This is a genomic window from Streptomyces sp. NPDC028331 (assembly GCF_055565775.1).
In genome coordinates this window covers 228114-284999 of the sequence record NZ_JBVHTR010000009.1, presented here as the reverse complement: position 1 = coordinate 284999, position 56886 = coordinate 228114, and the positions used below count along the sequence as shown (strand labels likewise).

49 protein-coding genes and 1 pseudogene (2 of these 50 running past the window's edge) are annotated in these 56886 nt (G+C 72.0%); 28 read left to right on the top strand and 22 right to left on the bottom strand.

Going from position 1 to position 56886, the window contains the following annotated elements:
- Positions 1 to 1361: the beginning of a SpoIIE family protein phosphatase gene (locus ACZ4SW_RS16520; protein ID WP_468243188.1), read on the bottom strand. 1387 nt of this gene lie to the left of the window's left edge; the window shows 1361 of its 2748 coding nt (coding positions 1–1361); the start codon lies at positions 1359 to 1361; its stop codon lies beyond the left edge, outside the window.
- A gap of 374 nt (positions 1362 to 1735) precedes the next feature.
- On the opposite strand from ACZ4SW_RS16520, the gene ACZ4SW_RS16515 reads away from it, so the two are divergent.
- From ACZ4SW_RS16515 to ACZ4SW_RS16475, 9 genes are all read left to right on the top strand, one after another.
- Positions 1736 to 7195: a HAMP domain-containing protein gene (locus tag ACZ4SW_RS16515; RefSeq protein ID WP_468243186.1), complete on the top strand. Its 5460-nt coding sequence runs from the start codon at positions 1736 to 1738 to the stop codon at positions 7193 to 7195.
- A 286-nt stretch (positions 7196 to 7481) separates the two neighbouring features.
- Positions 7482 to 8162, top strand: coding sequence for a response regulator (locus ACZ4SW_RS16510; RefSeq protein ID WP_200418585.1), 681 nt, complete (start codon positions 7482 to 7484; stop codon positions 8160 to 8162).
- A 137-nt stretch (positions 8163 to 8299) separates the two neighbouring features.
- Positions 8300 to 11008 carry a DNA translocase FtsK gene (locus ACZ4SW_RS16505; protein ID WP_468243183.1) on the top strand — a complete coding sequence of 903 codons (2709 nt, stop codon included), beginning with the start codon at positions 8300 to 8302 and terminating at the stop codon, positions 11006 to 11008.
- A 289-nt stretch (positions 11009 to 11297) separates the two neighbouring features.
- Positions 11298 to 12167, top strand: a complete 870-nt coding sequence (locus ACZ4SW_RS16500) for a helix-turn-helix domain-containing protein (protein WP_468243181.1) — start codon at positions 11298 to 11300, stop codon at positions 12165 to 12167.
- 106 nt (positions 12168 to 12273) lie between these two features.
- Positions 12274 to 13755: a 30S ribosomal protein S12 methylthiotransferase RimO gene (rimO, locus tag ACZ4SW_RS16495; protein WP_468243179.1), complete on the top strand. Its 1482-nt coding sequence runs from the start codon at positions 12274 to 12276 to the stop codon at positions 13753 to 13755.
- Positions 13752 to 14588, top strand: a complete 837-nt coding sequence (gene pgsA, locus ACZ4SW_RS16490) for a CDP-diacylglycerol--glycerol-3-phosphate 3-phosphatidyltransferase (protein WP_468243176.1) — start codon at positions 13752 to 13754, stop codon at positions 14586 to 14588. Before rimO ends, pgsA begins: the two co-directional genes overlap by 4 nt.
- Positions 14585 to 15130: a CinA family protein gene (locus tag ACZ4SW_RS16485; protein ID WP_468243174.1), complete on the top strand. Its 546-nt coding sequence runs from the start codon at positions 14585 to 14587 to the stop codon at positions 15128 to 15130. Before pgsA ends, ACZ4SW_RS16485 begins: the two co-directional genes overlap by 4 nt.
- Positions 15131 to 15239: 109 nt before the next feature.
- The gene (locus tag ACZ4SW_RS16480; protein ID WP_468243172.1) at positions 15240 to 15617 is read left to right on the top strand and encodes a helix-turn-helix domain-containing protein; all 378 of its coding nucleotides are present in this window, start codon (positions 15240 to 15242) and stop codon (positions 15615 to 15617) included.
- Positions 15618 to 15820: 203 nt separating this feature from the next.
- Entirely contained in the window at positions 15821 to 16291 is a 471-nt protein-coding gene (locus tag ACZ4SW_RS16475; protein ID WP_468243169.1) for a Dps family protein, read from the top strand.
- A gap of 559 nt (positions 16292 to 16850) precedes the next feature.
- Here ACZ4SW_RS16475 and ACZ4SW_RS16470 read toward each other — a convergent pair.
- The 4 genes from ACZ4SW_RS16470 to ACZ4SW_RS16455 all read right to left on the bottom strand — a co-directional run bounded on the left by ACZ4SW_RS16470 (position 16851) and on the right by ACZ4SW_RS16455 (position 24857).
- Positions 16851 to 17612, bottom strand: coding sequence for an SDR family NAD(P)-dependent oxidoreductase (locus ACZ4SW_RS16470; protein WP_468243167.1), 762 nt, complete (start codon positions 17610 to 17612; stop codon positions 16851 to 16853).
- Between the two features lie 33 nt (positions 17613 to 17645).
- Positions 17646 to 18488, bottom strand: a complete 843-nt coding sequence (locus ACZ4SW_RS16465) for an Fpg/Nei family DNA glycosylase (RefSeq protein WP_468243164.1) — start codon at positions 18486 to 18488, stop codon at positions 17646 to 17648.
- A gap of 54 nt (positions 18489 to 18542) precedes the next feature.
- Positions 18543 to 23477, bottom strand: a complete 4935-nt coding sequence (locus tag ACZ4SW_RS16460) for an ATP-dependent helicase (RefSeq protein ID WP_468243161.1) — start codon at positions 23475 to 23477, stop codon at positions 18543 to 18545.
- Between the two features lie 435 nt (positions 23478 to 23912).
- Positions 23913 to 24857: a hypothetical protein gene (locus ACZ4SW_RS16455; RefSeq protein WP_468243159.1), complete on the bottom strand. Its 945-nt coding sequence runs from the start codon at positions 24855 to 24857 to the stop codon at positions 23913 to 23915.
- A gap of 80 nt (positions 24858 to 24937) precedes the next feature.
- Here ACZ4SW_RS16455 and ACZ4SW_RS16450 point away from each other — a divergent pair, with 80 nt between their 5' ends.
- On the top strand, positions 24938 to 25132 hold the full coding sequence (locus ACZ4SW_RS16450; protein WP_468243156.1) for a DUF3046 domain-containing protein: 195 nt from the start codon (positions 24938 to 24940) through the stop codon (positions 25130 to 25132).
- A gap of 59 nt (positions 25133 to 25191) precedes the next feature.
- Positions 25192 to 26406, top strand: coding sequence for an AI-2E family transporter (locus ACZ4SW_RS16445; RefSeq protein ID WP_468243153.1), 1215 nt, complete (start codon positions 25192 to 25194; stop codon positions 26404 to 26406).
- A 7-nt stretch (positions 26407 to 26413) separates the two neighbouring features.
- Here the strand turns inward: ACZ4SW_RS16445 and ACZ4SW_RS16440 are convergent, their stop codons facing one another.
- The gene (locus ACZ4SW_RS16440) at positions 26414 to 27187 is read right to left on the bottom strand and encodes a hypothetical protein (RefSeq protein ID WP_468243151.1); all 774 of its coding nucleotides are present in this window, start codon (positions 27185 to 27187) and stop codon (positions 26414 to 26416) included.
- A 346-nt stretch (positions 27188 to 27533) separates the two neighbouring features.
- Between ACZ4SW_RS16440 and recA the strand changes: the two genes are divergently transcribed.
- Positions 27534 to 28670 (top strand): recombinase RecA, encoded by a 1137-nt coding sequence (gene recA / locus ACZ4SW_RS16435; protein ID WP_468243149.1) that lies wholly within the window; start codon positions 27534 to 27536, stop codon positions 28668 to 28670.
- Positions 28671 to 28673: 3 nt separating this feature from the next.
- Positions 28674 to 29450, top strand: a complete 777-nt coding sequence (gene recX, locus ACZ4SW_RS16430; protein ID WP_468243146.1) for a recombination regulator RecX — start codon at positions 28674 to 28676, stop codon at positions 29448 to 29450.
- 192 nt (positions 29451 to 29642) lie between these two features.
- Here the strand turns inward: recX and ACZ4SW_RS16425 are convergent, their stop codons facing one another.
- The 8 genes from ACZ4SW_RS16425 to ACZ4SW_RS16390 form a co-directional block, all read right to left on the bottom strand.
- A complete protein-coding gene (locus tag ACZ4SW_RS16425; protein ID WP_468243144.1) occupies positions 29643 to 30044 on the bottom strand; it encodes a rhodanese-like domain-containing protein in 402 nt (133 codons plus the stop codon).
- Entirely contained in the window at positions 30041 to 30583 is a 543-nt protein-coding gene (locus ACZ4SW_RS16420) for a cupin domain-containing protein (RefSeq protein ID WP_468243141.1), read from the bottom strand. Before ACZ4SW_RS16420 ends, ACZ4SW_RS16425 begins: the two co-directional genes overlap by 4 nt.
- A gap of 67 nt (positions 30584 to 30650) precedes the next feature.
- Positions 30651 to 30737, bottom strand: coding sequence for a putative leader peptide (locus tag ACZ4SW_RS16415; RefSeq protein WP_468243214.1), 87 nt, complete (start codon positions 30735 to 30737; stop codon positions 30651 to 30653).
- 117 nt (positions 30738 to 30854) lie between these two features.
- Complete coding sequence (locus ACZ4SW_RS16410) at positions 30855 to 32540, bottom strand: FAD-dependent monooxygenase (RefSeq protein WP_468243139.1); 1686 nt, start codon at positions 32538 to 32540, stop codon at positions 30855 to 30857.
- Positions 32541 to 32712: 172 nt separating this feature from the next.
- Complete coding sequence (locus tag ACZ4SW_RS16405; RefSeq protein WP_468243137.1) at positions 32713 to 33597, bottom strand: amino acid ABC transporter permease; 885 nt, start codon at positions 33595 to 33597, stop codon at positions 32713 to 32715.
- Positions 33594 to 34259 (bottom strand): amino acid ABC transporter permease, encoded by a 666-nt coding sequence (locus ACZ4SW_RS16400; protein ID WP_468243134.1) that lies wholly within the window; start codon positions 34257 to 34259, stop codon positions 33594 to 33596. Before ACZ4SW_RS16400 ends, ACZ4SW_RS16405 begins: the two co-directional genes overlap by 4 nt.
- A gap of 76 nt (positions 34260 to 34335) precedes the next feature.
- Complete coding sequence (locus ACZ4SW_RS16395; RefSeq protein ID WP_468243132.1) at positions 34336 to 35175, bottom strand: glutamate ABC transporter substrate-binding protein; 840 nt, start codon at positions 35173 to 35175, stop codon at positions 34336 to 34338.
- Between the two features lie 166 nt (positions 35176 to 35341).
- Complete coding sequence (locus ACZ4SW_RS16390) at positions 35342 to 36118, bottom strand: amino acid ABC transporter ATP-binding protein (protein ID WP_468243130.1); 777 nt, start codon at positions 36116 to 36118, stop codon at positions 35342 to 35344.
- Positions 36119 to 36459: 341 nt separating this feature from the next.
- Here ACZ4SW_RS16390 and ACZ4SW_RS16385 point away from each other — a divergent pair, with 341 nt between their 5' ends.
- Both ACZ4SW_RS16385 and ACZ4SW_RS16380 read left to right on the top strand, forming a co-directional pair.
- On the top strand, positions 36460 to 37146 hold the full coding sequence (locus tag ACZ4SW_RS16385; RefSeq protein ID WP_103843240.1) for a response regulator transcription factor: 687 nt from the start codon (positions 36460 to 36462) through the stop codon (positions 37144 to 37146).
- Positions 37147 to 37155: 9 nt separating this feature from the next.
- Positions 37156 to 38577, top strand: a complete 1422-nt coding sequence (locus ACZ4SW_RS16380) for a sensor histidine kinase (protein WP_468243127.1) — start codon at positions 37156 to 37158, stop codon at positions 38575 to 38577.
- A 174-nt stretch (positions 38578 to 38751) separates the two neighbouring features.
- Here ACZ4SW_RS16380 and ACZ4SW_RS16375 read toward each other — a convergent pair whose 3' ends face one another.
- Positions 38752 to 39750, bottom strand: coding sequence for a TAXI family TRAP transporter solute-binding subunit (locus ACZ4SW_RS16375; protein WP_468243125.1), 999 nt, complete (start codon positions 39748 to 39750; stop codon positions 38752 to 38754).
- An 87-nt stretch (positions 39751 to 39837) separates the two neighbouring features.
- Here ACZ4SW_RS16375 and ACZ4SW_RS16370 point away from each other — a divergent pair, with 87 nt between their 5' ends.
- The 4 genes and pseudogenes from ACZ4SW_RS16370 to tatA all read left to right on the top strand — a co-directional run bounded on the left by ACZ4SW_RS16370 (position 39838) and on the right by tatA (position 41680).
- Positions 39838 to 40242 (top strand): pyrophosphohydrolase domain-containing protein, encoded by a 405-nt coding sequence (locus tag ACZ4SW_RS16370; protein WP_468243123.1) that lies wholly within the window; start codon positions 39838 to 39840, stop codon positions 40240 to 40242.
- 105 nt (positions 40243 to 40347) lie between these two features.
- A complete protein-coding gene (locus ACZ4SW_RS16365) occupies positions 40348 to 40704 on the top strand; it encodes an ArsR/SmtB family transcription factor (RefSeq protein ID WP_468243120.1) in 357 nt (118 codons plus the stop codon).
- Between the two features lie 94 nt (positions 40705 to 40798).
- Positions 40799 to 41266 (top strand): annotated as a pseudogene (locus ACZ4SW_RS16360) (cation transporting ATPase C-terminal domain-containing protein); the annotation flags it as partial.
- Between the two features lie 156 nt (positions 41267 to 41422).
- A complete protein-coding gene (gene tatA / locus ACZ4SW_RS16355) occupies positions 41423 to 41680 on the top strand; it encodes a Sec-independent protein translocase subunit TatA (RefSeq protein ID WP_468243118.1) in 258 nt (85 codons plus the stop codon).
- Positions 41681 to 41691: 11 nt separating this feature from the next.
- On the opposite strand, the gene ACZ4SW_RS16350 is transcribed toward tatA, so the two are convergent.
- On the bottom strand, positions 41692 to 41922 hold the full coding sequence (locus ACZ4SW_RS16350) for a hypothetical protein (protein ID WP_468243116.1): 231 nt from the start codon (positions 41920 to 41922) through the stop codon (positions 41692 to 41694).
- 286 nt (positions 41923 to 42208) lie between these two features.
- Between ACZ4SW_RS16350 and ACZ4SW_RS16345 the strand changes: the two genes are divergently transcribed.
- The gene (locus ACZ4SW_RS16345) at positions 42209 to 43045 is read left to right on the top strand and encodes an alpha/beta fold hydrolase (protein WP_468243113.1); all 837 of its coding nucleotides are present in this window, start codon (positions 42209 to 42211) and stop codon (positions 43043 to 43045) included.
- A 200-nt stretch (positions 43046 to 43245) separates the two neighbouring features.
- Positions 43246 to 43689 (top strand): SsgA family sporulation/cell division regulator, encoded by a 444-nt coding sequence (locus ACZ4SW_RS16340; protein ID WP_468243111.1) that lies wholly within the window; start codon positions 43246 to 43248, stop codon positions 43687 to 43689.
- 82 nt (positions 43690 to 43771) lie between these two features.
- Here the strand turns inward: ACZ4SW_RS16340 and ACZ4SW_RS16335 are convergent, their stop codons facing one another.
- The 4 genes from ACZ4SW_RS16335 to ACZ4SW_RS16320 all read right to left on the bottom strand — a co-directional run bounded on the left by ACZ4SW_RS16335 (position 43772) and on the right by ACZ4SW_RS16320 (position 49866).
- Positions 43772 to 44713, bottom strand: coding sequence for an AraC family transcriptional regulator (locus ACZ4SW_RS16335; RefSeq protein WP_468243212.1), 942 nt, complete (start codon positions 44711 to 44713; stop codon positions 43772 to 43774).
- A 69-nt stretch (positions 44714 to 44782) separates the two neighbouring features.
- Positions 44783 to 45739 carry an alpha/beta hydrolase gene (locus tag ACZ4SW_RS16330; RefSeq protein WP_468243109.1) on the bottom strand — a complete coding sequence of 319 codons (957 nt, stop codon included), beginning with the start codon at positions 45737 to 45739 and terminating at the stop codon, positions 44783 to 44785.
- Between the two features lie 174 nt (positions 45740 to 45913).
- A complete protein-coding gene (locus tag ACZ4SW_RS16325) occupies positions 45914 to 46918 on the bottom strand; it encodes an alpha/beta hydrolase (RefSeq protein WP_468243107.1) in 1005 nt (334 codons plus the stop codon).
- Positions 46919 to 47067: 149 nt separating this feature from the next.
- Positions 47068 to 49866, bottom strand: coding sequence for a helix-turn-helix transcriptional regulator (locus ACZ4SW_RS16320; protein ID WP_468243104.1), 2799 nt, complete (start codon positions 49864 to 49866; stop codon positions 47068 to 47070).
- 218 nt (positions 49867 to 50084) lie between these two features.
- Between ACZ4SW_RS16320 and ACZ4SW_RS16315 the strand changes: the two genes are divergently transcribed.
- From ACZ4SW_RS16315 to ACZ4SW_RS16300, 4 genes are all read left to right on the top strand, one after another.
- Positions 50085 to 51065, top strand: coding sequence for an AraC-like ligand-binding domain-containing protein (locus tag ACZ4SW_RS16315; protein WP_468243101.1), 981 nt, complete (start codon positions 50085 to 50087; stop codon positions 51063 to 51065).
- Positions 51066 to 51069: 4 nt separating this feature from the next.
- Positions 51070 to 52599, top strand: coding sequence for a tRNA (N6-isopentenyl adenosine(37)-C2)-methylthiotransferase MiaB (miaB, locus tag ACZ4SW_RS16310; protein WP_468243099.1), 1530 nt, complete (start codon positions 51070 to 51072; stop codon positions 52597 to 52599).
- A 61-nt stretch (positions 52600 to 52660) separates the two neighbouring features.
- A complete protein-coding gene (locus ACZ4SW_RS16305) occupies positions 52661 to 52927 on the top strand; it encodes a hypothetical protein (protein ID WP_468243097.1) in 267 nt (88 codons plus the stop codon).
- Positions 52928 to 52966: 39 nt separating this feature from the next.
- A complete protein-coding gene (locus ACZ4SW_RS16300; protein WP_468243095.1) occupies positions 52967 to 53677 on the top strand; it encodes a class III extradiol dioxygenase subunit B-like domain-containing protein in 711 nt (236 codons plus the stop codon).
- A 467-nt stretch (positions 53678 to 54144) separates the two neighbouring features.
- Here the strand turns inward: ACZ4SW_RS16300 and ACZ4SW_RS16295 are convergent, their stop codons facing one another.
- Together ACZ4SW_RS16295 and ACZ4SW_RS16290 are read right to left on the bottom strand one after the other, a co-directional pair.
- The gene (locus ACZ4SW_RS16295) at positions 54145 to 54396 is read right to left on the bottom strand and encodes an antitoxin (RefSeq protein WP_468243093.1); all 252 of its coding nucleotides are present in this window, start codon (positions 54394 to 54396) and stop codon (positions 54145 to 54147) included.
- Positions 54397 to 54423: 27 nt separating this feature from the next.
- Positions 54424 to 54693, bottom strand: a complete 270-nt coding sequence (locus ACZ4SW_RS16290; protein WP_468243091.1) for a hypothetical protein — start codon at positions 54691 to 54693, stop codon at positions 54424 to 54426.
- Between the two features lie 182 nt (positions 54694 to 54875).
- Between ACZ4SW_RS16290 and miaA the strand changes: the two genes are divergently transcribed.
- From miaA to dapF, 3 genes are all read left to right on the top strand, one after another.
- A complete protein-coding gene (gene miaA, locus ACZ4SW_RS16285; RefSeq protein WP_468243089.1) occupies positions 54876 to 55814 on the top strand; it encodes a tRNA (adenosine(37)-N6)-dimethylallyltransferase MiaA in 939 nt (312 codons plus the stop codon).
- Positions 55815 to 55915: 101 nt separating this feature from the next.
- Positions 55916 to 56410, top strand: coding sequence for a hypothetical protein (locus tag ACZ4SW_RS16280; protein ID WP_468243087.1), 495 nt, complete (start codon positions 55916 to 55918; stop codon positions 56408 to 56410).
- A gap of 154 nt (positions 56411 to 56564) precedes the next feature.
- On the top strand, positions 56565 to 56886 hold the 5' end (the start) of the coding sequence (gene dapF / locus ACZ4SW_RS16275; protein ID WP_468243085.1) for a diaminopimelate epimerase. The gene runs 548 nt beyond the window's last position; only the first 322 of its 870 coding nucleotides appear in the window; the start codon lies at positions 56565 to 56567; the stop codon falls past the right edge of the window.

The following is a 56886-nucleotide window of genomic DNA, read 5'->3' as shown; positions in this document are numbered from 1 at the left end:
GAGTACCGGGACGGTGCCTCCGCCGCCACGCCGAGGGAGCCGGTCAGGCGGCCCTCGACCTTCAGCGGGACCGTCACCACGGAGCGCATGCCGGTGCCGTTCAGCAGGGGTACCGCGCCCGGTACGGCCGCCAGGTCGTCGTGGACGGCCGGCATGCGGGCCGAGCCGTAGCGGCCGGGGCCGGCCTCGACGGGGACGCGGGCGAAGCGCTGGCGGGCGGAGGGCAGGCCGGTGGAGGCGCGCACCTCCAGCTCTGTCTCGTCGTCGGTGGCCAGCAGCAGGAAGGCCGCGTCGCCGTCGAGCATGTCGCGGGCGCGTTCCACCGTGCGCTGGAGCAGGCCGTCGAGGTCGTCGGGGGCGGGGGAGCCGATGAAGACCTCGAAGGGGTCCGCGTTCTGGCCCTCCGCGGCCGTGGTCGTGTCGGGTGCCGCGCCGCGCAGCGGGGTCTGCAGGACGGCCCGCTCGTGGTCGCGCACCAGCAGGCAGACCGTGGACGGCTCGCCGGCCGTGTCGCGTACCCGCAGGTGGGAGGCGTAGACGGGGATGACGCGGCCGTCGGCGCAGCGGATGCCGTAGCTGCCCTCCCAGCGGGAGAGCTGGAGGGCTTCGGCGATGCCCGTGCCGGTGCCGGGGGTGTGCGGCCAGGCCGCGAGGTCGGTGAGCGGTTTGCCGGTGACCTGCTCGGCGGCGTACCCGAAGAGTTCCTCGGCGTCCTCGTTCCAGGCGCTGATGCAGCCGGAGCGGTCGATCTGGACGACCGCGACGCGGACCCGGCCGTCGGCAAGCGGCAGCAGGTCGGCGGGGAGGGCGGGGCCCGCCGCGCGGGTGCCGACCGGGCGATCGGGCAGGTCGAGCTGGAACCAGACCTGTTTGTGCGTGGGCGTGTACTCCACGCCCCAGCGGCGGGCCAGGGCGGCGCAGAGCTGCAGTCCGCGGCCGCCCTCCCGGTCGGGGCTGCCCATGTCGACGGCGGTCGACTGCAGGGGGAGCTCGCGTTCCGGATAGCGGTCGGCGACCTCGATGCGTACGCCGTCGTCGCTGCGCAGGCACAGGACGTCCGCGGAGGTGCCCGCGTGGACGACCGCGTTGGTGACGAGTTCGCTGGTGAGGACCACGGCGTCGTCGACGATGTCGGCGAAGCCCCAGCCCTGGAGGGTGTCGCGGACGAAGGACCGGGCACCGGCGACCGATCGTCCGACGGGCTCGAAGCTGGCGGCCGCGCGCGCGGTGATCACAGAACTCCTCGTCCGGTTCTCGACGTGCAGGGCTCCAGGGCCGACCCCCTCCTGCCGAGGCAGTGGCTGGTCCTCCCTCTGCCGGGGATCCTGGGGTGGTCCCCCGGGATGCAGTCCGGTGGTCATGGTGCGGTGCCCCTCCGATGCCTGCCCGCTCATGCTCGTGCCACCGCCCAGGCCGGTCGACCGCTGCGGCTGGACAGCCGCATGCAAGGTTACTTACCTTCGCCGTCCATGCCGATGCCGGTCGCCGGTGTTTACGTCCGGAGGGTGTGCGGAGCATGTGCGAAGCTGCCGAACTGTTATGGCCTGGTTCCGGCATGGTGAAACACTGGGCAAGCTTCTAGGAGAAGGTCCGGGCAGGCCGAGTGTCTTTCGCCACGCCGGGCAGGAGCACGCGCGTGTGCCTGGCTGGATCGGGCAGGACTACGCATCGGTAACCGGTACGGCGAGCAGTACCCCTGAGCACAGTGATGGTCGACCCCTGCGGGAGGGACACAGTGGAGTCTGGCGCAGCGACGCGTGGCACGAAAACGCGCGCGAAAGGCGGACAGTCCCTGGGCAACCAGCGCGCGGGGCGTGGTGGAACCACCGCCGTGGACACGGCGGCCCTGAACCGGCTGCTGGCGGCCCTGGTGTCGATGAGGGACGGCAATTTCCGCAAGCGGCTGACCGTCTCCGGTGACGGGGTCATGTCGGAGATCGCCGCCGTCTTCAACGAGGTGGCCGACCGGAACATGCATCTGACCGGTGAGCTGGCGCGGGTGCGGCGGGTGGTCGGGCGGGAGGGCAAGCTCACCGAGCGGCTGGAGACGGGGGCCTGTGAGGGCTCCTGGGCGTCGGCGATCGAGGCGTCCAACGCGCTCGTCGACGATCTCGTACACCCCGTCGCCGAGGTCGGCCGGGTGCTGTCCGCGGTGGCGGACGGCGACCTGTCGCCGCGCATGGAGCTGCGGACGCCGGGTCCGGAGGGGGCGGGGCATCCGCTGCGCGGTGAGTTCCTGAAGGTCGCCCGCACGGTCAACAACCTGGTCGACCAGTTGTCGACGTTCACCGACGAGGTGACGCGGGTGGCCATCGAGGTGGGCACCGAGGGCAAGCTGGGCGGTCAGGCCCGGCTGCGCGGTATGTCGGGTTCGTGGAAGGACCTGACGGAGTCCGTCAACACGATGGCGTACCGGCTCACCGCGCAGGTGCGCGACATCGCCCTGGTGACGACCGCGGTCGCCAAGGGTGATCTGTCCCGGAAGGTCACGGTTCACGTGGCCGGCGAGATGCTGGAGCTGAAGAACACCGTCAACACGATGGTCGAGCAGCTCTCCGCGTTCTCCTCCGAGGTGACGCGAGTGGCCCGCGAGGTGGGCACCGAGGGCATCCTGGGCGGCCAGGCGCAGGTGCCGGGCGTCGCCGGGGTGTGGAAGGACCTCACCGACTCGGTGAACGTGATGGCCGGCAACCTGACGGCGCAGGTGCGCGGGATCGCTCAGGTCACCACGGCCGTCGCCAACGGCGACCTGTCGCAGAAGGTCACCGTGCCGGCGCGCGGCGAGGTCGCGCGCCTCGCCGAGACGATCAACCAGATGACCGAGACGCTGCGGATCTTCGCGGACGAGGTCACGCGCGTGGCCAACGAGGTGGGCGCCGAGGGGCAGCTCGGCGGTCAGGCGAACGTGCCGGGTGCGGCGGGAACGTGGAAGGACCTCACCGATTCGGTGAACACGGTCTTCCGGAATCTGACCACCCAGGTGCGGGACATCGCCGCGGTGACGACGGCGGTGGCCAACGGCGACATGTCGCAGAAGGTCACGGTCGACGTGGCCGGCGAGATGCTGGAGCTGAAGAACACCGTCAACGGCATGGTCGACCAGCTCTCGGCGTTCGGTGCCGAGGTCACGCGCGTGGCGCGGGAGATCGGCGTCGAGGGCGAGCTGGGCGGTCAGGCGCAGGTGCCGGGCGCGGCCGGTACGTGGAAGGACCTGACGGACTCCGTCAACACCGCCTTCCGCAACCTCACCGGCCAGGTCCGCAACATCGCCCAGGTGACGACGGCGGTGGCCAACGGCGACCTGTCGCAGAAGGTCACCGTGGACGTCTCCGGTGAGATGCTCCAGCTCAAGAACACCGTGAACACGATGGTGGACCAGCTCTCGTCGTTCGCCGACCAGGTCACGCGGATGGCGCGGGACGTGGGCACCGAGGGCCGGCTCGGCGGTCAGGCCGTCGTCCCCGGCGTGAGCGGCACGTGGAAGGAACTGACCGACTCCGTCAACTTCATGGCGGGCAACCTCACCTCCCAGGTGCGGCAGATCGCCCAGGTGACGACGGCGGTCGCGCGCGGTGACCTGTCGCAGAAGATCGACGTGGACGCGCGCGGGGAGATCCTGGAGCTGAAGAACACCATCAACACGATGGTCGACCAGCTCTCCGCCTTCGCCGAGCAGGTGACGCGGGTGGCCCGCGAGGTGGGCACGGAGGGCCGGCTGGGCGGTCAGGCGCAGGTCCCGGGCGTTGCCGGTGTGTGGCGCGACCTGACGGACTCCGTGAACGGCATGGCGGGCAACCTCACCGCGCAGGTGCGCAACATCGCGCAGGTGGCGACCGCCGTGGCGCGCGGTGACCTGTCGCAGAAGATCACGGTGGACGCGCGGGGCGAGATCCTGGAGCTGAAGAACACCCTGAACACGATGGTGGACCAGCTGTCGTCGTTCGCCCAGGAGGTCACGCGCGTGGCCCGGGAGGTCGGTACGGAGGGCATCCTCGGCGGTCAGGCCGAGGTGCAGGGCGTCTCCGGCACCTGGAAGGACCTCACGCAGTCCGTGAACGGCATGGCGAACAACCTGACCATGCAGGTGCGCAACATCGCGGAGGTGACGACCGCGGTCGCCAAGGGCGACCTGTCCAAGAAGATCACCGTCGACGCCAAGGGCGAGATCCTCGAGCTGGTCACCACCGTCAACACGATGGTGGACCAGCTGTCGTCGTTCGCCGAGCAGGTGACCCGGGTGGCCCGCGAGGTGGGCACCGAGGGCATCCTGGGCGGCCAGGCGCACGTCCCGGGCGTCACGGGCATCTGGAAGGACCTCAGCGACAACGTCAACCTCATGGCCAACAACCTGACCATGCAGGTGCGGAACATCTCCCAGGTCGCGGCGGCGGTCGCCAACGGCGACCTGACGCGGACGGTGACGATCGAGGCGCGCGGTGAGGTCGCGCAGCTCGCCGACACCTTCAACACGATGGTGAAGACGCTGAGTTCGTTCGCCGACCAGGTCACCAAGGTGGCCCGCGAGGTGGGCACGGACGGCATCCTGGGCGGTCAGGCCTACGTTCCGGGTGTGGCGGGCACCTGGAAGGACCTCACCGAGTCCGTGAACCAGATGGCGTCCAACCTGACCGGCCAGGTGCGCAACATCGCCATGGTGACCACGGCGATCGCCAAGGGCGACCTGACCAAGAAGATCGACATCGACGCCCGCGGTGAGATCCTCGAGCTGAAGACCACCATCAACACGATGGTCGACCAGCTTTCCTCCTTCGCCGAGGAGGTCACGCGCGTGGCCCGCGAGGTGGGCACCGAGGGGCAGCTCGGCGGCCAGGCACGCGTGCGTGACGTCGACGGCACCTGGCGGGACCTCACGGAGTCCGTGAACGAGATGGCCGGGAACCTGACCCGGCAGGTGCGCGCCATCGCGCGCGTGGCGACCGCGGTGACGCGCGGCGACCTCAACCTGAAGATCGACGTGGACGCCTCCGGGGAGATCCAGGAGCTTCAGGACTACATCAACAAGATGATCGCCAACCTGCGCGACACCACGATCGCCAACAAGGAGCAGGACTGGCTCAAGGGCAACCTGGCCCGCATCTCCGCGCTGATGCAGGGCCGCCGCGACCTGGAGGACGTGGCCTCGCTGATCATGAGCGAGCTGACGCCGGTGGTGTCCGCGCAGCACGGGGCGTTCTTCGTCGCCATGCCGCTGGTCGACGGCCAGGACGTGAGCGCCGAGAGCGACGACCAGTACGAGCTGCGCATGCTCGGGTCGTACGGCTATTCGATGGGCTCGATGCCGACGTCGTTCCGGCCGGGTGAGGCGCTGATCGGAACGGCGGCCATGGAGAAGCGCACCATCCTGGTGGAGAACGCGCCCAGCGGCTACCTGAAGATCTCCTCCGGGCTCGGGGAGGCGCCGCCCGCCCAGGTGATCGTCATTCCGGTGCTCTTCGAGGGGAAGGTGCTCGGCGTCATCGAGCTGGCGTCCTTCACGCCGTTCACACAGATCCAGAAGGACTTCCTCAACCAGATCGCCGAGATGATCGCGACCAGCGTCAACACCATCTCCGTCAACACCAAGACGGAGGTGCTGCTGAAGCAGTCGCAGGAGCTGACCGAGCAGCTCAGGCTGCGGTCGGAGGAGTTGGAGCAGCGGCAGAAGGCCCTCCAGGCGTCCAACGCGGAACTGGAGGAGAAGGCCGAGCTGCTCGCCCAGCAGAACCGCGACATCGAGGTCAAGAACACCGAGATCGAGGAGGCGCGGCAGGTCCTGGAGGAGCGCGCCGAGCAGCTCGCGGTGTCCATGCGCTACAAGAGCGAGTTCCTGGCCAACATGTCGCACGAGCTGCGCACGCCGCTCAACTCGCTGCTGATCCTGGCCAAGCTGCTGGCCGACAACGCGGAGGGCAACCTCTCGCCGAAGCAGGTGGAGTTCGCCGAGACCATCCACGGCGCCGGCTCCGACCTGCTCCAGCTCATCAACGACATCCTGGACCTGTCCAAGGTCGAGGCGGGCAAGATGGACGTCTCCCCGACGCGCATCGCGCTCGTCCAGCTCGTCGACTACGTGGAGGCCACCTTCCGGCCGCTGACGGCGGAGAAGGGCCTGGACTTCTCCGTGCGGGTGTCCCCGGAGCTGCCCGCCACGCTGCACACCGACGAGCAGCGCCTGCTGCAGGTGCTGCGCAACCTGCTGTCCAACGCGGTGAAGTTCACCGACACGGGGGCCGTGGAGCTGGTGATCCGGCCCGCGGGCGGCGATGTTCCGACGGCCATCCGGGAGCAGCTCCTCGAGGCCGGTTCACTGCGGGACGCGGACGCGGAGCTGATCGCGTTCTCCGTGGCCGACACCGGCATCGGCATCCCGGCCAGCAAGATGCGGGTGATCTTCGAGGCGTTCAAGCAGGCCGACGGCACCACCAGCCGCAAGTACGGCGGTACGGGCCTCGGGCTGTCCATCTCGCGGGAGATCGCCCGGCTGCTCGGTGGTGAGATCCACGCGCAGAGCGAGCCCGGCCGCGGTTCGACGTTCACCCTGTACCTGCCGCTGCACCCGAGCGAGCTGCCGCCGAACGGCTACGCGCAGATGGCGCCCGCCCTGGAGGCCGGCGAACTTCTGGCCTCCGAGGCCGAGCTGTCCGCGCCGGACATCGAGACCCCGGCCGAGGTGAAGTCGTACCAGGAGACCCAGAACGGGCCGGCGGCGCTCTTCCGGCGGCGCCGCAGGGCCGTGACCGCGGGCCGGGGCGGCGCGGGTCAGGACCACGTCGGCGGCGAGCCGCACGAGGGCGCGCTGTCCAGGCAGGGCGTGCGGTTCGAAGGCGAGAAGGTGCTGATCGTCGACGACGACATCCGCAACGTCTTCGCGCTGACCAGCGTCCTGGAGCAGCACGGCCTGTCGGTGCTGTACGCGGAGAACGGCCGTGAGGGCATCGAGGTCCTGGAACAGCACGACGACGTGGCGGTCGTCCTGATGGACATCATGATGCCGGAGATGGACGGGTACGCCACGACCACCGCGATCCGGCGGATGCCGCAGTTCGCCGGGCTGCCGATCATCGCGCTGACGGCGAAGGCGATGAAGGGCGACCGGGAGAAGGCCATCGAGTCGGGCGCCTCCGACTATGTGACCAAGCCGGTCGATCCCGATCACCTTCTGTCGGTGATGGAACAGTGGATGCGCGTGGAGTGAAGGGATGGAGGAGAACGCCTGCCGTTCACGCGGAGTTGCCGACTGAGGAGGGCGAGAGCCGTGTAGAAGTGCGGTGTGCGGGGAACCTTCTGGTCTCCTGCCGCGTTTCTGCTATGTGCACAGTGACATCGCGGTGACAGGGTGTGGCGACGGGCGGGGTGCGGCTACGATGACCGGCACAAGGACGGGCGGCGTAAGGGAGTCGTCCCCTGGGGCGGCGCCGGGCGGCGTCATCCAGAGTCCTGCGGACAGGGGAGGCCCCAAGCCGGGGCGAGGAGGGCGGGCCATGGTGCAGAAGGCCAAGATCCTCCTGGTCGATGACCGGCCGGAGAATCTGCTGGCGCTGGAGGCCATCCTCTCTGCGCTCGATCAGACGCTGGTCAGGGCATCGTCCGGGGAGGAAGCGCTCAAGGCGCTGCTGACGGACGACTTCGCGGTGATCCTGCTGGACGTCCAGATGCCGGGTATGGACGGTTTCGAGACCGCCGCGCACATCAAGCGGCGCGAGCGGACCCGGGACATCCCGATCATCTTCCTGACCGCCATCAACCACGGCCCGCACCACACCTTCCGGGGATACGCGGCGGGCGCGGTGGACTACATCTCCAAGCCGTTCGACCCGTGGGTGCTGCGGGCGAAGGTCTCCGTCTTCGTCGAGTTGTACATGAAGAACTGCCAACTGCGGGAGCAGGCGGCCCTGCTGCGGCTCCAGCTCGAGGGCGGCAAGTCCGGAAGCGGCGACAGCAAGGAGCCGGCGGGCATCCTCGCCGAGCTCTCGGCGCGGCTCGCGGCGGTGGAGGAGCAGGCGGAGGCGCTGTCCAAGCAGTTGGACGACGAGTCGGCGGACGCGGCGGCGGTCGCGACGGCGGCCCACCTCGAGCGCAAACTCACGGGGCTGCGCAGGGCGCTGGACGCGTTGGAGCCGGGGACCGGCAGCGGGGCACCGTCGGTGCCTTCGCAGAACTGACGCGGGGCAGGTCCGGGGCGGTGCCGTGAACGCCCGATTGAGACGGCGTCAACTGCGCGAGTCCTCTGAGGCGACACGAACGGGTGAAGCTGCAGGAGCGCGTGTTCCCTGCCCTTTCCAACGGTAATCTCACACCCATGGCCCCACGTCCCGCAGCCAAGAAAGCCGCCGCGAAGAAGGCGGCCGCTCCCAGGAAGGCTCCGGCGAAGAAGGCCCCCGCCAGGAAAGCCGCCGCGAAGAAGGCGCCCGCCAAGAAGGCGGCGGCGAAGAAGCCCGCCCCCGCACCGGCGCCCAACCCGACCGCGGGCGTGTACAGACTCGTACGCGCCCTGTGGCTCGGCGCCGCGCACGCCGTCGGAGCCCTGTTCCGCGGACTGGGGCGGGGCGCGAAGGGGCTCGACCCGGCGCACCGCAAGGACGGTCTCGCGCTGCTGCTGCTCGCGCTGTCGCTGATCGTCGCCGCCGGTACGTGGGCCAATCTCCGCGGTCCCGTCGGGGACCTCGTGCAGATGCTGGTGACCGGCGCCTTCGGCCGCCTCGACCTGCTGGTACCGCTCCTGCTCGGCACCATCGCCGTGCGCCTGATCCTCCACCCGGAGCGGCCGGAGGCCAACGGCCGCATCGTCATCGGCCTGTCCGCGCTCGTCATCGGCGTGCTCGGCCAGGTGCACATCGCCTGCGGCGCCCCCGCGCGCGGCGACGGCATGCAGGCCATAAGGGACGCCGGCGGGCTCATCGGCTGGGCCGCGGCCACCCCGCTGACGTACACCATGGGCGACGCCCTGGCGGTGGCGCTGCTCGTGCTGCTCACGTTCTTCGGCCTGCTCGTCGTCACCGCCACCCCCGTCACCGCCATCCCGCGCAGGCTGCGCCACCTCGGCATCAGACTGGGGCTCCTGCACGACCCGCAGGACGAGGTTCCGACCGAGGACGACGAACGCTACGACGAGCAGTGGCGCGAGGCGCTGCCCCGCACCCGGCGCCGTGGCCCCGCCCCCGACGCGTACGACCCGGACGGTGCCGAGCAGGAGGCGCTTTCCCGGCGCCGCGGCCGTCCCCGGCGCCCCGCCGTGCAGCAGCCCGCCCTGGGCAGGGAGATGGACGCCGTGGACGTCGCGGCGGCCGCCGCCGCGGCCCTGGACGGCGCCGTCCTGCACGGCATGCCGCCGTCCCCGGTCGTCGCCGACCTCACCCAGGGCGTGAGCGTCGGGGACCGGGAGCCGACGACCCCGACGCCCGTGCCGGCCGCGCGCCCCCAGCCGGAGGAGCCCGCGTCCGCGTCCACGTCCGCGGTGCCCGACCTGACGAAGACCGCCCCCGAGGCGCCCCGCGAGCTGCCGCCGCGCGCCGAGCAACTGCAGTTGTCCGGCGACATCACCTACGCCCTGCCCGCCCTGGACCTGCTCCACCGGGGCGGCCCCGGCAAGGCGCGCAGCGCCGCCAACGACGCCGTCGTGGACGCACTCACCAACGTCTTCACCGAGTTCAAGGTCGACGCCCGCGTCACCGGCTTCACCCGCGGCCCGACGGTCACCCGCTACGAGATCGAGCTCGGCCCCGCGGTGAAGGTGGAGCGGATCACCGCGCTCACCAAGAACATCGCGTACGCCGTCGCCAGCCCCGACGTACGGATCATCAGCCCGATCCCCGGCAAGTCCGCGGTCGGCATCGAGATCCCGAACACCGACCGGGAGATGGTCAACCTCGGTGACGTCCTGCGCCTCGCCGAGTCCGCCGAGGACGACGACCCGATGCTGGTCGCCTTCGGCAAGGACGTCGAGGGCGGCTACGTCATGCACAGCCTGGCCAAGATGCCGCACCTGCTGGTCGCCGGCGCCACCGGCTCCGGCAAGTCGTCCTGCATCAACTGCCTGATCACCTCGATCATGATGCGCGCGACCCCGGAGGACGTGCGCATGGTCCTCGTCGACCCCAAGCGGGTCGAGCTGACCGCCTACGAGGGCATCCCGCACCTGATCACGCCGATCATCACCAACCCGAAGCGGGCCGCCGAGGCGCTCCAGTGGGTGGTGCGCGAGATGGACCTGCGCTACGACGACCTGGCGGCGTACGGCTTCCGGCACATCGACGACTTCAACGAGGCCGTCCGGCAGGGCAGGGTGAAGCCGCAGGAGGGCAGCGAACGCGAGCTGCAGCCCTACCCGTACCTGCTGGTGATCGTCGACGAGCTGGCCGACCTGATGATGGTGGCGCCCCGGGACGTCGAGGACGCGATCGTGCGCATCACACAGCTCGCGCGCGCCGCCGGCATCCACCTGGTGCTCGCCACCCAGCGGCCGTCCGTGGACGTCGTCACCGGCCTGATCAAGGCGAACGTGCCCTCCCGGCTCGCCTTCGCCACCTCCTCCCTGGCCGACTCCCGCGTCATCCTCGACCAGCCCGGCGCCGAGAAGCTGATCGGCAAGGGCGACGGTCTCTTCCTGCCGATGGGCGCGAACAAGCCGGTGCGCATGCAGGGCGCGTTCGTGACCGAGGAGGAGGTCGCGGCGGTCGTCCGGCACTGCAAGGAGCAGATGACGCCCGTCTTCCGGGACGACGTCGTGGTCGGCGGCAAGCAGAAGAAGGAGATCGACGAGGACATCGGCGACGACCTCGACCTGCTGTGCCAGGCGGCCGAGCTGGTCGTCTCCACCCAGTTCGGATCCACCTCGATGCTCCAGCGGAAGCTGCGCGTCGGCTTCGCCAAGGCCGGACGGCTGATGGACCTCATGGAGTCGCGGAACATCGTGGGTCCCAGCGAGGGGTCCAAGGCTCGGGACGTTCTGGTGAAACCCGACGAGTTGGACGGCGTGCTCGCGGTCATTCGTGGGGAGTCTCAACCGTAGGGATCCGGACGGTCCCGGGCCGCTGTGCGAGCGGGCCGGCCGAGCGGGTCTGAGCGTGCCCCGCGGGGCGCTCGGACGCCCGGTCGTGACCCACTCGTAAGTGTTCCGTGAGCAACCGTTTCCCGCCGTCGGACGTCAAGTTGAGAGAGGACAGACCACTCTCCCGGCATCAGGATGACCGGCCATTCTGATGGCGTACAAAGTCCTACCGCCCGGTTGCCCCACCCTTTCGTACCCCTCCTAGACTGAACTTCCAGCACAGGTGGCTACACGCTCGAAAGGCGCCCCCGTGTCCATCGGCAACTCCCCTGACGGCAACTCCCCTGAGGACGCGCGTCCGTTCGAAGACGGCGGTGACGACGCCTCCGCGGCGGACCGCCCCTCGATCGGCCGAGCCCTGCGACAGGCGCGGATCGCGGCCGGGCTGACCGTCGACGAGGTCAGCAACGCCACCCGGGTCCGCATCGCCATCGTGCACGCGATCGAACAGGACAACTTCGCCCCCTGCGGCGGTGATGTCTACGCCCGCGGTCACATCCGCACGCTCGCGCGCGCGGTGCACCTCGACCCGGCGCCGCTGCTGGAGCAGTACGCCGCCGAACACGGCGCCCGGCCCGCCCCGACCCCGGCGGCCCCGCTCTTCGAGGCGGAGCGCATCCGGCCCGACCGCCGGGGGCCGAACTGGACCGCGGCCATGGTGGCCGCCATCGTCGTGGTGATCGGTTTCGTCGGGTTCACCCTGATCAAGGGGACCAGCAGTTCGGACACCGCCGACACGCCGATCGCCAAGGGACCGCCGGCGAGCACCGGCAAGCCGGCCACGCCGACGACCAAGAGCAGCAAGCCCGCCGACCAGAAGCCCGAGCCGTCCGAGAGCGCCATCGCGGCCGCGCCCCGGGACAAGGTGACGGTCCAGGTGAGCGCCACGGACGGCCGCAGCTGGATCTCGGCCAAGGACCACAACGGCCGGACCCTCTTCGACGGGCTGCTCAAGAAGGGCGACTCCCAGACCTTCCAGGACAAGGAGAAGATCGACCTCGTCCTCGGGGACGCGGGCGCCATCCAGCTCTACGTCAACGGAAAGAAGATCCAGGACGACTTCCGGCCCGGCCAGGTCGAGCGCCTGACCTACACCAAGGGCGACCCCGTCACCGGCTGACCGAGCGGCGCCCGGCGGTACCGAAGAGCACGGACACACGGGGTTGGCCAAGATCGGCCAACCCCGTCGACGTGGGCTGTCAGTGCGACGAAGTAGTCTTGAGCCCATGCCTGAACGCCGTACCGTCGCACTCGTCACCCTTGGCTGCGCCCGTAACGAGGTGGACTCGGAGGAGCTCGCAGGCCGTTTGGAGGCGGACGGCTGGCAGCTCGTGGAGGACGCCGAGGACGCGGACGTCGCCGTGGTGAACACGTGCGGCTTCGTCGAGGCCGCCAAGAAGGACTCCGTGGACGCCCTCCTGGAGGCGAACGACCTCAAGGGACACGGCAGAACGCAGGCCGTGGTGGCGGTCGGCTGCATGGCCGAGCGGTACGGCAAGGAGCTGGCCGAGGCCCTACCGGAGGCCGACGGCGTGCTCGGCTTCGACGACTACGCGCACATCTCCGACCGGCTCCAGACCATCCTGTCCGGCGGCATCCACGCCTCCCACACCCCGCGCGACCGGCGCAAGCTGCTGCCGATCAGCCCCGCGGAGCGGCAGTCGGCACCCGACGTGGCCCTGCCCGGGCACGGCGCCCCCGCCGACCTCCCCGAGGGCGTCGCCCCGGCCTCGGGCCCCCGCGCGCCCCTGCGCCGCCGGCTCGACGGCTCCCCGGTCGCCTCCGTGAAGCTGGCCTCCGGCTGCGACCGGCGCTGCTCCTTCTGCGCCATCCCCTCCTTCCGCGGCTCGTTCATCTCCCGCCGCCCGAGCGACGTGCTGAACGAGACGCGCTGGCTGGCCGAGCAGGGTGTGAAGGAGATCATGCTGGTCTCCGAGAACAACACCTCCTACGGCAAGGACCTGGGCGACATCCGCCTCCTGGAGTCCCTGCTTCCGGAACTCGCCGAGGTGGACGGCATCGAGCGGGTCCGCGTCAGCTACCTCCAGCCGGCCGAGATGCGCCCCGGCCTGATCGACGTCCTGACCTCGACGCCGAAGGTCGCGCCCTACTTCGACCTGTCCTTCCAGCACTCCGCGCCCGGCGTGCTGCGCGCCATGCGGCGCTTCGGCGACACCGACCGCTTCCTGGAGCTGCTCGACACCATCCGCAGCAAGGCGCCCGAAGCCGGCGTGCGCTCCAACTTCATCGTGGGCTTCCCCGGCGAGTCCGAGGCCGACCTGGCCGAACTCGAGCGCTTCCTGAACGGCGCCCGGCTGGACGCGATCGGTGTCTTCGGCTACTCCGACGAGGAGGGCACGGAGGCCGCCACGTACGAGAACAAGCTCGACGAGGACGTCGTCGCCGAGCGACTGGCCCACATCTCCCGGCTCGCCGAGGAGCTGGTGTCCCAGCGCGCCGAGGAGCGCGTCGGTCAGACCGTCCATGTGCTCGTGGAGTCGGTGGACGGGGACGACGAGGACGTCGCCGCGTACGGCCGTGCCGCGCACCAGGCGCCCGAGACGGACGGCCAGGTGCTGTTCACGAGGGGCGCGGGTTTGAGCGTGGGCCGTATCGTCGAGGCCAAGGTGGTCGGTACGGAAGGTGTCGACCTGGTGGCCGAGCCCCTTGCGGGGTCGCTCGGATGTCCTGAGGAGGCGGGCAGATGACCGGAATCCCGGCCTCCGCTGCGGGCGGCTCCTCCGGTGCCCGCGGAGCGGCCTCCACGCCGGGCACCCCGGGCGCGGCCGGCAGGCCCGGCACAGCGGGGGGCAAAGGGCCCGTCGGCGCTTCGGTCGCCAAGGCGGTCAGGGGTCCGGAAGGCGAGCCCGTCGCCGGCGGTCCCGGCCCGGCCGACGGGCCGGAGAGCGCACGGCCGGCGCGGGGCGGCAAGCTGACGGCCGCCGCGGTCAACCAGGCCAGCGTCTGGAACGTCGCCAACCTCCTGACGATGCTCCGCCTCCTCCTCGTCCCGGGCTTCGTCGCGCTGATGCTGGCCGACGGGGGATACGACCCGGCATGGCGCTCGCTCGCCTGGGCCGCCTTCGCCGTCGCCATGATCACCGACCTGTTCGACGGCCACCTGGCCCGCACCTACAACCTGGTCACCGACTTCGGGAAGATCGCCGACCCCATCGCCGACAAGGCGATCATGGGTGCGGCGCTGATCTGTCTGTCCGCCCTCGGCGACCTGCCCTGGTGGGTGACCGCCGTCATACTCGGCCGGGAGCTCGGCATCACCCTGCTGCGCTTCCTCGTCATCCGCTACGGGGTGATCCCGGCCAGCCGGGGCGGCAAGCTGAAGACGCTGACGCAGGGCGTGGCGGTCGGCATGTATGTGCTGGCCCTCACGGGGTGGCTGGCGACCCTGAGGTTCTGGGTGATGGCCGCGGCCATCGTGCTCACCGTCGTCACCGGGCTGGACTATGTGAGACAGGCCATTGTGCTGCGCAGGCGCGGCATCGCCGAGCGCCGTGCGGCGGCCGAGGAGGCGGAACGGTGAATTCCATGGCCACCGAGCTGGTGCGACTACTCACGGTGAGAGGCGAGACCCTCGCCGTCGCCGAGTCGCTGACCGGTGGCCTGGTGGCCGCGGAGCTCACGGCGGTGCCCGGGGCCTCCAAGGTCTTCCGCGGCTCCGTCACCGCGTACGCCACCGATCTCAAACGGGACCTGCTCGGTGTGGACGGTACCCTGTTGGATACCCGGGGCGCGGTGGATCCGCAGGTCGCGGGTCAGATGGCGGTCGGCGTCCGCAAGGCGCTCGGCGCGGACTGGGGTCTTGCCACCACCGGAGTGGCCGGCCCCGACCCACAGGACGGGCAGCCCGTCGGCACGGTCTTCGTGGCCGTCTCCGGGCCTTTCGAAGAGGTTTCCGACGAACTTGGTGGCGAGAAAGTGGCCTCCCTGCGGTTGAACGGCGACCGTGCGGAAATCCGTATGGAGAGTGTACGGAGCGTACTCGCACTGCTTCTGGAGCAGATCGCAGGCGAACAGACCGGGAATGAGCGGGCACAGGATACGGAACAGAACGGGGGGACTTGATGTTTACAGCTTTCAGTGAACACAACAGCGCTCCCCGCACGGCCGCGGCGCAAGGCGGTACGGTGGGGCGAGAAGGATGCGGCTACGCGGTCCGAGGAGGGAGCCACCGATGATTCTGCTCCGTCGCCTGCTGGGTGACGTGCTGCGTCGGCAGCGCCAGCGCCAGGGCCGTACTCTGCGCGAAGTCTCCTCGACCGCCCGAGTCTCACTCGGCTATCTCTCCGAGGTGGAGCGGGGGCAGAAGGAGGCGTCCTCCGAGCTGCTCTCCGCGATCTGCGACGCGCTGGACGTACGGATGTCCGAGCTCATGCGGGAAGTGAGCGACGAGCTCGCGCTCGCCGAGCTGGCTCAGTCGGCGGCGGCCACCGAGCCGGTGCCCGCACCGGTGCGTCGCCCGATGCTCAACTCCGTGTCCGTCACCGGTGTCCCACCGGAACGGGTCACGATCAAGGCGCCCACCGAGGCAGTGGACGTGGTGGCCGCCTGATCCTCACGCGCGGGAGCGGGTGAGGCGGCAAGCCGTACGAGAGCCCCGGCCGGGGCTTCTCCGGGTGACCGGAGGGGCACGGCCGGGGCTCGCGCGCGTTCTGGACGCCGGCGTGACTCCCGCCCGTTTGCCGGGGCCGGGCAGGGCCGTCATGGTGGAGGGGCGGGGGCCCGGGGCCGTACGAACGCTTGCGGAGGATACCGATGTACGTCGTGAAGAGCCCGCTGCCCGACGCGGATCTCAAGACCGTCTCCGAGGCGCTCCAGGGTGCCCTGGTCGACCTGCTGGACCTCTCCCTCGTGGCGAAGCAGGTCCACTGGAACGTCATCGGGCCGCGTTTCCGCTCCATCCACCTCCAGCTCGACGAGGTCGTCGACACGGCGCGGCGGCACTCCGACACCGTGGCCGAACGGGCCTCCGCGCTCGGCGTCCCGCCGGACGGGCGCGCCGCGACGGTCGCCCAGAGCAGCGGCATCGGCTCGGTGCCCCAGGGCTGGGTCAAGGACACGGACGCCGTGGGCACCCTCGTGTCGGCGCTCGGCGCGGTGATCACGCGGATGCGGGAGCGGGTGCAGGCGACCGCCGAAGCCGATCCGGTGAGCCAGGACATCTTCATCACCATCACTGCAGAGCTGGAGAAACACCACTGGATGTTCCAGGCGGAGAACGGCTGAGCGCAGGGAGCCCCCGGGGCGGCCCCACGAGGTGTGCGCGGGGTGCGCCGCTTGCGCCAGATGCCGGGGGCATGCGCTGGGTCCGGTGCGCCTGTGTGCCGCTGGTGCGCCCTCCCTGGCGGTGACGGCCCGGTCTAGGGTCTGGTTCCTCGGGTTGGAGGTGACGGCCATGGCGGGGCGCACGGCGCGCTGGGGGGTTGCGCTGGCGCTGGGTGCGCTGTGGTGGTGGGGGGTGCTCCGACTCGTGCTGGCACCCGACGCGGGGGTGCTGGAAGGTGCGGTCGCCATCGGGGGATGGGGACTGAGTCTGCTGCCGGTGCACTGTGTGCCGAAGGCCAGGGCCGTGGGGGCGGCCGGGTCGGATCAGTGGGCTCGGGCCTGGCGGCGGTGGCAGGCCGTGAGGGGGCGCGGGAGGGGCGCGCAACCAGGGTGAGGGGGCGGGCGCAGGGGGGAGCGCGCGGGGCCGGTACGACGGCGTCCGGGGGTTCAGGGCATTCCTGGAGGACGGACCGTGACCGGCCCGGCCGCGCCCGCCCCCCGAACCCTCCCGCGGTCGCAGTCACCAGGGCATCGCCACGCCGCCGTTCGCGCGGAGGATCTGCCCCGTGACGAAGGACGAGGCGTCGCAGGCCAGGTACAGCACGGCCTGCGCGACGTCCAGCGGTTCGCCGACCCGCCCCAGGGGTGACAGCCGCGCCATGAACGCCTCCGTGCGCTCCTGCGACGTCCCGTGCCGGGCGGTCATCGGCGTACGGGTCCAGCCCGGCGCCACCGCGTTGACCCGTATCCCGTGCGGGCCGACCTCCGTCGCCAGCGTCCTGGTGAGCTGCACCACGGCCGCCTTCGCCGCGCCGTAGCAGAGCAGCCCGGGGCCGCCGGTGTCGACGGCGCTCGACGCCATCGTGACGATGCTGCCGCGGGTCCCGTCCGCGATCATGCGGAGCGCCGCCTCCTGACAGGCGTAGAGGACGCCCTTGAAGTTGACGGCCAGCACCCGGTCCAGGTCCTCGTCCCGGGTCTGCAGCACCGGGCTGCTGTGCATGATCCCGGCCACGGCCGCCAGCGCGTCGAGGCGCTCGCAGGACGCGACCGCCCGCTTGAGCCGGGCCCGGTCGGTCACATCGAGGTGGTGGGTGTGCGCCGTACCGCCCCGGCCCTCGATCAGGGCAGCCGTCTCGCGCAGCCCCGGCGCGTCGCGGTCGGCGCAGTGCACGGTCGCGCCGGCCTCGGCGAGCAGCACGGCCGAGGCCCGGCCGATACCGCTCGCGGCGCCGGTGACGAAAACGGTGCGTGCGCTGAGGTCGTACGCCGTGACGGGCATGACAGTGACGCTACGAGCATTTCTGACGGCCCGTCAATTGGCTGGGCGGGGGCGGCTGTCGCGGTGGCCCGCCGTGCCCGCGGCGGGAGCCGGGCCCCACTGGCAGGCCGGGCACCAGTAGGTGGGCCGCTCCCGTGAACCGTCGCCCTGGTCCGCGACCCGCACCGGCGTGCCGCAGCGCAGACAGGGGCGGGATGCGCGGCCGTAGACGAAGAGGTTCTGCTCGCGCCGTCCGGTGGTGTTGCGGGCCGGGCGGTCGCGGTTCGCCTCCAGGAGCTTCTGCGCGAGGACGGGCATGCGGGCGGCGTGCTCGCCCGGGAGCTCGCCGACGGGCAGCCACGGGGTCACCCGGAGCAGAAAGCACAGCTCGCTCTTGTAGACATTGCCGATGCCGGCGAGGTTGCGCTGGTCGAGCAGGGCCTCGCCGAGGAGACGGGCGGGGTCGCGCAGCAGGTTCTCCAGCGCCGTGCCGGGGTCCCAGTCGGGGCCGAGGAGGTCGGGGCCCAGATGCCCCACGGCGCGCTGCTCGTCCGCGGTGCGGAGCAGCTCCAGAACGGGCAGGCGGTAGCCGACCGCTGTGCGGTCCACGGTGCCGAGGATCGCCCGGATCTGGTGGGCGGGACCGCCGCTCCAGCGCTGCCCCGCCGCGAAGACCTTCCAGGCGCCGTCCATCATCAGATGCGAGTGCAGCGTGAGCCCGCCCTCGATACGGGTCAGCAGGTGCTTGCCGCGCGGGGTGACGTCCAGCACCGTACGGCCGGTGAGATCGGCCGTCGCGTACCTGGGCACCCGGAGGTCGGAGCGCGTCAGCACCTTCCCCGCGAGCGCGCCGTGCAGACGCTTCGCGGCCTGGTGGACGGTGTCACCTTCGGGCATGGGTCAAGGGTGGCACGTCCGCGGTGCCGGATGCCCGGTGCCGGGTGCCGGGGCTCACGCGCGGATGCGCAGTCCCCGCGGGGTCGCTATGAAGCCCGCTCCTTCCAGGAGGACGCCGAACGGCGACGACAGGGCCGAGGCTCCGTTGACCCGTTCCACCGTGACGGTGCCGAGGGAACCCGCCCGGGCCGCCTCCCCGAGGACCTCGGCGGCCATGCGCAGGCGCTCGTCCTGCGCCGGCCCGGCGTCCGGGTCCGAGGGCCAGGCCAGCACGGTCTTGCCGCCCCGCTCCACATAGAGCGTCAGCTCACCGTCGACCAGGACCACCAGCGAACCCGCCTTGCGCCCCGGCTTGTGCCCCGCGCCCGTGGGCGGCTCCGGCCAGGGCAGCGCCGCGCCGTATGCGTTCGCGGGATCGGCGGCGGCCAGGACCACGGCCCGTGCCGGTCCGGAGCTGCGGACGCGGTTCGGCGGAAGGTCCCCTCGTCCACGCTGCCCGTAGGGGGAGCCGGAGGCGGGGGCACCGGAGGAGAACCCGGGCCCGGAGCGGGGGCCTCCGAAGCCCGGGGCGGACAGCGGGTCCAGTGCGGCCGGGCCCGGGTCGAAGGCGCCGGCGAAGCCGGTGTCGAACGGATCTTCGGGGCCGTCGGTGCGGCGACCTCCGTCGGAGGCGAACGGGTCTGTGTGAGCTGCGGAAAAACCGTTCCCCGCGCCGGGCCCGGCTCCCGCGCCCGGCAGCGGTTCGCCCCGCTCGCGGGCGCCCGCCACCGCGCGCAGCCGGTCCACCGCGCCGTCCATCGCGAACTGCGCCGCCCCCAGCCCTTCCACGACATAGCCGCGCCGTGCCTGACCGCTGTCCTCGAAGGCGGACAGGACCCGGTACACGGCCGAGAAGCCGCCCTCCACCCCTTCCGCGGCCACCGCGCCCCGGGTCACCACGCCGTGCCGGTCGAGCAGCGTCCGGGCCAGGGCGTGGGCGCGGACGGTGGGGTCGGTCTCGTGTGCGGGAAGCAGGGACCAGCGGCCCGCGACGGTCGGCGGACCCGTACGGGACTGGGGCCGGGCGGCCGCCGTCAGTGAGCCGTAGCGCCCGCGCGGCACGGCGCGCTTGGCGCGGTGGGCCGTGGCGCCGGCGGTGCGGCCCGAGCCGAGCAGGGACCGCATCGGTGCCAGCGTGTCGTTCGTCAGCCGCCCCGACCACGCCAGGTCCCAGATCGCATCGGCCAGTTGGGGCTCGGTGACGTCCGGGTGGGTGGTGGCCCGGACCTGGTCGGCGATCTGGCGGAAGAACAGTCCGTAGCCCCCTGAGAGGGCGTCCAGGACCGACTGGTGCAGAGCGGTCAGCTCCAGGGGGTGCGGGGCGGGCAGCAACAGGGGCGCCGCGTCCGCCAGGTACAGGGAGATCCAGCCGTCCTTGCCGGGCAGCGCGCCCGCGCCCGCCCACACCACCTCGCCGGCGGCCGTGAGTTCGTCCAGCATCGCGGGGGTGTAGTTCGCGACGCGGGACGGCAGGACGAGCTTCTCCAGCGCGGACGCGGGCACGGAAGCGCCCTGCAACTGCTCGATGGCGCGCACCAGTCCGTCCACGCCCCGCAGGCCGTGCCCGCTGCCGACGTGCTGCCACTGCGGCAGGAACTGCGCCAGGGCGGGTGCCGGAACCGGCTCCAGCTCGTGTCGCAGCGCCGCCAGCGAACGGCGCCGCAACCTGCGCAGCACCGCCGCGTCGCACCACTCCTGGCCGATGCCCGCCGGATGGAACTCGCCCTGGACGATCCGCCCGGACGCCGCCAGCCGTTGCAGGGCCCCCTCGGTGACGGCGACCCCCAGCCCGAACCGCGCGGCCGCCGTCGCCGAGGTGAAGGGACCATGGGTGCGCGCGTACCGGGCGAGGAGGTCCCCGAGCGGGTCCTTGACCGGCTCGGTGAACGCCTCCGGGACGCCCACGGGCAGCGCCGTGCCGAGCGCGTCGCGGAGCCGGCCCGCGTCCTCGACCGCCGCCCAGTGGTCGGCGCCCGCGATCCGGACCTTGATCGCGCGGCGGGCCGCGGCCAGCTCACGGGCCCACTGCGGATCGGCACCCCGCGCCACCAGGTCGGCGTCCGTGAGCGGACCCAGCACCCGCAGCACGTCCGCGACCCCCTCGACATCCTTGACGCGCCGGTCCTCGGTGAGCCACTGCAGCTCCCGCTCCAGCTCCGTCAGGACCTCCGCGTCGAGCAGCTCCCGCAGCTCCGCCTGACCCAGCAGCTCCGCCAGCAGCCGGGAGTCCAGCGACAGCGCCGCGGCGCGCCGCTCGGCGAGCGGTGAGTCGCCCTCGTAGAGGAACTGGGCGACGTACCCGAACAGCAGCGAGCGGGCGAACGGCGACGGCTCCGGGGTGGTCACCTCGACGAGCCGCACTCTGCGGGACTCCAGATCGCCCATCAGCTCGACGAGTCCCGGGACGTCGAAGACGTCCTGCAGGCATTCGCGGACCGCCTCCAGGACGATCGGGAACGAACCGAACTCGCTCGCCACCTGCAGCAGTTGGGCGGCGCGCTGGCGCTGCTGCCACAGCGGCGTACGCCGGCCCGGATTGCGGCGCGGCAGCAGCAACGCGCGGGCCGCGCACTCGCGGAACCTGGACGCGAACAGCGCCGAGCCGCCGACCTGGTCGGTGACGATCTGGTCGACCTCGCCCTTGTCGAAGACGACGTCCGCCGCGCCGACGGGCGCCTGCTCCGCGTCGTACTCCGAACCGGCCTTCACCGGCTCCTGGTCCAGCAGGTCCAGGCCCATCAGGTCGGCGTCCGGCAGGCGCAGCACGATGCCGTCGTCGGCGTGCATGACCTGGGCGTCCATGCCGTACCGCTCGGACAGGCGGGCGCCCAGCGCGAGTGCCCACGGGGCGTGCACCTGGGCGCCGAAGGGGGAGTGCACCACGACCCGCCAGTCGCCCAGCTCGTCGCGGAAGCGCTCCACCACGATCGTGCGGTCGTCCGGGACGTGCCCGCAGGCCTCGCGCTGTTCGGCCAGGTACGACAGCACGTTGTCCGCGGCCCAGGCGTCCAGCCCCGCCGCCAGCAGCCTCAGACGGGCGTCGTCCTCGGGCATCGAGCCGACCTCGCGCAGGAACGCGCCCACCGCACGGCCCAGTTCCAGGGGACGGCCCAGTTGGTCGCCCTTCCAGAACGGCAGCCTGCCGGGGACGCCGGGCGCGGGGGAGACCAGGACGCGGTCACGGGTGATGTCCTCGATCCGCCAGGAGCTCGTGCCCAGGGTGAACACGTCCCCGACCCGGGACTCGTACACCATCTCCTCGTCCAGCTCGCCGACCCGGCCGCCGCCCTTCTTCGGGTCGGCACCGGCGAGGAACACCCCGAACAGTCCGCGGTCCGGGATCGTCCCCCCGGAGGTGACGGCGAGCCGCTGGGCGCCCGGGCGGCCGGTGATCGTGCCCGCGACCCGGTCCCACACCAGGCGCGGCCGCAGCTCAGCGAAGGCGTCGGAAGGGTAGCGGCCCGCCAGCATGTCCAGCACCGCCGTGAACGCCGACTCGGGCAGCGAGGCGAACGGGGCGGCCCTGCGGACCACGGCGAGGAGGTCGTCGAACTGCCACGGGTCGAGCGCCGTCATCGCGACGAGCTGCTGCGCCAGCACGTCCAGCGGGTTCGCCGGAACCTTCAGCGACTCGATCGCACCCGTGCGCATCCGCTCGGTGACCACGGCCGCCTGCACCAGGTCGCCGCGGTACTTGGGGAAGACCACGCCGGTGGACACCGCGCCGACCTGGTGTCCCGCCCGGCCCACCCGCTGCAGCCCGGACGCCACCGACGGCGGCGACTCGACCTGGACGACGAGGTCCACCGCGCCCATGTCGATGCCCAGCTCGAGGCTGGAGGTGGCGACCACCGCGGGCAGCCGGCCCGCCTTCAGGTCCTCCTCGACGAGGGCGCGCTGCTCCTTCGAGACCGACCCGTGGTGGGCGCGCGCGAGGACCGGGGGCGCCCCCTGAGCGGCGCCGGAACCCCCCATCAGCTGGGCCGGCGCGTGGTGCTCCCCCAGCGTCTCGCCCGTCGCCCTCTCGTAGGCGATCTCGTTGAGCCGGTTGCACAGCCGCTCCGCGAGGCGGCGGGAGTTGGCGAACACGATCGTGGAGCGGTGCGCCTGGACCAGGTCGGCGATCCGCTCCTCGACATGCGGCCAGATGGACGGACGCTCCGCGCCCTCGGTGCCGTCGGAGACCGGGGAGCCCCCCAGCTCGCCGAGGTCCTCGACCGGCACGACGACCGAGAGGTCGAACTCCTTGCCCGACTCGGGCTGGACGATCTCCACCTTGCGGCGCGGGGAGAGGAAGCGGGCCACCTCGTCCACCGGGCGCACGGTGGCGGACAGACCGATGCGGCGCGCGGGCTTCGGCAGCAGCTCGTCGAGCCGCTCCAGGGACAGCGCCAGGTGCGCGCCCCGCTTGGTGCCCGCGACCGCGTGCACCTCGTCCAGGATGACCGTCTCCACGCCCGTCAGCGCGTCGCGCGTGGACGATGTCAGCATCAGGAACAGCGACTCCGGAGTGGTGATCAGGATGTCCGGCGGGCGTGTGGCCAGGGCGCGGCGCTCGGCGGCCGGGGTGTCGCCGGAGCGGATGCCCACCTTCACCTCCGGCTCGGGCAGGCCGAGCCGGACCGACTCATGGCGGATGCCGGTGAGCGGGCTGCGCAGATTCCGCTCCACATCGACCGCGAGCGCCTTCAGCGGGGACACGTACAACACCCGGCAGCGCTTCCTGGGGTCGGCGGGCGGCGGGGTGGACGCCAGCTTGTCCAGCGCGGCGAGGAACGCGGCGAGTGTCTTGCCGGAACCGGTCGGGGCCACCACGAGCACGTCCGAGCCCGCGGCGATGGCACGCCACGCCCCGGCCTGGGCCGCGGTGGGCGCGGAGAACGCCCCCGTGAACCAGGCGCGGGTCGCGGGTGAGAAGCCGTCGAGGGCTCGGTGTGCGGAGCTGACCATGCGTCCATCCTGCACCCGCCCACTGACAATGCCCCTGACCTGCGGAGACGTCCGGCGAGGCGCTCCGCCCGCGCCCGGCGGGCGGGCCGGACCGGTGGCGTGGGAGGGGGACGGCACGTACAGGCAGCACTCCCGGACGGGTTCGTGCAGTGCTCCCGGACGGGTTCGGGCAGCGCTCCCGGACGGGGGTTCCAGACGCGCTCCGGGAAAGCTTCGGGCGCTCCGGGGCGGGATCCCGGCCAGGCGCGGGCAGCGTTCACGGTCGGCCTTCCAGCCGGGTCCGGGCAGCGCTCCCGGTCGCGCAGGCCGGCGCGCCCCCTTCCTGCTCGTCATGGCCGAGGCCGTCGTGGTGACGGCGGGACGCGGGCGGCGACTGGCTGAGCAGTCCACCGGCCCCTGGCCGGCACGGCACGCGCGCGTGAGGGACGCCCCCCGTCAGCCGATGGGCCGCCCGTACGCCCGGAGGGTGAGCAGCGCGTCGATGGTCACCCTGGGGCGGGCCTCCAGGGCGGTGCCCGGAGCCCACCGGCGCCACCGGACCGGCCAGCCGCCGTCCTCCCGCTGCTCGGCCGCGAGGAAGTCCAGGGCGCGCGCCACCTCCTCGTCGGTGAACCACGCGCGTGCGAGGGAGTCCGGGGTGGGCGCGAAGTCGTACGGGAAGTGGTGCTCACCCGGCGCGTACCCGGAGGCGACCGGATACGCGTCGAGGCGGTCCGGGTCCAGGACTACCAGCCGCTGCTCGCGCACCAGACGGCCCAAACGGTCGGCGGCGGCCTCGGCACGCGGGCGGTCGGGCGCCGAGTCCAGGAACGCCACGGCCGCCTCGACCTCGTAGGGATGGGACTTGTCCAGGGACTCGACCGCCTGCCAGCAGAAGTCGGTGGCCCGGAACATCCACGCGTGCCACACCTCGTTGCGGTGCAGCAGACCCACCACCGGGCCCGTGGCGAGCAGATCGCCCGGCGGGTTGTCGGTGATGGGCACGAAGGGCGCGGCCGGATAGCCGCGCTGCACGGGGTGTACAGCCGGAAGGGCACCGTCCGGTGTCGACACGGCGGTCAGATAGCGGCACACGCGCTCCACCCGCTGCCCGCCGCAACGGCCGATCGAGTCCAGCACTCGCAGGGCGTGAGCGGTGTGCAGGGGCTGGCTGACCGGACCGCGCAGATCGGGTTCGAGGGCGTGACCGTACCCCTCGTCCTCGTTGCGGTAGGCGGCCAGTGCGGTCTCCACGGGATCGGCGCCGCCGCCGAGGAAGTGGTACGCGAAACGCCGCTGCTCCAGCACGCGCGCGGTGAGCCACACGAAGTGCTCGGCGCGGGAGAGCGCGGAGCGCGCCGAGGGCGCGGGAAGGAGTGGGGATGCTCCGGATTCGGCCATGGATCAGACCGTAGGACGGAAAGCGTTCTCCGCAAGCCGTCCCGGCCCGGGCCCACTCTCAGGGGCGGGATACTGGTGTCATGCGGTTGACGGTCTTCTGGCAGCGGATGGCGGATCACTTCGGTGAGGCCTACGCCGACACCTTCGCGCGCGACCACGTGATGTCGGAGCTCGGCGGGCGCACCGTGCACCAGGCGCTGGAGTCCGGCTGGGAGGCCAAGGACGTGTGGCGGGCCGTGTGCACGGCCATGGACGTGCCGCAGGAGAAGCACTGAAGGAGCGCGGAGATCCACAGGGGTCCCCGGATGTCGTCGGAGTGGGCGAGACTTGCTCCGTGGCCCCGACAGACGAGACCGCGCAGGTCCCCGCACAGGCATCACCGCTCGGCACGACACCGCCCCCGCCGCCCCCGTCGGACGGCGGCGCCGCGCCGGGCGCCCGCATGCCGCGCTGGCTGCCGCGCGCCATGGTGCTCGCCCTGGCGCTCATCGCCGTGTTCCAACTGGGCAGCTGGGCGTTCCACCAGCTCACCGGTCTGCTGATCAACATTCTGATCGCGTTCTTCCTGGCGCTCGCCATCGAGCCCGCGGTGAGCTGGATGGCCGCCCACGGCATGCGCCGGGGACTGGCCACCTTCCTCGTCTTCCTCGGTCTGGCGATCGCCGTGGCCGGGTTCGTCACGCTGCTCGGCTCCATGCTCGCCGGCCAGATCATCAAGATGGTCGAGGGCTTCCCGGACTACCTCGACTCGGTGATCAACTGGACCAACACCACATTCCACACCCATCTCAGGCGCGTGGACGTGCAGGACAGCCTGGTCCACTCCGACTGGCTCAGAAAGTACGTCCAGAACAGCGCCACCGGCGTCCTGGACGTCTCCGCCCAGGTCCTCGGCGGCCTGTTCCAGCTCCTGACGATCGGCCTGTTCTCCTTCTACTTCGCCGCCGACGGGCCCAGGCTGCGGCGAGCGCTGTGCTCGGTGCTGCCGCCCGCCCGGCAGGCCGAGGTGCTGCGCGCCTGGGAGATCGCCGTCGACAAGACGGGCGGCTACCTCTACTCGCGCGGCCTGATGGCGCTGATCTCGGGCGTCGCGCACTACGTCCTGCTGCAGGCGCTGGGCATCCCGTACGCGCCCGTGCTCGCCGTCTGGGTCGGACTCGTCTCGCAGTTCATCCCCACCATCGGCACGTACCTCGCCGGTGCCCTGCCGATGCTGATCGCCTTCACCGTGGACCCCTGGTACGCGCTGTGGGTGCTGATCTTCGTCGTGGTCTACCAGCAGTTCGAGAACTACATGCTGCAGCCCAAGCTGACCGCGCGGTCCGTGGACATCCACCCCGCGGTCGCCTTCGGGTCCGTCATCGCCGGCACCGCCCTCCTCGGCGCGGTCGGGGCGCTGATCTCCATCCCCGCGGTCGCCACGCTGCAGGCCTTCCTGGGGGCGTACGTGAAGCGGTACGACGTCACCGACGACCCCCGCGTCCACGGGCACCGCACACGCGGCCCGGGCACTCTCACCGCGCGCGTACGGCGGCTGTTCGCGCGCTGAGGCCTGCTCACCAGGCGAGGGCCGCCCAGACACCCGCGCCGAGCACGGCGGCCGCGTAGCCGCCGACCGCCGCGTACATCACCCGCTGCCTGGTCGTGTCGCTCCAGAGTGTGCGCGACAGCAGCCAGGCCAGTACGGGCAGCACCAGCACGGCGTGCAGGCCGACACCGTGCAGCGGCTTGAGCGGTGCCGTGGAGTGGTACGCCGCCTGCTGGTGCCCGGCACGGGACAGCACGGTCCCGCGCGCGATCATCGCGGCGCCCGAGAGCAGCGCCACGATGAGGATCGCGAACCCGGAGCGGAGCGCCGTCGCCATGCCGAGGGGGCCGCCCGGGCGGTGCCGGAACGCGGCGCCGGCGAACGTGCAGAGCACGACGACGAGGACGGCGCCGCCCAGTGCGAGCGTCATCGCCACCGCGGTGTCGAAGGGCGTCTCCGTGTTGAGGTGCGAGGGCACGTGCCGCCACGCCTGCAGGGTGATCCCGGCGACCTCCACGACGCAGTCGGCGGCGAACACCGCGAGCAGCAGCCCACGGAGCCGCGCCCCGACGTGCAGGTAGGACGTCACCCAGGTGACCGTGATCAGCGTCAGCCCGAAGGAGACCCCGAACGTGAAGGGCTTGCGCCAGGAGACGGGACCGTCCCAGGGGCCGCCGTCGACGAGGAAGACCACCAGGTGCACCAGGCCGGAAAGGACCAGGAGGGCACCGGTCGCATGGCCCAGACGCTCCACGGGGCCCCTGCCGGTTCCGCGCTCCCGAGCGATGCTCTCGTTTTCCATGGGCCCAAGGCTCCCGGCGGCGGCCCCGGTCCGTCGTCCTCCCGCCGAAGGCACCCGCCGTACCCCGCGGGGAGTAACCGCCCGCCGTACCCGCGGGGACCGACCGGCGCCGCGCCGCCGTCGGTGCGCGACCGTACGCTCGGAGTGTCCGGGCCCGCTTGACACAAAAATCGAACATCCATTCTGATGGAGGCTCCGGCGGGCTCACGGTGGGCATTTCGACACGGTTTTGACGGAGAAGTACCCGAGTTATCCACAGCCGGACAGGCGTCGGGGCGCATTGTCAGTGGCAGGCGTTAGCGTCTTTGACGTGAAGCGATCGACTCAAGCAAACCGGGTGGAACCCATGGCAGGTACCGACCGCGAGAAGGCACTCGACGCCGCCCTCGCACAGATTGAACGGCAATTCGGCAAGGGCGCGGTCATGCGCATGGGCGAGCGGTCCAAGGAGCCCATCGAGGTCATCCCGACCGGGTCGACCGCGCTCGACGTGGCCCTCGGTGTCGGCGGCCTGCCGCGCGGCCGCGTCGTCGAGATCTACGGTCCCGAGTCGTCGGGTAAGACGACCCTGACCCTGCACGCGGTGGCGAACGCGCAGAAGGCCGGCGGCCAGGTCGCCTTCGTGGACGCGGAGCACGCCCTCGACCCCGAGTACGCGCGCAAGCTCGGCGTCGACATCGACAACCTGATCCTCTCCCAGCCGGACAACGGCGAGCAGGCCCTGGAGATCGTGGACATGCTGGTCCGCTCCGGCGCCCTCGACCTCATCGTCATCGACTCCGTCGCGGCGCTCGTCCCGCGCGCGGAGATCGAGGGCGAGATGGGCGACAGCCACGTCGGTCTGCAGGCCCGCCTGATGAGCCAGGCCCTGCGGAAGATCACCAGCGCGCTCAACCAGTCCAAGACCACCGCCATCTTCATCAACCAGCTCCGCGAGAAGATCGGCGTGATGTTCGGCTCCCCGGAGACCACGACCGGTGGCCGGGCGCTGAAGTTCTACGCCTCGGTGCGTATCGACATCCGCCGCATCGAGACCCTGAAGGACGGCACGGAGGCGGTCGGCAACCGCACCCGCTGCAAGGTCGTCAAGAACAAGGTCGCCCCGCCCTTCAAGCAGGCCGAGTTCGACATCCTCTACGGCCAGGGCATCAGCCGCGAGGGCGGCCTGATCGACATGGGCGTGGAGCACGGCTTCGTCCGCAAGGCCGGCGCCTGGTACACGTACGAGGGCGACCAGCTCGGCCAGGGCAAGGAGAACGCGCGCAACTTCCTGAAGGACAACCCCGACCTGGCCAACGAGATCGAGAAGAAGATCAAGGAGAAGCTGGGCGTCGGCGTCCGGCCGCAGGAGCCCACCGCCGAGCCGGGCACGGACGCGACGAGTGCGACTGCCGCCGCCCCCGCGGCCGACGACACCGCCAAGGCGGTGCCCGCGGCGGCGGCCAAGGCCGCCAAGGCCAAGGCCCCGGCGGCCAAGAGCTAGCCCATGACACGACGAACCGACTGGGCCGAGTACGCCCACCCCGCCGCCCCGCAGCGGCCGGGCGGCGGGCGCGACACGGGGTTCGTCGGGAGCGGTCACGCGGCGCACGAGGACATGCGCGGCGACGTGGAACCGCACGGCGAGGACGCCGCAGGCGGCGAGGGCCGTGTGCGCGGTGGACGCGGGCGAGGGCGGCGGCGCGGTGCCGGGGGACCGGCCGACGCCCCACAGGACGGAGGCTCTTCCTTCTCGTCGAGGGCCGGGACGGGGGAGCACCCGGGGGACCCGGTCGAGCAGGCGCGGGCGATCTGCCTGCGCCTGCTCACCGGAACTCCACGCACGCGCAAACAGCTCGCGGACGCCCTGCGCAAGCGGGAGATCCCCGAAGACGCGGCCGACGAGGTGCTGTCGCGCTTCGAGGAGGTCGGCCTGATCGACGACGGCGCCTTCGCGGACGCCTGGGTGGAATCCCGGCACCACGGCCGGGGTCTGGCCCGCCGGGCGCTCGCCCAGGAACTGCGGACGAAGGGCGTGGACTCCGCGCTGATCGACGCGGCGGTGGGGCAGCTGGACGCCGATCAGGAGGAGGCGACCGCGCGCGAGCTCGTCGCCCGCAAACTGCGCGCCACCCGCGGCCTCGACCGCGACAAGCGCCTGCGCCGCCTCGCGGGCATGCTCGCCCGCAAGGGCTACTCCGAGGGGCTGGCCCTACGTGTGGTCCGCCAGGCCCTGGCGGAGGAGGGGGAGGACACGGAGGGCCTGGGGGACGAGGGGTTGTGAAGACGGGGGAGGGGGAGGGAGGGGAGGGGGGAGGGGCCCTCCCCTCCTGACACGGAGCCCAGCGTCCCCGCCCAGACCAGCCCCCCGCAGCTCAGCCCGACCCCCGCGGAGCCCAGCGTCCCCGCCCAGACCAGCCCCCCGCAGCTCAGCCCGACCCCCGCAACACAGCCCGACCACCCACAGCAATCGCCCCTACGACGCCACCGGCAGCCCCGCCGCTCTCCAGGCCTGGAAGCCGCCCACCAGGTCGGTGGCGCGGTGCAGGCCGAGTTGGCGGAGGGACGCGGCGGCCAGGCTGGAGGCGTAGCCCTCGTTGCAGATGACCACGACGCGCAGGTCGTGGCTGGTGGCCTCGGGGAGGCGGTGGCTGCCCTGCGGGTCCAGTCGCCACTCCAGTTCGTTCCGTTCGACGACCAGCGCGCCGGGGATGAGTCCGTCGCGGTCCCGCAGGGCCGCGTAGCGGATGTCCACGAGCAGGGCCTCGCCGGCTCGTGCGGCCTCGTGGGCCTCCGCCGGCTCGACCCGGTCCAGGCCCTCGCGGACCTGCTCCAGCAACTCGTCGATGCCCACGGGGCCTTCGGGTGCGGAACTCAACTCCAGTCCTCCGGACGTTCGACCTGCTCGAGACGGAGCACCTGCCCGGTGCGACTGTAGCGGCGGATCTGCGGCAGGGGCGGGTAGTAGGCGTGCACCGAGACGGCATGTCGCTCGGTCGACTCGTTGAGCACCTCGTGCACATGGTGCCGGCCGAAGGAGCGGCCCCTCCCGGCAGGCAGTCGCCGCTCCCGGTCGACTCCGTCGGTGAGTTCCAGGGTCTTCCAGCCGTCGGAGGGCAGCCGGACCGCGAGGGAGTACTCGTGCAGTTCACCCGATGCGGTGATGAAGGCGCCGATCGAGTCGGCGTGGTCGTGCCAGCCGGTGCCCGTGCCGGGCGGCCAGCCGATCAGCCAGGCCTCGCTGCCACCGGGTCCCTCGAGCCGTACCCAGGTACGGCCCTCGGGGTCCAGCGGGAGTGAGGCGATCAGTTCGGCGTCGGCGGCGGTACGGCGCACGAAGTCGAGGAGTTCGGCCTGGGTGGGAGCCTGGGCCCGGGTGGGGACGGCGGGCAGGGGTGCAGAAGGGGAGAGAGACAAGGCGGACCGTCCTGGGATTCGCGTGGTGGCGCGCGGCGGCAGGGGCAGCGCGGTGAGGGAAGCGAGATCAACAGGACGGGCGACACACGCAGCCCGCATAGCGGACGAGGTCCATATGGACCCTCCGCCACAGGAGCGCATACGTGTCGGTCACGATCCGGAGTACACCATGACGGTGGAGGCCGGTCAACTCACGGTCACCATGTGGACCTCATGGTGACCGTGAGTTCTGAGGCGGCGGGTGGGCGGCGGGGGTGGAGTCCGCAGCGTCTCAGCGTGCGCTCGCCGCCGCCTGCGCCTTCGCCGGGCCGCCGAGTGCGGTCTCGGCCGCCGCGTACAGGTCCGCCGGGCGCACCCCGCCGAGTGCCGTGACGAGATGGCCGTCCGGCCGGATCAGCAGCACGGTGTGGGCGGCGGCGCCCGGGTAGCTCTCGGCGACCAGCAGTTCCGCGGGGTGCGGGAGGGCGGTCACGGCCGCCGCCAGCCGGGGCATGATCCCGGCCGACACCCAGTGCTTGCGCTCCCACACGCCGGTGCCCGGGGCGACCAGCACCACCAGCAGCGATCCGCGTCCGAGCCGGTCCCGCAGCCGTACGAAGGAGCCGTCCTCCGCCGTCACCCGCACATCCGCGACCTGGGCCCCGGGTTCGGTGCCCACCACCGCCGCGGACTCGCTGGGCGCGGCCGCCAGCGGCGAGGCGGCGTACGTCCCCGGCGTGCCGAGCGCGCCCCTCCCCAGGTGGCCGTCCGCGAGCAGCGCCTCATGGCCGCGGGCGGACCCGGGAACGTAGGACCGCAGACCTCCGCCGCCGCGCAGCAGCGGCAGCGCCTGGTCGGCGGCGCGCAGCCGGGCCGCCACCACGGCGCGGCGCTCCGCCTGGTAGCTGTCGAGCAGCGTCTCGCGCGGCCCGTGGTGCCAGACCAGCGCCAGCTTCCAGGCGAGGTTGTCGACGTCCCGCAGGCTCTCGTCGAGGCCCTGCGTGCCGAGCGCGCCGAGCAGGTGCGCGGCGTCCCCGGCGAGGAAGACCCGGCCGGATCGCCAGCGGCGGGCCAGCCGGTGGTGGACGGTGTGGACGCCGGTGTCCAGCAGGTCGTAGGCGGGGGTGGTGCCCCCGTTCCAGCCGGCGAGGGTCTCCCGGATGCGGGTCACCAGCAGTTCGGGCGTGACCAGGTCCTTGCCCGGCGGCAGCAGCCAGTCCAGCCGCCACACTCCGTCGGGCAGGGGCCGTGCCGTGACCTCGCCCCCCGAGGGGCCCGACGTCCGCCACGGCGGCATCCGGTGCAGCAACGCTTCGCCGGGCCACGGAAGTTCGGTGCGCAGCGCGGCGACGGCGTGCCGTTCCACCGCGGTACGGCCGGGGAAGCGGATGTCGAGAAGCTTGCGCACCGTGGAGCGCGGTCCGTCGCAGCCGACCAGGTAGCTGCCGCGCCACCAGGTGCTTTGCGGGCCGCGCGTGTGCGCCGTGACACCGGCGGGCTCCTGTTCCAGGGCGTCGAGGCGGCTTTCCACGGCGACCTTGATCAGCGGCTGTCCGGTGACGGCGGTGCGCAGGGCTCCGGTCAGCACATGCTGGGCGATGTGCAGCGGGGCCGGTCCTCCGGGTTCCTCGACGGCGCCCTTGCGGCCTTCGGCGGTCCGCTCGGCACCGGGCCCGTATCCGCCGCCGGGCTCCTCCTGCCGCGCGCCGTCCGTCTCGAAGGCGACCTTCCGGGTGACCTGCTTGCGCCGCATCGACCGCCAGCCGGTGAACCGCAGCCCGGCTCCGGTGAGCGGAACCCCGGCGAGTCGTTCCACCAGGGCGGCCGTGTCGTCGCGCAGCACGACGGTGCGCGCGGCCCGTGGTTCGTCCTTGCCCGGGCCTTCGTCGAGGACGACGGACGGCACCTCCTGCCGGGCCAGGGCCAGCGCGAGCGAGAGCCCGACGGGCCCCGCCCCCACGATGATCACCGGGTCCACGGCGTGGTGCCCTCCGCCCTGCGCGGTGTGTCGGGGAACGTTCGGGAACAGGCAGGTGGAGCCGGGTGCACGATCACCTGACGTATGCAACCCATTGCCGCAGCGCCCGTCAAGCGACGAGGGCAGTGGCGTGACGCCACTGCCCTGCCTGCTCAAAGGGACTGGTGGGACGTCAGGCGGCCGCCCCCGTGGATTCGGCCGCACCGACCGCCGCCGGAGGCAGTACCGCACCGGTCGACTTCTTGCCCCGCCGCAGCCGCTTCTCGAGCCAACTCGCGAACGTCGTCAGCGAGAAGTTGATGGCGATGTAGATGACGGCCACGATCGTGAAGCTGGCGATGGTGTTGGCGCCGTAGTAGGAGCTCATCGGCGAGACCGAGGCGAGCAGTTCGGGGAAGGTGAGGACCGCGCCGCCCAGCGCCGTGTCCTTCACGATGACCACCAGTTGGCTGACGATCGCCGGCAGCATCGCGGTGACCGCCTGCGGCAGCAGGATGAACCGCATCACCTGGTTCTTGCGCAGACCGATCGCCAGGGCGGCCTCGGACTGGCCCTTCGGCAGGGCCAGGATGCCCGCGCGGACGATCTCCGCGAGGACGGAGGCGTTGTAGAGGACGAGGCCGGTGATCACCGAGTACATCGGGCGATCATCCGAACTGACGTTGGTGTACTGCGAGAAGAGGGCCTGGCCGAAGATCATCAGGACGAGGACCGGGATGGCGCGGAAGAACTCCACCACGATCGCGACCGGGACCCGTATCCAGGCGTGGTCCGAGAGCCGGGCGATGCCCAGGACCGCGCCCAGCGGCAGCGAGAGGAGCATCGCCAGGGCGGCGGCCTTCAGCGTGTTCTGCACCCCAGGCCAGATGTAGGTCGTCCAGGCCTCCGTGCCGCCGAAGAACGGCTTCCACTTCTCCCAGTCGAGCTGGCCCTTGTCGTCGAGGCTGGTGAACACCCACCACCCGAGCGCGGCCAGGGCGATCAGGAACACCACCGTGTAGACGACGTTGCGCCGTTTGGCCCTGGGGCCCTGGGCGTCGTAGAGGACGGACGTCATCGCTTCACCGCCACCTTCTTGCCCACCCAGCCGAGGATCAGGCCGGTCGGCAGCGTCAGACACACGAACCCGAAGGCGATCACCGCGGAGATCAGCAGGAGCTGGGCCTCGTTCTCGAGCATCTCCTTCATCAGCACGGCCGCCTCGGCGACGCCGATCGCGGCCGCCACCGTGGTGTTCTTCGTCAGCGCGATCAGGACGTTCGTCAGCGGGCCGACGACCGAGCGGAACGCCTGCGGCAGCACGACGAGCGTGAGCACCTGGGTGAAGTTCAGCCCGAGCGCACGGGCCGCCTCCGCCTGACCGACGGGCACGGTGTTGATGCCGGACCGCAGCGCCTCGCACACGAACGCCGCCGTGTAGAGGATCAGACCCAGCACGGCGAGCCGGAAGTTGATGACCTTGAAGTCGGTGGCGCCGAGGCCGACGCCCAGGGTCTGGTTGAGCCCGAGCGAGGTGAACAGGATGATCACGGTCAGCGGGATGTTCCGCACGATGTTCACGTAGGCGGCCCCGAAACCGCGCATCAGCGGCACCGGACCGACCCGCATGGCGGCCAGCACGGTGCCCCAGATCAGGGAGCCGATCGCGGACAGGACGGCGAGCTGCACCGTCGTCCAGAACGCTCCCAGCACGTCGTAGTGATCAAGAAAGTCGAACATGAGGTCCCGCGCTTCCGCGTGTCGGACAGGCCCGGGTGCGCCGCTCCCCCGTGGGCGGCGCACCCGGTGGCCCTGCTTACTTGACGATGTTGCCGATCTTCGGCGCGGGCTCGTTCTTGTAGTTCGCGGGGCCGAAGTTCTTCTCCACGGCCTTCTTCCACGAACCGTCCGAGACCATCTTCTCCAGGGCGGCGTTGATCTTCGCCTTCAGGGCGCTGCCCTTCTTGACGCCGATGCCGTAGTTCTCGTTGGTCATCTTGAAGCCGCCGAGCTTGAACTTGCCCTTGAAGGCGGCCTGCGAGGCGTAGCCGGCGAGGATCGAGTCGTCGGTGGTCAGCGCGTCGACGGCACCGTTCTGCAGACCCGTCAGGCAGGCCGAGTACGTCGGGTACTGCAGCAGGTTGGCCTTCGGGGCGAGCCTGTCATGGACGTTCTGCGCCGAGGTCGAGCCCGTCACCGAACACAGCTTCTTGGAGTTCAGATCCGCGGGCGACTTGATGGAGTTGTCGTCGGCGCGGATCAGCACGTCCTGGTGGGCGAGCAGGTACGGGCCGGCGAAGTCGACCTTCGCCTCGCGCTTCGGGGTGATCGAGTACGTGGCGGCGATGAAGTCGACGTCACCCCGCTGCAGCATGGTCTCGCGGTCGGCGCTCTTCGACTCCTTCCACTCGATCTGGTCGGCGTTGTAGCCGAGCTGCTTGGCGACGTACGTGGCGACGTCCACGTCGAAGCCGGAGTAGCCCTGCGGCGTCTTCTGGCCGAGGCCGGGCTGGTCGAACTTGATGCCGATCTTGATCGTCTTGCCGCCGCCGGAGGACGAGCCGCCGTCGCTCTTCTTGTCCGATCCGCAGGCGGTGGCGGCGGTGGCGAGGGCGAGGACGACGGCCGTGGCCGCGGTGACCTTGCGGAGCTTCATGGTGAACATCCTTTGCGTGGTGAAGAGATGCGGACCCGAGGCCGGCGCCCGCGAGGCGGGTCACCGGCGGCGGTGTCGCGGCCGTGCGGGGTGCGGCGGTGGTGACGCGGGGTGTCGGCGGTGTCGGGCTCGGGGCGAGCGGACGGATGACGCCCGGTGCGGGGCGTCAGTGGTGCAGGATCTTCGACAGGAAGTCCTTCGCGCGGTCGCTGCGCGGGTTGCTGAAGAACTGGTCCGGCGTGGCCTCCTCGACGATGCGGCCGTCCGCCATGAAGACCACCCGGTTGGCGGCCGAGCGGGCGAAGCCCATCTCATGGGTGACCACCACCATGGTCATGCCGTCCCGGGCGAGCTGCTGCATGACCTCCAGGACCTCGTTGATCATCTCGGGGTCCAGGGCCGAGGTCGGCTCGTCGAAGAGGATGACCTTGGGGTCCATCGCCAGCGCGCGGGCGATCGCCACTCGCTGCTGCTGGCCGCCGGAGAGCTGTGCGGGGTACTTGTCCGCCTGGGTGCCGACGCCCACCCGGTCGAGCAGCGCGCGCGCCTTGTCCTCGGCCTGCTGCTTGTCGGTCCTGCGGACCTTGATCTGGCCCAGCATCACGTTCTCGAGCACCGTCTTGTGCGCGAAGAGGTTGAAGGACTGGAAGACCATGCCGACGTCGGCGCGCAGCCGGGCCAGCTCCTTGCCCTCCTGGGGCAGCGGCTTGCCGTCGATGAGGATGTCGCCCGAGTCGATGGTCTCCAGGCGGTTGATGGTGCGGCAGAGGGTGGATTTCCCGGACCCGGAGGGGCCGATGACGACGACGACCTCACCACGCGCGATGGTCAGGTCGATGTCCTGGAGCACGTGCAACGCGCCGAAGTGCTTGTTGACGCTCCTCAGGACGACCAGTTCGTCGGTCGCGGCCACCGAGTCCTTGGCCACCGATACTTCGGTCATGTGCTGACTGGCTCCGTCCTCGCTCGGTTTCGGAGGACAGTAGTGACGCGCACGACCAGCGTCATTACATCTGAGGGAGATCTGAGCATCACAAACCGGTAGCGGTCGGACACGAGCCGTAGCGGAGCCCGGGCGACCGCGTACCGGCTGGATAACGGAAGCCGCCCGCAACCCGAAGCCCCTTGACGGCGTCCTCGTTCATCGGCGTGACTTCGTTGGTGCACGCGCGTGTGCCCACGCGTTCGGGTGGGTGACGTCTTCGCGGTGCAGCGCAGGGCAACGCCTTGCGTGCGCCGGGAGTGCACACAGACCGTAGGACCGAGAAACCGGAGGGGGCCGGCATGAGACTGCTTCTCGTCGAGGACGACAACCACGTCGCGGCCGCCCTGTCCGCGGTCCTGGCCCGGCACGGCTTCGAGGTCACGCACGCCCGCAGCGGCGAGGAGGCCCTGCAGGCCCTGGTCCCCGAGGGCGCCGGCTTCGGCGTCGTCCTGCTCGACCTGGGCCTGCCCGACCAGGACGGCTACGAGGTCTGCGCCAAGATCCGCAAGCGCACCGGCACCCCCGTGATCATGGTCACCGCGCGTTCGGACGTACGGTCCCGGATCCACGGCCTGAACCTCGGCGCCGACGACTACGTGGTCAAGCCGTACGACACCGGGGAACTGCTCGCGCGCATCCACGCCGTCAGCCGGCGCACGCCGCACCTGGACGACACCGGCGCCACCGAGACCGCGCTGCGCCTCGGCCCCGTGCACATCGAGTTCCCGACCCGCCGCGTCAGCGTGGACGGTTCGGTCGTCCAGCTCACCCGCAAGGAGTTCGACCTGCTCGCCCTGCTGGCCCAGCGCCCGGGTGTGGTGTTCCGCCGCGAGCAGATCATCAGCGAGGTGTGGCAGACGAGCTGGGAGGGGACCGGGCGCACCCTGGAGGTGCACGTCGCCTCCCTGCGCTCCAAGCTGCGCATGCCCGCGCTGATCGAGACCGTGCGCGGCGTCGGGTACCGGCTCGTCGCCCCGGCCGCCTAGCGGGCAAGGGTGCGCGCACGTCTCCTTCCGCTGCTGATCGTCCTGATGGCGGCCGTGCTGCTGGCGCTCGGTGTGCCGCTCGCGGTGAGTCTCGCGGCCGCACAGCAGCAGCGGGTCGTCGTCGACCGCATCGACGACACCGCGCGCTTCGCCGCGCTCGCCCAGTTCGTCACCGACCGGCCTACCGGCTCCCGGACCGGGGCCACGGACGAGCGCGGCGAGACCCTGGCCGACGAACTGCGCATGTACTACAGCGTGTACGGCATCCGGGCCGGCGTCTTCTACCGCGACGACACCCCCATGGCCAACGCGCCCGGGGACTGGTTCCTGCCGCAGAAGGGTGAGGGCCGCGACGCCTTCAACGAGGCGCTGCTCGGGCGGCGCAGCCACGATCCCGAGCAGGTCTGGCCCTGGCAGCGCAGCCGGCTCGTGGTGGCCTCGCCGGTCATCCGTGACGGTGACGTCGTCGCCGTGGTCGTCACCGACTCGCCCACCGGGCAGATGCGGTCGAGGATCCTGCACGGCTGGCTGTTCATCGGCGCCGGCGAGGTCGCGGCGATGCTCCTCGCCGTCGGTGCGGCGCTCCGGCTGACCGGATGGGTGCTCAGGCCGGTGCGGGTGCTGGACGCGACGACCCACGACATAGCGACCGGGCGCCTGAAGTCCAGGGTCGCGGCGGCGGGCGGGCCTCCGGAACTGCGGCGTCTGGCACGGTCGTTCAACGAGATGGCGGACAACGTGGAGGAGGTCCTCGAGCAGCAGCGCGCCTTCGTCGCGGACGCCTCCCACCAGTTGCGCAATCCGCTGGCCGCGCTGCTGCTGCGCATCGAACTGCTCGCGCTGGAACTGCCGGAGGGAAACGAGGAGATCGCGTCGGTGCGCACCGAGGGCAAGCGCCTCGCACAGGTCCTGGACGATCTGCTCGACCTGGCGCTCGCCGAGCACGCCGAGGCGGACCTGCGGCTCACCGACGTCGGCGCGCTGACCGCCGAACGGGTGGCGGCCTGGGTGCCGACCGCCGAGGCCAAGGGTGTACGGCTGGCCGGCACCTGCCCGGCCACCACGGCCTGGGCGGACCCCGTGACCCTGTCCAGCGCACTGGACGCCGTCATCGACAACGCGGTGAAGTTCACGCCCGCCGGCGAGAGCGTTCAGGTGGAGGTCGCGGCCACCGGGGACACCGCCACGGTGGTGGTCGCCGACGCCGGGCCCGGGCTCAGCGACGAGGAACTCTCCCGCGTCGGCGACCGGTTCTGGCGCAGCGCCGCCCACCAGAACATCAAGGGCTCGGGCCTCGGCCTGTCGATCACCCGCACGCTGCTGGCGGCGGGCGGCGGCTCCATCTCGTACGAGCACCACGAGCCGCACGGCCTGAAGGTGACGTTGTCGCTGCCGCGGACGGCGACGGGGGCCGGGCGCACCGGCGTGTGAGGGGCCTCCCGGCCGGGGCCGGGGCCGCCGTCAGCCGGCCCGGCGTGTGACGGCGCGGCGTGTGACGGCCCGGCGTGTGACGGTGAGGCGTGTGGCGGCGAGGCCGTTCAGGCCGATCCGGGGGTGTGGAGGCGGAGCGCCCGGAGCGGTCACCCACCACCCGGCGGACGGGGACTACGGTTTCACCGACCGGTAGTACCGCCGCGCACCCTCGTGCAGTTGCAGCGGATCCGTGTAGATCGCCGTGCGCAGATCCACCAACTGCGCGGCGTGCACCTGCGCGCCGATCCCGTCGCGGCTGTCGATGACCACGCGGGTGAGCTTCTCGGTCAGCTCCGCGTTCATGTCCTGACGCGTGACCAGGAGGTTGGCGACGGCCACGGTCTGCACGGAGACGCCGTGCTGCGCCTGCGGATAGGCGTCGGCGGGCATCACCGCGGCCCGGTAGTAGCGCGAGGCGCCGCCCTGCGCGTGCAGCTTCGCCACCAGGTCGCCGCCGATCGGCACCAGGCGGACCGGGAAGTGATGCGACAGCTCCGTGATCGCGCCGGTGGGCAGGCCGCCCGACCAGAAGAACGCGTCGATCCGGTGCTCTCGCAACAGGCCCGGCATCGTCGCGATGCCGTCGGACAGCGGCGTGATGTCCTTCCCGGGGTCCAGCCCGGCCGCCCTCAGCACATGCTCCGCGATCAGCCGCACCCCGGACCCGCCCGGCCCGACGGCGACCACGCGGCCCTTCAGGTCCGCCACCGACCGCACGGTGGACGAGCGCGGCACCACCAGGTGCACATAGTCGTCGTACAGCCGGGCGCAGCCGCGCAGCAGGCCGGCCCCGGGCCCGTTCTGAAGCCGGTACGTCTCCACCGCGTCGGCCGCCGCGATCGTGAAGTCCACTTTCCCGCCGGCCACCCGGCGCACGTTCTCCTGCGACCCGTCGCTGTTCATCAGCCGCACGTCCAGCCGCGGCATGTCCCGGGCGATCGTCTGCCGCAGCAGCGTGCCGTACTTCTCGTAGACGCCGCTGGGGGTGCCCGTGCTGAAGGTGACCGTGCCGCTCGGGGACCCCTCGCCGAGCGGCAGCAGCCACCACAGCAGCAGCCCGAGGACCGCGCACGCGGCCGCCGAGCCCAGCAGCGCGCGGCGTCTGCCGATGCGGGGGAGAGCCTGGAGCATGCGCGCGATCTTGCCAGGCCCGGCGCCCGTCTGACCAGGCCCGGAGGCGGGGGAGGGCGGGAGGCGTCGAACGGGTAGGGTCGGCGGATGCGTCCTTCGCCCGCCTCCCTCGTCCGTGAGTTCCACACCGCCTTCGGTCTCGACGTGCGTTCCGTGCCCACGGAGGTCTCCCCGGAGCTGGCCGCGCACCGCGGAGAACTGCTCGCCGAGGAGGCCGCGGAGGTCGCCGAGGTGTCCGTCAGCGGCCCGCTGGACCGGCTGGCGCACGAGCTGGCCGACCTCGTGTACGTGGCGTACGGGACGGCGCTGGTGCACGGCATCGACCTGGACGCCGTCATCGCCGAGATCCACCGCGCCAACATGACGAAGGTCGGCCCGGACGGCACGGTGTCCCGCCGGGCCGACGGCAAGGTCCTCAAGGGCGACCACTACCGCGCCCCGGACGTCTCGGCGGTCCTGCGCCGACAGGGGTGGACGCCGGAGGGGCACTAAGGACGGCATCGCACGGGTGTCCGGCTCGGCGACCCGTGGCCCGGTGCCGCCTAGACTGACCCCCTGCGAGAACGAGATGAGCCAGGTGTGAACAGGAGGGCCACGGTGGCGGCAGTCGGCGGTGGTTTCGAGGATCCGTCCGCCGAGGTGCTGTCCCAGGCGGCCGCCGCGTTCGGGCTGTTGGCCTCGCCCGCGCGGCTGCACATCGTGTGGGCGCTCGCGCAGGGCGAGAGCGACGTCACCGGGCTCGCCGAGCGGGTCGGCGGCGCGCTGCCCGCCGTGAGCCAGCACCTGACGAAGCTCAAGCTGGCCGGACTCGTCGGCTCCCGTCGTGAGGGCCGCCGCCAGGTGTACTTCGTCGACGACGCGGACGTCGTGACCGTGGTGCGCCTGCTGGTCGGCCGGCTGGCCGACCGTGCCGCTCCCGCCGACGTCCCGGCACCCCGGATCCGTGGCCTCTGAGACCGCCGCCACGCCGGCAGCCCCGCCCGGCCCCGACCCCGGCGCCGGCGGCCCGACCTCCCTTCAGGAACTGCGCCGCCTGGAAAGCAGCGGCGCCCACGACCGTCCCGCGGCCCGGGCGCTCACCCGGCCCACCGTGCTGCGGCCCCGCGACTTCCTGCGCTTCATCACCGGCTTCGGGCTGCTCAACGCGGTCGCCGACCTCGCCACCTTCGGCGTTCTGGCGCTCGCGCTGTACGATCCTGACGCACTCGACGACGACGCGGTGTTCCACTCGGCGTGGTTCACGGAGAACCTGCTCACCCAGGCCCTGGTGATGCTGCTGCTGAGGTCCGGCCGACGCGCCGCCGAAGGGCGCGCGCCGGGCCCGGTCGGACGGGCCGCCGCCGTTCTCGCCGCCGTGGCGGTCCTGCTGCCGCTGTCCCCGCTCGGCTCCGCACTCGGCCTGACCGTGCTGCCGGTGGCGTACCACCTGCTGCTCGCCGCCGTCCTCGCCCTCTACGCGCTCGCCCTGTGGGCGGTCAGGGCGCGCTACGAACGACGATCCGGCGCGCAGTGGTGACCGGCCGGCCGGGTCCCGCCGGTTTCCGCACTCTTCGTCTTCCGTCCGGTTCCGCCGCCGACCCCGGGTTGTACAGTTGCGCGACGTAACAACCGACATGGCGTGGGCGAGCGGCGAGAGTCGCCCTCGGCCGAGGCGCGGAAGGGCGGGCGCGTCATGCTCCGCAACGGACTGGAACCCTGGCACCTGCTGATCGTCGCGATCGTCCTCATCGTGGTGTTCGGCTCCAAGAAGCTCCCGGACACCGCCCGGGCGCTCGGCAAGTCGATGCGCATCCTCAAGAGCGAGGCGAAGGCGATGAAGGACGAGAACGCGTCCGTGCCCGCCGCATCCGCCACCACCCCCGTCGAGCCGACGGCCGTGCGGACCTCCGCGGAGGCGGCCACGGAACGGCCGCCGGCCGCGGCCGGCTGAGACCGCACCCGTCAGGGGCTGGCGCTGTCGAAGCCGTAGGTCAGCGGCTCGCTGCCCACGCCGAGCCGACGCCGGTAGACGTACAGCGCCTCCACGCGTACGCCGTCCGCCGGGGACTCGACCCGGCAGGGGTAGGTCACCTGGAGCACCGAGGGCCGGCCCGCGACCTGCATGCGCAGGCCGTCGGCCGGCCCTCCGGCGAGCACCGCCGTCTCCCACTTCGTCGCGACGTGAAGATCCATGTCTGAACTTTAGAGTTGCGCAACCGCTGAAGTGTTGTGAGGTGCACCACTGGCCCGGCACCGGCGGCCGGAGCGCGCGGCAGGGCGGCAGCCGCGAGGGGAACGTCGGGTGCCGCCGTGCCGCCGTGCCGCCGTGCCGCGGCCGAGCTCGCGGCTGCCTCGGCGCGGGTGGTCTGCGCCCGCAGGCAAGCACCGGTGCGCTGTGCGGCAACGGGTGGCGCGGGGTCCGCCCTAGCGTGGCGGAGTCCCAGCCATGCACCAGTCACCGCAAACGAGGATGCAGCACATGCCGTACATCACCGTGGGCCAGGAGAACTCCACCCCCATCGACCTCTACTACGAGGACCATGGATCCGGACAGCCGGTCGTCCTCATCCACGGCTTCCCGCTGGACGGCCACTCCTGGGAGCGGCAGAGCGCCGTGCTGCTCGACGCCGGCTACCGCGTGATCACCTACGACCGCCGCGGTTTCGGGCAGTCCAGCCAGCCGACGACCGGATACGACTACGACACCTTCGCCGCCGACCTGAACACCGTGCTGGAGACCCTCGACCTGCAAGACGCCGTCCTCGTCGGCTTCTCGATGGGCACCGGCGAGGTCGCCCGGTACGTGTCCGCCTACGGCTCCGCCCGGATCGCCAAGGTCGCCTTCCTGGCCTCGCTGGAGCCCTGCCTGCTCAAGAGCGACGACAACCCCGACGGGGTCGCCCCGAAGGAGTTCTTCGACGGCATCGTCGCGGCCGTCAAGGCGGACCGCTACGCGTACTACACGGCCTTCTACAAGGACTTCTACAACCTCGACGAGAACCTGGGCACCAGGATCAGCGAGGAGGCCGTACGCAACAGCTGGAACGTCGCCGCGGGCGGTGGCTTCTTCGCCGCGGCCGCCGCGCCGTCGACCTGGTACACCGACTTCCGGGCCGACATCCCGGCCATCGATGTGCCGGCCTTGATCCTGCACGGCACGGGCGACCGCATCCTGCCCGTCGAGGGGACCGCGCGGCCGTTCCACAAGGCGCTCCCGTCCGCCGACTACGTCGAGATCGAGGGCGCCCCGCACGGCCTGCTGTGGACCCACGCCGAGGAGGTCAACGCGGCCCTCCTCGCCTTCCTGGCGAAGTGACCCGACGGGAGCCGGGCCGCCGCGACGGGGGCGGTCCGGCTCCCGCACGTCCCCGGCCGCCCTCCCCTGCGGCCGCGGTCCCCCTCGGGACCCACACGGACGACACGGCGTACGTTCACCTGCAAGGGGTTTCCATCGGTCGGTTCAGGTCATTTGCGTAGACGCTGCCCCCGCACGAGAGCTGCTGATCGAGGTACGAAATGACTCTGCCGTTTTCCGGTGCCCCCGATGGCACCTCGGTCGCGCACGAGGTCGTGGTGCGTGCCGTCGTCGCGGACGCACCGCCGGTACCGCTGCCCGCCGAGCTGCGCTACGACACAGCGGACCCCTACGCCGTGTGCCTCTCCCTCGGAGGGGCGCCGACCGGCACCGTCGACTGGGTGTTCGCCCGCAGCCTCCTGTCGGAGAGGCTGAAGCGGCCCGTGGGTGTCGGAGACGTCCTGGTCAGCCCCCGGCACGGCCGCCGCCGGAACTCGGTGCGCATCGTCGTCAGGTCCGTCACGGGGGCCGCCGCCCTGGACCTGCCGACCGCCGCGGTCATCGCGTTCCTGGCGCACACCGACAGGATCGTGCCGCCGGGCGCGGAAGGACTCCACATCGACATGGACCGCGTCGTGGCCGAACTCATGGCGGGAAGCGAGTGACGGCTCGGCCCGTAAGGCATGCCGCCCCTCGACGTGTTCGTGCGCCCGCCGGCCGCAAGCCGAGTCGTGCGCACCGGCCGGATCAGGCCGCATCGCCGATCGGAACGCTCTTCCGGCCCCGGGCACCCCGGGATTCGGCGACCGGGGACTCCAGAACCGACCAGGTGCACGCCTGCCACTCGCTGGGGGACATACCGTAGGCGTCGCGGAACACCCGGCTGAAATGCGACGGGCTGGTGAAACCCGCCCGGCGCGCCACAGCCGACACGGTCGTCCCCCGGTTCGATGTCCGGCCCAGCTCCTGCCGGCTGACGTCGAGCCTGCGCCGCCGTACCCACTGGCTCACCGTCGTGCCCTCGCTCTGGAAGAGCTTGTGCAGGTACCGGACGGAAACATGGTGCGCGAGCGCGATCGAAGTGGGTGACAGATCGGGATCCACCAGGTTCAGTTCTATGAATTCCTTGATCCGTGGCAGCAGCTCGTTGCCGGTGCCCGGCGCGTCCGGTGTCCCCGGACGGTTCCCCTGCGCCAGGAGTTCCCCGACGAGTGCGGAGACGAGGTCCACGGCGCTGCGGGCGAGCCGGTCGCCGATCCGCGAGCCGCGCAACTCCGCTTCGTCGGCGAGCGCGGACAGGAAGACCGACACCATCGCGCCCACGCCTTCGCTTCCCCGGACGGGCACACCGGCGACACGGCGCACGTCCGACTCCGACACTCCCAGGTGGCGGCGGGGCATGCGGAAGACCGTCACCCGGCAGTCGTCGCCGAGGTGCCGGAACCCACGCAGATCCGGATCGCAGAAGACGAGATCGCCGGGCTCCAGGAGGACTTCCGTGCCATGACGGGAGACGGCGGCGGAGCCACGGATCTGAATTCCCAGGTGAAGGAATTCGGCGCCTTCCCCGCGGCGTAGTCGGGAGACGGTGCGGAAGTGCCGGGCATCGGAGAACGGAGACAGGGTCAGTAGGGTCGGCACAGGACGCGCATCGCTCTTCGAGAGGTGGGAAACCGCCGACTCGGCCATGAAAGCTCCAACCATGCCGTAGCTCGTTGGGTGAGGTGAACCGTTGACGTCCGTCGCGCCGGGCGACGGTCAGGCGTGCAGCGCTTCGTAGAGGAATTCGCCGCCCTGCTGGGTCGCCGCCCTGGCGGCGCACGTGTCCCGCAGCGCGTTGAGCATCACGAAGTCGTGGATGACGCCCTGGTAGAGCACAGCCGTGGTCGGCACGCCGGCGGCGCGCAGTCTGGCCGCGTACGCCTCGCCCTCGTCGCGAAGCACGTCCGCCTCGGCGACGACGACCAACGCCTGCGGCAGCCCGGCCAGTTCCTGCAGACTCGCCCGCAGCGGTGAGGCGGTGACCTGCGCACGCTCGGCCGGATCGGTCGTGTACTGGTCCCAGGACCACTTCATCCCGTCGCGGCTGAGGAAGTAGCCGCTCGCGAACCGCTCGTAGGAGCCGGTGTCGAAGCGTGCGTCGGTGACCGGGTAGAACAGCAGTTGCGCCGCCAGCTTCGGTCCCTTGCGCCGCTTGGCCAGGAGAGTGGTGGCGGCGGCCATGTTGCCGCCGACCGAGTCGCCGGCCACCGCGACACGGTCCGCGTCGAGCCCGTGCACGCCTCCCTCCTCGGAGACCCACAGCAGCGTCGCGTAGATCTCCTCGATCGCCGTGGGGTACTTCGCTTCGGGGGAGAGGCTGTAGTTGACGAAGACCGTCGCGGCCCGGGCGCGCACGGTGAGTTCGCGCACCAGCCGGTCATGGGTACGGGCGTTGCCGAACACCCACCCGGCGCCGTGGACGTACAGGACCACGGGCAGGGGCCCCTGGGCGCCGACCGGGCGGAAGACACGGATCGACACCCGGCCCGACGGGCCTCCCGGGACGACCAGGTCTTCCACTTCGGCGTCCGGCACCGGGACATCGCCCTCCTGGACGCCGTCGACGGCCTTGCGCCCCGCGACCGGGCCGAGGTCGTGGAGGAACGGTGGGCCGGCCGTGGCGTCGGCGAAGGCCTGCGCGGCCGCTTCCAGGACCGGCTTGACGGGGGACATGCTGCCCCTTCCAGGTGCAGGACTACCGCCCGAGGCGGTCTCACTCCCTCACCCTGGCAAGCAGCCCCCTCAAGACGCATCAGTAAATTGACGGTCCACTTCCCGGGACAGCGCCGAACCCCTGGCAGGCCCGGCGCTCGACCGACCGTCCACGCCGCTCGGGAAGGCCGGCCGTCAGCGCTCCTCGGCCAGCGCGTCCCTGAGGAAGCGGCCGCCCTGCCTGATCGCGGCCGATGCGGGCGGGCTGTCCCGCACGGCGTTCAGGGACACGAAGTCGTGCACCGTGCCCAGGTAGCGGACGGCGGTCACGGGCACGCCCCCCTGCCGCAGCAGGCGGGCGTACTCCTCCCCCTCGTCCCGCACGACGTCCGCCTCCGCCGTCACGATCAGGGCGGGAGGCAGTCCCGCGAGGTCCGCCGTGGTGGCCCGCAGCGGCGAGGCCGTGGGCTCGGCGAGTTCGCAGGCGTCGTCGGTGTACTGCCGCCAGTACCACTCCAGAGCCGCGCGCGTCAGCAGGTAGCCGGACGCGAACCGTTCCCGCGAGGGGGTGTCGCAGTGCGGGTCGGTCATCGGGTAGTAGAGCAACTGCGCGCGGATGCGGGGACCGCCGCGCTGCTTGGCCATCATGGTCAGTGCCGTCGCCATGGTCGCGCCGGCACAGTCGCCGGCCACCGCCAGCCTGCCCTCGTCCAGACCCAGTTCGCCGGCCTGCTCGACCGCCCAGGTCAGCAGCGCGTACGACTCCTCCAGCGCGACCGGGTAGCGGGCCTCCGGGGTGCGGGAGTACTCGGGCACCAGGAAGGCCGCGGCACTGGCCGTAGCCAGCTCGCTGATCATCCGTGCGTGGGTCCGGGCGTCACCCAGCATCCACCGGCCGCCGTGCAGATGCACGACCACGGGGAGGGGACCGGCCGGCTGTGCCGGCCGGAACATCCAGAAGCCGACGAGCCCGGAAGGGCCCACCGGCGCCACCCTGAACTCGGCGTGCACTCCGAAGTCGTCGAGCGTGCGGCCCTGGATCTCCAGCAGTGCCTGCCGTCCGTCGACCGGACCGAGCTGGTGCAGGTAGGGCGGTGCGGCGGAGGCGTCGACGAGCCGCTGCACGAGGGGATCGAGGACGACGGCGGGGCGGTCGGGACCGCCCGGGCCCGTGCCGGGCTCCAGGCTCACACTGCTCACATTCCTTCCAACGCGGCGATCAACCGTCCACCGGTCCTCGCCGGAGCCCAAAGAATCCGCGACGCCGCGCAGGAGCGCAAGCGCCTGTGCGGTAAGGACCCCTGAGTCCCGCCGCGGGGATGAGAGATCCCTGAGTCCCGCCGTGGGGATCAGAGATCGTCGAAGAGGTCGCGGAGCTGGTTGCGGTTGCTGACCCGCAGCTTCGGATACACGTTGTACAGGTGGGAGCTGACGGTGCGCGGCGACAGCTTCAACTGCTCGGCGATCTCCCGGTTGCGCAGGCCCCGCGCCGCCATCCGTACGATCTGGCGCTGCTGGGCGGTCAGTTCCGCCAGCGGATCGGCCTGGGCGGGTGAGGCGGCCACGCCGCTGGCCCGCAGCTCCACGCGGGCCTCCTCGGCCAGGCCCGCCGCGCCGAGCCGGGTGAACGACTCCAGTGCCGTGGTCAGGAGCGGGCGGGCGTCCAGGGGGCGCCGCCGCCTGCGCAGCCACTGTGCGTAGTGGAGCCTGGCCTGCGCCCGGGCCAGCGGCCACTGATCACCCGCCGGGTTCACCGTGGCGAGCCGGAAGTGGTGCTCGGCGTCCTTGGGGTCGCCGGTCAGCGCGTCGGCGTGGTGCAGCAGCAGGGTCATCCGGGTCGTCGGCTGCGGCCCGATCGCGGCGCGCACCGCCTCGACGACGACCGCGGCCTCCTTCTGCCGGCCCGTCCGCTGGGCGGCCGCGGCGAGGTCGGCGACCGACCGGGGTGACAGGAAGTAGTGCAGGGGCGTGCCGTCCTCACCGAACAGCGACCGGAAATGCCGGAACGCGCCGTCGAAGTCGCCGGCCGCTGCGGCACCGGCAGCGGCGGCTCGCAACAGGCGTGCGTGGGTGGCACGGTTCTCCTCCAGATCGACCGCCGTCCAGGCCGGGTCGGCCGGCATGACGGCGGGCTCGCCGCGCAGGGCGCGCAGGGTCACCCGCAACGCCTCCGCGTCGATCTGAAGATGCCTCAGCTTCTGGACGGCCGCCAGCGTCGCGGTCTCCTCCAGGAGTTCGTCGGCCTCCGCCCACCGTCCGGTGTCGATCAGCGTCGCGATCACCGCCGCGAGCGAGGGCGCGGCAGACCCCATGGAGCCGTACGCCCTGAGCATGACCAGCGCCTGCCGGTGGTACTCCGCGAACAGGTCGGACTCGTCGGCGTACCAGGCGACCGCCGAGAGGGCGAGTATCCGGGTCATCTCCGGGAGCGCCGTGAGCGGCTCCGACACACCTGGCCGCGGACGGATCCGTTGCAGCAGTTCGGGGGCCCTGGCCGGGTCGGCCCCGGACAGAGCGGCGGCCCGCACCGCCGCGGAGGCCTCCTCCGTCGTCAGTTCGGGGTAGGTCGTGCCGCGGTTCCCGGCCCCCGCCTCACCGAGCAGGGCGGCGATCGGGCGCCTGATCTCGGGCAGGCCCGACTGGTACGCGACTGCCTGGAGCACGGCGGCCAGGGCGAGCACCGTCATGCCGTCCCTGGGCGGTTGCGGCTCGAGCGCGTTCATCAGCACGCGGAACCCCTGCCACTGGTGGCCGGACAGCGACAGGGCCATACCGGCGCCGCAGGCCGCGACGCCCAGCAGGTCCCGGTCCTCGGTCAGCGCGGTGACCTTGCCGTACAGCTCCCGTACCCACGCGGGGTCGCCGGCGTTCTGAGCGGCTCTCAGCGCTCTGGCGTACCGGCGCGCCCGGTCGGCGGTGGCCGGGCTGCACTGCGCCGACCGTTCCAGCGCCTGAGCCGCCGCGAAGAAGCCACCGCGCCGCTCGGCGAGCTCGGCGGTGTCCTCCAGGGCCGCCGCCACGGACTCGTCCTGGCCGAGGCACGCCTCGGCCAGGTGCCACGCCCGGCGGGCGGGATCGGCCGTGAGGGCGGCCGCCAGGTCCCGGTGCGCCTGCTGCCGCAGGTGGGCCGGGGCTCCGTGATAGGAACCCGCGCGGGCCAGCGGATGCCGGAAGACCACCCGCCCGTCCACGACGGTCACCAGACCGGCCTCCTCGGCCGGGGCCCAGGCCCCGAGATCCGTCCCCGCACCGGCCGCGGCCATGATCGTGGGGAGGTCCTCGTACTCCGACGCCGCGGCGTACAGGATCAGCCGCTGGGTCAACTCCGGCAGGCCGCGCAGCCGGTGGGCGTACAGCTCCTGGATGCGCTCGGTCTGCGGCAGCCCGCCGCCGGACAGTGCTCCCGCGCCGCCCGCTCTTGCCGCGCGGCACAGTTCGATGATGGCCAGCGGATTCCCACCGGCCTGCCGCAGCAGCTCGATCCGCGTCCGGCCGACGGGTGCGTGCGGCTGGGCGTCCATGAGTTCGGCCGCGGCCTGTTCGGTCAGCGGTTCCACGAGGAGAGTGCGCAGATCCGTCGCGACACCGTCGGGGGGCGTCTGCCCGCGCGCGGTCAGCAGCGCCGACACCTCCGCCGTGGTACGGCGCATCACGAAGCTCAGGACGTCGAGGGAGTCGCGGTCGAAGTGCTGGACGTCGTCGACGGCCAGCAGGACGCGCTGCCGGCGGGAGACCTCGGTCAGCAGCGTCAGGACCGCCATGCGCAGCGGCATCGGAGCGGGCGGCCCCTCGGCGGGAGCGATGCCGAACGTGGTCTCCAGCGCCCCCCGCAGATGGTCCGGCAACGTCCCGAGGCCGGGCAGGAGGGGGAGGAGCAACTGGTGCAGGGAGGCGAAGGACTGCCGCGCCTCCGCCTCGCTGCCCCGGGCCGCCAGCACGAGTGCTCCGCCGTCCCGCGCGTGGTCGACGGCGACCGCCAGCAGTCTCGACTTGCCCGCGCCGGCCTCGCCGAGCAGGAGCAGCATCCTCGGTCCGGTCCGCCCCTCCTCGACGACGTCCAGGATCCGTGCGATCTCGGCCTGCCGGCCCACCAGCGCCCTCACGGGCAGGGAGCGGTGCGCGGACGTCACGTTCTTCGGGGCAAACACACTGCACTGTAGGTCATATGGATGGCCGCCACGCGTGGGTAGCCGGGCGGCGACGTGCGGGAGGGCGGATCTAGCGGATTCACGCGATGTGCCGTCCCGCGCCCGTTGGCACGGTGTCCGTGGAGCACACCGGCTGAAGGGCGGAGGACATGTCGCCGGATCCATCGACACCGAGACCCGGGAGGCAGGTCTCCGGCACCGTCTACACCACGGATGCGGTGCCCGCCCACGAAAGACCGGCGTACTGGCGCGCGGCCCTGTCCCACACGTTCGCCCCGGTCGCCATCGCCGCCCCCGACGGGGTCTGCTCGGGAACCATCCGGACGTCCCGGCTGGGCCGTCTGCGGGTCGCCACGGTGGACGGCGATCCCCTGTCCGCGCGGCGGACTCCGCAGCTGACCGCGCGGGACGAAGAGGAGGACCTGGTCGTCAAGTTGGTCGTCAGCGGCGTGGTCGTCGTCCGGCAGGACGCCCGCGAGGTCCGCCTGCGCCCCGGGGAGATCGTGTTCTGCGACATGGCCCGGCCCCTGCGCATGGAATTCCCCCGTCCGTTCCAGACCAAGTCCCTTGTCCTGCCTCGGCGGCTGCTGGGCCTGGCGGAGGCCGACCTGCAACGGCTCACCGCGACACCCATCCGCCCCGACACGACGGCGGGTTCGCTGCCGGCACCTTTCCTGACCCGGCTCGTCGACACGGCGGCAACGTACCCGTCGGCCACCGGCGAGGCACTGGCCCGCCACGTCGTCGACCTTCTCACCGTCCTGACCGAAGAGCGACTTCGTCGTCACGCGGGCGACGCGCCGAGCACGGCCCGGATGCTGCTGGCCCGCATCCAGACGTTCATCGACCGGCACCTCGCCGATCCGGACCTGACGCCGGAGGCCATAGCCGGCGCCCACCAGATCTCCGTGCGCTACCTGCACAAGCTGTTCCAGGCCGAGGACGTCACGGTCGGCCGGTGGATCCAGCGCCGCAGGCTGCAGGAGTGCCGGCGTGACCTCGCCCGCCGGGACGCGGCGGGCCGGACCGTCGCCGCGGTGGCCCGCCAGTGGGGTTTCAGCAGCCCCGCCCACTTCAGCCGGGTGTTCCGGGGCGTGTACGGGATGTCGCCCGCCGAGTGGCGGGCCGCCGCGACGTGTGCGCCTCATGTGCCCGCGCTGCCGCGTGGGTCCGGCGTGCCGGAGACCGCCTACTCTTGAAGCCATGACCAGCAGCAGCGACCGGAGCCCCGCAGTGGACGTGCACGCACCCAAGAGCTACGAGATCCGCACCTACGGGTGCCAGATGAACGTCCACGATTCCGAGCGATTGGCCGGGCTGCTCGAAGACGCCGGGTACGTGCGCGCGCCCGAGGGGTCGGACGGCGACGCGGACGTGGTCGTCTTCAACACCTGCGCGGTCAGGGAGAACGCCGACAACCGGCTCTACGGCAACCTCGGCCGCCTCGCGCCGAAGAAGGCCGGCCGGCCGGGCATGCAGATCGCCGTCGGCGGCTGCCTGGCGCAGAAGGACCGCGACACCATCGTGAAGAAGGCGCCCTGGGTGGACGTCGTCTTCGGTACGCACAACATCGGCAAGCTGCCCGTGCTGCTGGAGCGCGCGCGTGTGCAGCAGGAGGCGCAGGTCGAGATCGCCGAGTCGCTCGAGGCGTTCCCGTCGACGCTGCCGACGCGGCGCGAGAGCGCGTACGCGGCCTGGGTGTCGATCTCCGTCGGCTGCAACAACACCTGCACCTTCTGCATCGTCCCCGCGCTGCGCGGCAAGGAGAAGGACCGCCGCCCCGGCGACATCCTCGCCGAGGTGGAGGCGCTGGTCGCCGAGGGCGTCTCCGAGATCACCCTGCTCGGGCAGAACGTGAACGCCTACGGTTCCGACATCGGCGACCGCGAGGCCTTCAGCAAGCTGCTGCGCGCCTGCGGGAAGATCGAGGGCCTGGAGCGGGTGCGGTTCACGTCCCCGCATCCCCGCGACTTCACCGACGACGTGATCGCGGCCATGGCCGAGACGCCGAACGTGATGCCGCAGCTGCACATGCCGCTGCAGTCCGGCTCGGACACCGTGCTGAAGGCGATGCGCCGTTCCTACCGGCAGGAGCGCTACCTGGGGATCATCGAGAAGGTGCGCGCCGCCATCCCGCACGCCGCGATCACCACCGACATCATCGTCGGCTTCCCCGGGGAGACCGAGGAGGACTTCGAGCAGACCCTGCACGTGGTGCGCGAGGCACGGTTCGCGCAGGCGTTCACCTTCCAGTACTCCAAGCGGCCCGGCACCCCGGCCGCGACCATGGAGAACCAGATCCCCAAGGAGGTCGTCCAGGCGCGCTACGAGCGTCTCGTCGCCCTCCAGGAGGACATCTCCTGGGAGGAGAACAAGAAGCAGGTCGGCCGCACCCTGGAGCTGATGGTCGCCGAGGGCGAGGGGCGCAAGGACGGCGCCACCCACCGGCTGTCCGGCCGCGCCCCCGACAACCGCCTGGTCCACTTCACCAAGCCGGAGCAGGAGGTGCGCCCGGGTGACGTGGTGACGGTGGAGGTCACGTACGCCGCCCCGCACCACCTCCTCGCCGAGGGCCCCGTCCTGGACGTGCGCCGCACGCGCGCGGGCGAGGCGTGGGAGAAGCGGAACGCCGCGGAGGCGGCCAGGCCGGCCGGCGTGATGCTGGGGCTGCCGAAGGTCGGCGTGCCCGCGCCGCTGCCCATGGCCACGGCCGGCGCGTGCGGCTGCGACTGACGCCGGTCACCGACGTGCGTGCGCCGCAGGGACCGGAGCGCGCGGGGGGAAGGGATGCCTGATGCCGTACAGCGTGGAGTTCACCGAACGCGCCGCGCGGGTGCGGGACAGCCTTCCCGCCGAACGCCGTGACGTGCTGGAGCGCGGCCTCGCGATCCTCGTCACCGACCCGCGTCACAAGCTCTCGCATCCGGTGGGGGCCGACGAGGCGACCCGCGAGATCGCCCTCTCGCGCAACCTGTTCGTCGAGTACGTGATCAGCGACGGCAAGGTCGTCGTCCTCGTCGTCACGGTCATCGACCTCACGGACGTGCTGATCGAGGAGTGACCCGGGCGCTCGCCGCCCGGCCCGGTTACGCTGCGGATCATGCTTGTCGCCGCCGCCGTCTGCCCCTGTCCGCCCCTGCTCGTGTCCGAGGTCGCCGCGGGTGCGGCGCCCGAACTGGACGGCGCCCGCGCCGCGTGCGCGGAGGCGCTGGGTGTGCTCGCCGCCGCGCGCCCCGACCGGCTGGTGGTCGTCGGGCCCGCGGAGGAGGGCGGGGAGCGCACGTATGCGGCCGGCGCGCGGGGGTCGTTCCGGGGCTTCGGCGTGGACGTCGAGGTACGGCTGGGTGCGGGCGGCACGACCCATGAAGGTGAGCTTCCGCCCTCTCTCTCGGTGGCCGCGTGGCTGCTGGAGCGCATGGGCTGGGCCGACGCCCCCGTGGAGGGGCTCGCGGTACCGGAAGCGCTGGCCCCCGAGCGGTGCGCCGAGGTCGGGGCCGGGCTCGCCGGGCGGGCCGGGCGAACGGCCCTGCTGATCATGGGCGACGCCAGCGCGTGCCGCTCGGTGAAGGCCCCCGGCTACCTGGACGAGCGCGCGGCGGGCTTCGACGCCGAGGTCGCGCGAGCGCTGGGTACGGCGGACGTGCCGGCCCTCAAGTCCCTGGACGCGGACCTGGCTCGGGAACTGAGGGCGCGCGGCCGGGCCCCGTGGCAGATCCTCGCGGGCGCGGCGGAGGACGCGGACCTGTCCGGCAGGCTCCTGTACGACGAGGCGCCGTACGGGGTGGGGTACGTGGTGGCCATCTGGTCGTAGCGCCCTGCGGCGAGCGGGCTCGTCCGCGAGCCGGGTCTCCTCGGGCCGTCCGGTTCCCGCGCGAGCGGGCTCCCTCACGACCCGCCCCCCGGCGGGCGAGCGCGCAACAGGGCTCCCTCGGGTGGCACGCGCCGTATGGCCGTCGCTACCGCCCCGCGCAGGCGCCGGGGCGCCGCCCCGCTCGCGCCGGCAGGTTCGCTGGTCGGCTCTGTGCGGGCGGGTCGCTGGTCGGCTCTGCGCGGGCGGGTCGCTGGTCGGCTCTGCGCGGCGGCGTCTCTCTGCCGCAACCCCCGCTCGCGGCCGACATCAGGAGAGCGGGGACGGCGCCGCAGGCTCGCCCGCCCGGCCCGGCCCCGGGCCGCGGTGACCGGGGCACGGCAGGGTCGGGAAGCCGTGGCACGGCGGACGGCCGGGAGACCGGGGCCCGCGGCGGTCCGCCGATGCGTGACGTGCTGTCCGGAGCGCGGTCAGGAGGCCGAGGGCGGCTGCGGTGTGTCCGGGGGCGCCGCTTCGCCGGTCGACGGGCCGGTCTCCCGGTGGGCGACGCGCTCCACCGCGTGCTTCGCCTTGTCCGTGCCCGTGTGGATCTTGTCGCTGTACTTGCCCTTGGTCCTCTCGTCGATCATCTTCGCGGCCTTGTCGAGGCCGCGGTCGACCTTCTCCTCGTGCTGTTGCGCGAAACCCGAGACCTTGGCTTTCAGGTTGTCCACGAGACCCATGGCTCACCTTCCCTGGCTCAAGGGGCGTTACGTACGGGCACCCTCGTCGGCCTCGCTGTCGGCGGCGGCCTCGACGGACTGCTGCTTCGGGATCCCGCCCCCGCTGTCGGCGGGCGCCTCGGCGGCCCCCTCCGGCATGTCCTCCGGCTTCCCCTCGGCCTCCGCCGCGCCCGCGTCCTTCACCTCGTCCGTCGCCCCCGCCCCGGCGTCGTCCACCGCCTGCGTGGCCTCCGCCGCGGCGGACCGGCCCTCCTCCGTCGTCCTCGACCTCCGGAAAATCCGTGCAAAAACGCCCATATCCACTCCATACGTTACTCGTGCGGGCGAAATACCGCGTAGCCCGGTGCGTCCTGTTGCGCAGTCCCGGATCACCCGTTCTCGAACCGGTGACCGGAACCTCGCAACAGGCAACGACCCCCCACGCGGGGTGTCACGTAACTCGTTCGAGGTGTGGTCCGGAGGTTTGCGAGACTGTTGCGGTGAGTAGTGCAGCCCCCGCGCCGCGGGTCATCGCCGTCGTCGGACCGACCGCGGCCGGAAAGTCCGATCTGGGAGTATTCCTGGCCCAGCAGCTCGGCGGCGAGGTCGTCAACGCCGACTCCATGCAGCTCTACCGGGGGATGGACATCGGCACCGCCAAGCTGACGCACCAGGAGCGCGGCGGCGTTCCGCACCACCTGCTGGACATCTGGGAGGTGACGGCCGCGGCATCCGTCGCCGAGTACCAGCGCCTCGCCCGTGCCCGTATCGACGCGCTGCTCGCCGAGGGCCGCTGGCCCATCCTGGTGGGCGGCTCCGGGCTGTACGTGCGCGGCGCGGTCGACAACCTGGAGTTCCCCGGCACCGACCCCGAGGTGCGCGCCCGCCTGGAGGAGGAACTGGCGCTGCGCGGCCCGGGAGCGCTGCACGCGCGCCTGGCCGTCGCCGACCCCGAGGCCGCGCAGGCGATCCTGCCCAGCAACGGCCGCCGGATCGTCCGGGCGCTGGAGGTCATCGAGATCACCGGCCGGCCCTTCACCGCCAACCTGCCGGGCCACGACTCGGTCTACGACACCGTCCAGATCGGCGTCGACGTCAGCCGGCCCGAGCTGGACGAGCGGATCGCGCGCCGGGTCGACCGGATGTGGGAGGCGGGGCTCGTGGACGAGGTGCGGGCGCTGGAGGCGCAGGGCCTGCGCGAGGGGCGCACGGCGTCGCGCGCGCTCGGGTACCAGCAGGTGCTGGCGGCGCTCGCGGGGGAGTGCACGATGGAAGAGGCGCGGATCGAGACCGTACGCGCCACCAAGCGTTTCGCGCGCCGCCAGGACTCCTGGTTCCGCCGTGACCCGCGCGTGCGCTGGCTCAGTGGTGCCGCGGACGACCTCCGGGAACTTCCCCACCTCGCCCTGGCGTTGATCGAACGACCGGTTACAGCCTGATCACGTGATGGCATCGGGACGCTCCGGCCGCCGTCCGGGCGTCATCTGGCATGCCATCATCGAGCTTCGATCGACCGAGTGAGTCCGAGTTGGGAGGGCGCGTGGCGATGGAGGCCGGCCCTCGCGACACCGCACAAGGCGCGCAGCACGGGGCCGCACAGGACGAGGACCCAGGGCTCAGTTCCGACGGTCCCGACGAGCAGCCCCCGGGCGGTGTGACCGACGACGGGCCGGAGGCCGACGAGCTGACCACCGGGCCGGAGGTCGAGGTCGAACTGCGCCCGCAGCGCCGGCTGCGGATCTGGCAGCTCGCCCCCATCGTGGGGCTCGCCGCGGTCGGCTCCCTGATGTTCGCCTTCCCGCTGGCGTTCGAGTTCGGCGACGGCGGTGCCGTGGTCGCCATGCTCGGCCTGCTGATCTGCTTGTGCGCGGCCGGCTGGGGCATGATGGCCGCGCGCCGCGTCGGTTACACGTGGCCCGGCCTGCCGCAGCGCGGCTCCGGACGGCGCCCGGACTGGCGTGTCGTCCTCGGGTACGCCGTGGTGGTCGTCGCGGTCGTCGCCCTGGCCGTGTGGCGCGTGGCCCGGCTGCGCTGAGCCACCTCGCCGCACGCCGCCTCGTACGGGCCTGACCGCACGCCGCCGTCCCGCGGACCCGCCGCACGCGGCCTCGCACGGACCCCCACCGCAGGCCACCGTCCCACCGACCTCGCCGCACGCCGCTGTCGTACCGACCCCGTACGATCGAGGAATGAGCACGCGGATCGCCTTCCTGAAGGGTCACGGCACGGAGAACGACTTCGTGATCGTCCCGGACCCCGAGAACGTCATCGACCTGCCCCCGGCCGCCGTCGCCGCCCTGTGCGACCGCCGCGCGGGCATCGGCGGCGACGGTCTGCTGCACGTCGTGCGCTCCGCCGCGCACCCCGAGGCCGAGGAGATGGCCGGTGAGGCGGAGTGGTTCATGGACTACCGCAACAGCGACGGCTCGGTGGCGGAGATGTGCGGCAATGGCGTACGCGTGTTCGCACGCTACCTGCAGCGCGCCGGTCACGTGGCCGAGGGTGATGTCG

Excerpts from the sequence above, each read along its gene's own strand:
- tatA (WP_468243118.1), top strand. The coding sequence starts at position 41,423 with ATGCTCCGCAACGGACTGGAACCCTGGCACCTGCTGATCGTCGCGATC.
- miaB (WP_468243099.1), top strand. The coding sequence starts at position 51,070 with ATGACCAGCAGCAGCGACCGGAGCCCCGCAGTGGACGTGCACGCACCC.
- rimO (WP_468243179.1), top strand. The coding sequence starts at position 12,274 with ATGCCTGAACGCCGTACCGTCGCACTCGTCACCCTTGGCTGCGCCCGT.
- ACZ4SW_RS16295 (WP_468243093.1), bottom strand. The coding sequence starts at position 54,396 with ATGGGTCTCGTGGACAACCTGAAAGCCAAGGTCTCGGGTTTCGCGCAA.
- ACZ4SW_RS16375 (WP_468243125.1), bottom strand. The coding sequence starts at position 39,750 with ATGCTCCAGGCTCTCCCCCGCATCGGCAGACGCCGCGCGCTGCTGGGC.
- ACZ4SW_RS16290 (WP_468243091.1), bottom strand. The coding sequence starts at position 54,693 with ATGGGCGTTTTTGCACGGATTTTCCGGAGGTCGAGGACGACGGAGGAG.
- ACZ4SW_RS16330 (WP_468243109.1), bottom strand. The coding sequence starts at position 45,739 with ATGTCCCCCGTCAAGCCGGTCCTGGAAGCGGCCGCGCAGGCCTTCGCC.
- ACZ4SW_RS16465 (WP_468243164.1), bottom strand. The coding sequence starts at position 18,488 with ATGCCCGAAGGTGACACCGTCCACCAGGCCGCGAAGCGTCTGCACGGC.
- ACZ4SW_RS16450 (WP_468243156.1), top strand. The coding sequence starts at position 24,938 with ATGCGGTTGACGGTCTTCTGGCAGCGGATGGCGGATCACTTCGGTGAG.
- recA (WP_468243149.1), top strand. The coding sequence starts at position 27,534 with ATGGCAGGTACCGACCGCGAGAAGGCACTCGACGCCGCCCTCGCACAG.
- ACZ4SW_RS16335 (WP_468243212.1), bottom strand. The coding sequence starts at position 44,713 with ATGGCCGAGTCGGCGGTTTCCCACCTCTCGAAGAGCGATGCGCGTCCT.
- ACZ4SW_RS16370 (WP_468243123.1), top strand. The coding sequence starts at position 39,838 with ATGCGTCCTTCGCCCGCCTCCCTCGTCCGTGAGTTCCACACCGCCTTC.
- ACZ4SW_RS16390 (WP_468243130.1), bottom strand. The coding sequence starts at position 36,118 with ATGACCGAAGTATCGGTGGCCAAGGACTCGGTGGCCGCGACCGACGAA.
- pgsA (WP_468243176.1), top strand. The coding sequence starts at position 13,752 with ATGACCGGAATCCCGGCCTCCGCTGCGGGCGGCTCCTCCGGTGCCCGC.
- ACZ4SW_RS16345 (WP_468243113.1), top strand. The coding sequence starts at position 42,209 with ATGCCGTACATCACCGTGGGCCAGGAGAACTCCACCCCCATCGACCTC.
- ACZ4SW_RS16470 (WP_468243167.1), bottom strand. The coding sequence starts at position 17,612 with ATGCCCGTCACGGCGTACGACCTCAGCGCACGCACCGTTTTCGTCACC.
- ACZ4SW_RS16505 (WP_468243183.1), top strand. The coding sequence starts at position 8,300 with ATGGCCCCACGTCCCGCAGCCAAGAAAGCCGCCGCGAAGAAGGCGGCC.
- ACZ4SW_RS16510 (WP_200418585.1), top strand. The coding sequence starts at position 7,482 with ATGGTGCAGAAGGCCAAGATCCTCCTGGTCGATGACCGGCCGGAGAAT.
- ACZ4SW_RS16395 (WP_468243132.1), bottom strand. The coding sequence starts at position 35,175 with ATGAAGCTCCGCAAGGTCACCGCGGCCACGGCCGTCGTCCTCGCCCTC.
- ACZ4SW_RS16340 (WP_468243111.1), top strand. The coding sequence starts at position 43,246 with ATGACTCTGCCGTTTTCCGGTGCCCCCGATGGCACCTCGGTCGCGCAC.
- ACZ4SW_RS16350 (WP_468243116.1), bottom strand. The coding sequence starts at position 41,922 with ATGGATCTTCACGTCGCGACGAAGTGGGAGACGGCGGTGCTCGCCGGA.
- ACZ4SW_RS16460 (WP_468243161.1), bottom strand. The coding sequence starts at position 23,477 with ATGGTCAGCTCCGCACACCGAGCCCTCGACGGCTTCTCACCCGCGACC.
- ACZ4SW_RS16305 (WP_468243097.1), top strand. The coding sequence starts at position 52,661 with ATGCCGTACAGCGTGGAGTTCACCGAACGCGCCGCGCGGGTGCGGGAC.
- ACZ4SW_RS16455 (WP_468243159.1), bottom strand. The coding sequence starts at position 24,857 with ATGGCCGAATCCGGAGCATCCCCACTCCTTCCCGCGCCCTCGGCGCGC.
- ACZ4SW_RS16475 (WP_468243169.1), top strand. The coding sequence starts at position 15,821 with ATGTACGTCGTGAAGAGCCCGCTGCCCGACGCGGATCTCAAGACCGTC.
- ACZ4SW_RS16300 (WP_468243095.1), top strand. The coding sequence starts at position 52,967 with ATGCTTGTCGCCGCCGCCGTCTGCCCCTGTCCGCCCCTGCTCGTGTCC.
- ACZ4SW_RS16440 (WP_468243151.1), bottom strand. The coding sequence starts at position 27,187 with ATGGAAAACGAGAGCATCGCTCGGGAGCGCGGAACCGGCAGGGGCCCC.
- ACZ4SW_RS16400 (WP_468243134.1), bottom strand. The coding sequence starts at position 34,259 with ATGTTCGACTTTCTTGATCACTACGACGTGCTGGGAGCGTTCTGGACG.
- ACZ4SW_RS16405 (WP_468243137.1), bottom strand. The coding sequence starts at position 33,597 with ATGACGTCCGTCCTCTACGACGCCCAGGGCCCCAGGGCCAAACGGCGC.
- recX (WP_468243146.1), top strand. The coding sequence starts at position 28,674 with ATGACACGACGAACCGACTGGGCCGAGTACGCCCACCCCGCCGCCCCG.
- ACZ4SW_RS16480 (WP_468243172.1), top strand. The coding sequence starts at position 15,240 with ATGATTCTGCTCCGTCGCCTGCTGGGTGACGTGCTGCGTCGGCAGCGC.
- ACZ4SW_RS16385 (WP_103843240.1), top strand. The coding sequence starts at position 36,460 with ATGAGACTGCTTCTCGTCGAGGACGACAACCACGTCGCGGCCGCCCTG.